Source organism: Anaerobacillus sp. (genome assembly GCF_046314235.1).
Lineage (GTDB): Bacteria > Bacillota > Bacilli > Bacillales > Anaerobacillaceae > Anaerobacillus.
In genome coordinates this window covers 1-57,671 of sequence record NZ_JBKBWN010000008.1, presented here as the reverse complement: position 1 = coordinate 57,671, position 57,671 = coordinate 1, and the positions used below count along the sequence as shown (strand labels likewise).

Genomic DNA, 57,671 nt, shown 5'->3' with positions numbered 1-57,671 from the left:
TCGAACCATGGGATTTGATCTAATGCTACAGCTGCCCAGACAATCCCTAAAATAACTCCCATTAGTAGAAGTGGAAAACCGAGCATCGTAAACATAAAGGCTAGGTGCTCTGATTTAGAAAGATCACCAAACCTAAACAATCGCTTGCCCCAACGTTTCTTTTTTAACATTTGGTGCTGATAATAATACATGATCGAAAAAATAAAGGCGAACGTAAATGCTCCATAAGAAAGTAACACAAGTGTTACATGAATGAACAGTAGTTCAAATATTAATAAGTCTTGCAATGTCGAAGAGACATCACCAGTTGGGATGAAAACACTAAAAGCCATAATCGCAAATCCAAAGATATTCGTAAAAAATACAAAAAGATCAACTTTGAAAAACCAATTAATGACTAAAGAAACACTGACGATAATCCAAGCGAAGAAGAACAAACCTTCAAAAGACGTCATGATCGGGAAGCGATTATATTCAATCATTCGTAAAATAAAGAAGATTGTCTGTAAAACCCAGACAATAGAAAGCAACCAGAAGGAGATACGATTAACCTTCTGGTTGTTGTGTAAGAAATCAATGAAATACCCCAAGACACTTAAACAATAAAGTACAACCGTGAAAATATATAAGAAATTTAACATTAGTGAAAACTCCTCTCTTAGGAGCGAACTACAGCATCTTTTGGATAAGCAACTGCTTCATGCTTTGCTGGGGCTTTCGCCTCAAACTGACTACAGGATTCCTTTTCTTCGGGTGCTTCTGTATCAAGAGCAAATATCCTTGTAAACAAAGCTAATGATTCTTCAGCATGCGGTTCAGCAGCTATTTCTTTAGCTGCTACAATCGGATCACGTAATAGTTGATTAACAATACTCTTCATATGCTTACTTAATACCTTTTTTTCTCGATCTGATAAGTTAGGTAACTTTCTCTCGAGGCTCGCCATTGTTTCTTCTTGGACTGTAAGAGCCTTTGAGCGTAATGAAGAAATAATCGGAACCACTCCTAACGTCCCTAACCAGTTTTTGAAATCCAACATTTCTTTGTCAATCATGATCTCAATTTTTTCAGCTTCTCGCTTACGCTCATTGAGATTAGCTGCAACAATTCCCTCTAAGTCATCAATATCATATAAATAAACACTCTCTAATTCGCTTAATGCAGGGTCAATATCTCGTGGCACTGCAATATCTACCATAAATAACGGGCGACCTTTACGCTTTTTAATGATTGATGCGACCATATCTTTAGTAACAACGTAATCTTTTGCTCCAGTAGAACTAATTAGAATATCAGCATGAACTAAAGCTTCAGTTAATTCATTGATTGGTCTAGCTTCACCTAATAGTTTATCCGCAAGTTCAATCGCTTTTGACATCGTTCGATTGATTACAGTTACCCTGCCTACACCGTTAGCATGAAGGTGTTTTCCGGTAAGTTCACTCATTTTTCCGGCGCCAAAAATAAGTACATGCTTATTTTTGAAATCCCCAAATATCTTTTTCCCTAATTCTACAGCTGCATAGCTTACTGACACTGCATTTTCACCGATTGATGTTTCTGAGTGTGCACGTTTAGCAACAGTAACAGCTTGCTTAAATAATTGGTTAAAGATCGTTCCTGTAGCTTCTTGCTCTTGGGCAAATAAAAAGCTTTCTTTGATTTGTCCTAATATTTGTGTTTCACCAACGACCATAGAATTTAGTCCACAAGTAACTCGTAATAAGTGCTCTATAGCACGATCATTTTCATATATATCTAAATAATCCACGAAATCGTCAATTGGCAGATCAAACCATTCTGAAAAGAAATTCTTCAAATAGTACTTCCCAGTATGCAATTGATCTACGACAGCATAGATCTCTGTCCGATTACAAGTGGAAACGATTACACCCTCTAAGATGCTCTTAGTATTTTTTAGCCTTTCGATTGCGAATACTCGTTCCTCCCCTTGGAACGTAAACTTCTCGCGTATTTCAACAGGCGTTGACTTATAATTTAAACTAGTAACTAGGATGTGCACGTTTTTTCACCCCCATAATGGTTTCAAAACCCCTTTTTCACGTGCGAAAAAAATTATCTATCTAGAGCATATTATAACATGGTAATCGACTTGTACAAAAAATCAGATGTGAACAGAGCGTGAAAAAGCTGTGGAATATCATGTGTTAAAGACAACCATTTGTATTACCTTTTTTTGTATCATTTCTGACTTGTCCAACTTTCATTCATCATTTTAACATGAATAAGAGAGAATTACATTGTAAGATTGTAGTATTTTATAAATAGATCTTATCTACATCTTATTTATTTATATAAAGGTTGTCAAAATAAATGGAATATGGTTTGATTTTATCAATAGATCAAACTTGACGGAGGAGAAAAAATTGAAGCGACAAGGTATTTTTCCTGGTGTTTTATTAATTGGCGTAGGTTTAATTTTCTTACTACAAAACTATCAAATACCATTCATCAACGAACTTTTTTCATGGCCATCTATACTTGTTATCATTGGCTTAGCCTTTCTTTTTCAAGCCTATATCGGTAAAGACTATCATTCTATTTTTACTGGGGTATTACTTCTCGGGCTTGGTGTTCACTTTCACGGGCTACAGTTATTTACTTTTTGGCCAAATCACTGGGCGATGTTTACACTCATAATTGGTGTGGCCTTTCTATTTCGCTACAGTAAAACAAAAAAGGATGGCTTGGTTCCGGGTGTTATCCTTCTATTAATTTCATTAGTTTCTTTTCTGTACAGCGAATTTGTAAACTTATTCGGTTCGTTCTACAGTTATGTCGAGAGCTTTTGGCCGGTTGCGTTAATAGGAGCTGGCATTTATCTATTGTTCTTTAAAAAGTGACTATCATCAAGGTGCAGCAATTTTGATGAACAAGAAGGCCGAAGCAGCTTGCATTCGTTAGTTAAGCTATTTCGGCTTTTTACATTTCTTTCAACAATCTACGCTCTTTTCCTGCTTCCTTCGCAACATATAGCTAAGATCCTCTAATATTCTAGTTCCTTTTTTAATGAATATGTAATTATATACTATAATTAGTCGGAAAGTTTTTCCTCATACTGATAGGGTTTTCGATCTACTATAACGAACTTTGCTAATACATAAAAGAATGAAAAGGAGCCAATTATGAAACGGATAGCTACTGTTTTTTTTGTTTTGTTTTTATTCGGTTGTAGTCTAGCAGACAGAGATGAAGTAGTTGATATATTGGAGGCAGAGGTAACATCCATTGCAGATATTTATCTGCTTGGAACTACTGCATTAAGTACTGACATTCCCAGTGAGGAACTCATCTCCAAACTAGAACGCATAAAAACAGTAAAAGAAATCAAAGCAGGTGTATTTCAAGGGATAGTAGAAGTACTTGATAACAACCTTATGCACAGTATCGACTTTTACACTTGGGCAAAAAACAGTGATTCAATTCAAATCATTGATCATACTGCCTTTAACGAGCATAATAAGACGGATGGTTTAGAAACTGGAATTTTTTACTTTCAATTGTGGAATGAAATCGACTCGTTTTATTTAAGCTATAACGATCTCAGGTTAACTGCCGGTTTTCTTAATTCAGGAAAACTTGGACAATTGCCAACTTCACCAATTACCATCGGAATGAGTAAAGAACAGCTAGTAGAAACAAAAGGTCCACCGGTGGTGACAGATTGGTATAATGGTGGAACTTTATATTCTTACAACGATATAGCTTTTATTATCGATCAGAATCATAATGTAGTCGCTATTTCAATGCCTGGGTTTAGAATTAATACGATTTTAGATGACATTCCTACTCAAATCGGGCAACCTACTGACATCCAGTATTCCGAATTAGCGAATACAGTATCCTATCTATATAAACTAGAAAATTATACAATTGCTTTTGAAGCAGATGAAGAAAGCACTGAAGTATTAAATATTTTACTTTACGAAAATTAAATCTAAAAAGAAGAACCTAAAGATCTTCATCTTTAGGTTCTTCTTTGATTTCTTCTTTTCTAAACAAATACGACTCAATTGTACTCCATGCCTTTTCTTTTCCCATAGCTGTTTCAGATGAAAAGATAACGATAGGATCATTAGGATCTTTGTTTAATTTTTCTTTAATCACTTTTTCATGTTTTTGCCATTTGCCTTTAGGGATTTTATCTGCCTTAGTTGCAATGATGATCACTGACTTACCCATGTGTTTTAACCATTCATACATAGCGATATCATCTTTTGATGGTTCATGTCGAATATCAATAAGTAAAATGACAGCTTTTAATGTATCACGAGTTGTCACGTATGTTTCAATCATTCTACCCCAAGCGTCTCGTTCACTCTTCGGAACTTTAGCAAATCCGTATCCTGGAACATCCACGAAATACATCATTTCATTAATAACATAAAAATTTAGGGTTTGTGTTTTTCCTGGTCGTGATGAAGTTCTTGCTAAATTTTTACGATTAATCATCTTGTTGATAAACGATGACTTCCCTACATTAGATCGTCCAGCAAGGGCTACCTCAGGATACCTTGTATTTGGATATTGCTCTGGTTTAACCGCACTTATTACTATATCTGATTGCGTTACTTTCATTTCTTCTCTCCTACTAAAGCATGTTTCAATACTTCATCTAAATGTGAAACAGGGATAAACGTTAAATCTTTACGAACACTTTCCGGAATATCATCAATATCCTTTTCATTGTCTTTTGGAAGGATAATGATTTTTAATCCAGCTCGATGAGCACTCATTGATTTTTCTTTTAAGCCACCTATCGGTAATACTCGTCCTCGTAGGGTAATTTCCCCTGTCATCCCTACTTCTTTACGAACAGCACGACCTGTTAACGCTGATATAAGCGCAGTTGCCATTGTAATTCCCGCAGATGGACCATCTTTTGGAGTTGCCCCTTCAGGAACATGAATATGAATATCGTTTGTTTCGTTGAACGTTGGATCAATATTTAATTCAGCAGATCGGGAACGAATATAAGAAAATGCAGCTTGAGCAGACTCCTTCATTACATCTCCAAGTTTCCCTGTTAGTGTTAATTTACCTTTACCTGGTGCTAGAGATACCTCAATTGATAAGGTGTCACCACCAGCTGAGGTATAAGCCAGTCCTGTTGCTGCTCCAACTTGATCTTCTTCCTCAGCAATTCCATAACGGAATTTGGGCTTCCCTAACATTTGTTCAATCGTATTCATTGTCACAACGACACGCTTTTTCTCATTTGACACAATGATCTTCGCTGCTTTACGACAAAGCGTTGCCATTTGCCGCTCTAAGTTACGCACGCCAGCTTCTCTTGTATAATAACGGATGACTTTTAAGATCGCATCGTCTTTTACCTGAAGTTTCCCTTTATCGAGCCCATGGTCCTTCAATTGCTTTGGTAATAGATAATCTTTAGCTATATGGAGCTTTTCTACCTCAGTGTAGCCTGGAATGTGAATGATCTCCATTCGGTCAAGTAATGGTCCTGGAATTGTCCCCACATTGTTTGCAGTCGTAATAAACATTACCTTAGATAAGTCATATGCTTCTTCGATAAAATGATCACTAAATGTGTTATTTTGCTCAGGATCTAAAACTTCTAATAAAGCAGATGAAGGGTCACCACGGAAATCGTTGGCCATTTTATCTATTTCGTCTAAAAGGAACACAGGGTTAATCGTTCCAGCTTTTTTCATTCCTTGAATTACTCGTCCTGGCATTGCGCCAACATAAGTACGACGGTGACCACGAATTTCCGCTTCATCGCGAACACCACCTAATGAAATCCGAACAAAATTACGATCTAGCGAACGAGCAATTGATCTTGCTAATGATGTTTTCCCGACACCAGGAGGACCTGCTAAACAAAGAATCGGTCCTTTTAATTGATTTGTTAACTGTTGAACCGCAAGATATTCGAGAACACGCTCCTTAACTTTTTCAAGACCATAATGATCTTCATTTAGGATCGTTTCTGTTCTATTAATATCTAAAACATCCGTAGTTTCTTTATACCATGGTAAGTTTATTAACCATTCTAAATAATTTCGAATAACAGAGCTTTCAGCTGAAGTAGCTGGCATTTTTTCATAGCGATCGAGTTCTTTATATGCCTTTTCCTCAATGGCTTCTGGCATATTTGCTTGTTCAATTCGTTCTTTAAAGATTTCAAGCTCACTTTCTTTGCCTTCTTTATCGCCAAGCTCTTTTTGAATGGCTTTCATTTGCTCGCGCAAGTAATATTCTTTTTGCGTGCGTTCCATTGATTTTTTCACACGTTGACCAATTTTCTTTTCTAGCCCTAATACTTCTTTTTCATTATTTAAAATTTCAATTAATCCAGCTAATCGTTCTTTAACAGAGATTGTTTCTAATATCTCTTGTTTTTGAACAATCTTTAACGGTAAATGAGATGCAACTACATCGGCTAGTCTGCCCGGTTCAATAATATCAGCTACCGAAGCTAAAGTTTCAGCTGATATTTTCTTTGAAAGCTTAATATATTGATCAAATTGAAGTAAGACATTCCTCATTAGCGCTTGCTCTTCAGCATCACTGCTAGTTTCGTCTTCAATCAGTGTCATTTCTACTTCAAAAAACTCTTCATTATCTAGGAAACGTTCCACTCTTGCTCTTTGTAGACCTTCAACTAGGACACGAATTGTACCATTTGGGAGCTTAAGCATTTGTTTTACTTTTGCAAGTGTTCCAATCGTATAGATCTCATTTTCAGACGGCTCGTCTATTGCAATTTCTCGTTGCGTTGCAAGCAAAATATTATGATCATTGACCATAACACGTTCTAGTGCTTGGACAGATTTATTTCGACCAACGTCTAGATGTAGTACCATTGTCGGGTAAACTAAAATTCCTCGTAATGGTAAGAGCGGAATAACAATTGTTTCTTTAACCATATGTATACACCTCCATATAACATCCTTACTTTTATTAAGTTGATGTTATCATTTAAACTAATTACGATTAGTTTCCTACGTATAATAAATTAAAAATTTCTTAATATGTCTTTCTTCGTTGCGATTTTCACATTTAGAGAATAAAAATAGTAAAACGTAATCTTGTACAATTTTATCCTATAGTAACATCTTTGTCTAATATTACTATTTTAATCCAACATTAGTGAAACAGTCTTGTGTAGATTTAATGAGAAGGGACTATTAGCCCCTTCTCACATTGCTAAATTGGCGTTGGTTCATTCATAACAATTGGAGTACTTGCCGGAATGACTTCCTCTTCTACGAGTGCTTCCTCGTAAACAAAGGACTGATCAAACACTTCCTGTAGCGTTCTAACAGCAATTACTTCAATTTCTGTTTGATCGCTGAAGATTGACTGATAATTCTCTACTGGTACAATTACACGTTTAGCTCCTGCTTGTTTTGCTGCTTCTACTTTGGCTACTACACCACCGATTGGTTTAACAGTTCCATGAATACTTAACTCACCAGTCATAGCTAAGGAATTATCTACTTTTACACGATTAATCGCTGAATAGATTGCAGTTGCCATAGAAATACCTGCAGAGGGACCGTCGATCGGTGTTCCACCTGGGAAATTCACATGAATATCAAAATCGTCAGTTGGTACACCCATTTGTTTTAATACAGTGACTACATTTTCAACAGAGCCTTTTGCCATACTTTTTCTTCTTATTGAACGACTTTGATTGCCAGTACTCTCTTCCTCAGCAATACCCGTTATATTAATTTTACCTTTCCCTTTATTTTCATTAGCAGTAACTTCAATTTCAATAATCGCTCCTAAATTCGGTCCATAAACAGCAAGACCGTTTACTAGTCCAACTTCTGGCTTTTCATGGATGTTCTTTTCTGGTCGTGGCGACCGTTGGCTAGAGTGAATAACCCATTCGACATCTGATACTTTGATTAAGTCGCGATTTTCAGAAGTAGCAATTCCAGAAGATATTTGGACGATATTCACTGCTTCTCGCCCATTTGTAGCATATTTTGAAATAAGCTCAAGTACGCCATCTTCCATGTCAAATTCAATTTTCTCGACAGCTTTCTTAGCGACTTTGATAATCTCTGATGGCTTTAAAGCTCTGAAGTAAACTTCCAAGCAACGAGAACGAATCGCTGGAGGAATTTCTGCTGGAGTCCTAGTTGTTGCACCAATTAAACGAAAATCAGCTGGTAAGCCGTTCTTAAAAATATCATGTATATGCTGAGGTATTTGGGTATTTTCCTCACTATAATAGGCACTTTCCAAAAATACTTTTCGATCCTCAAGAACTTTTAATAACTTATTAAATTGAATTGGGTGGAGTTCTCCAATTTCATCAATGAACAGCACACCTCCATGCGCTTTTGTAACAGCTCCTGGCTTTGGTTGAGGAATTCCTGCTTGCCCCATTGCGCCTGCGCCTTGATAAATTGGATCATGAACAGATCCTATTAGCGGATCGGCAATCCCTCTCTCATCAAATCGAGCTGTTGTTCCATCTAATTCTATAAACACACTAGATGCTCGAAATGGGGAAGAAGCATTTTTCTTAGCTTCCTCTAACACTAACCTTGCGGCTGCTGTTTTCCCAACCCCGGGTGGTCCGTAAACGATAATATGTTGTGGATTTGGGCCACATAATGCTGCCTGTAATGAACGAATACCATCTTCCTGACCGACAATTTCTTCAAAACTTCTTGGGCGAACTTTTTCAGAAAGCGGCTCACTTAACTTTATTGCTCTCATTCTCCTTAATTGCTCTAACTCTTTTCTTGATTCTTTATCAACGGAAACTCTTTGTGTTCGTTGGCTCTTTAACAAGTTCCAAAAATAAAGACCAATAATTATCCCAAAAAATAGTTGGATTAATAAAGCAATTCCTGTCCAATTCATGAAGTCCCTCCTACATATTTTCAAGATCTATGACTTTTAGTATCTCCGGTAATGAATGGAGTAATCGTCGGAAATTGAGAAGGGAATAATTGTTAGTAATGCAGTTTACTTTTTTTCTGACAAGTTATTTGACTCGAGGGACTAGGCACTTTTACTAGACAATGAAAAGCAAAAGTGCCTTGGGTAGTCCCGACCAGCAAATGTTCTGGCAGAAAAAAGTGCATTTCACTTTTTTCCTGACAGGTTATTTGACTCGAGGGACTAGGCACTTTTGCTAGACAACGAAAAGCTAGTGTGCCTAAACTAAAAAAGTTAGCGACCGAAGGCGATCGCTAACTCGTTGTGCTATGCACTTTCTTTCGGAACTGGTTGTTGAACAACTTCCCCGTCTTTTGTTTCTAAAATTGGTAAAGCTTTTTCTGAAACAACTTCAGCAGTTATTTTACATTTAGCAATATCGTCACGGGATGGTAAGTCAAACATAACGTCTAACATAATACCTTCTATAATGGAACGTAAGCCACGTGCCCCTGTTTTTCGTTCAATTGCTTGTTTAGACACTTCTACTAAAGCATCTTCTGTAAATGTTAATTCTACATCATCAAGTTCTAATAATTTCTGGTATTGTTTAACCAATGCATTCTTTGGCTTTGTTAAGATTTCTATTAATGCCCCTTCATCTAAAGGCTCTAAACTAGAAATAACCGGTAAGCGCCCAATAAATTCAGGAATTAACCCAAAACGTAATAAATCTTCAGGTAATACTTTCGCTAAATATTCTCCTGGTTTTAAGTCTTCTTGTTTTCCTTCAGAACCGAAGCCAATTACTTTTTTACCTAGACGGCGTTTAATAATGGATTCGATACCATCAAAGGCACCGCCACAAATAAAGAGAATATTTGTCGTATCAATTTGAATGAATTCTTGATGTGGATGCTTTCTTCCACCTTGTGGTGGTACGCTAGCCGTTGTTCCTTCAAGAATTTTAAGTAATGCTTGTTGAACACCCTCACCAGAAACATCTCGAGTGATTGAAGGATTTTCCGATTTTCGGGCAACTTTATCAATTTCATCGATATAGATAATCCCTTTTTCTGCTTTTTCTACATCATAATCAGCAGCTTGAATTAATTTCAAAAGGATATTCTCTACATCTTCACCTACATAACCTGCTTCAGTTAGACTTGTAGCATCAGCAATCGCAAATGGAACATTTAAAATACGGGCCATAGTTTGCGCTAGAAGTGTTTTACCACTTCCTGTAGGACCAATCATACATATATTACTTTTTGATAATTCTACCTCATCGCCCTTTTGGCCTGAGTTGATACGTTTGTAATGGTTGTAAACAGCAACAGATAACGTTTTCTTTGCTTGCTCTTGGCCAATGACATAATCGTCTAAAATCTCTCTAATTTCCTTCGGTTTCGGAATATCTTGAAAATCAACCTCTTCTTCTGTTCCTAGTTCCTCTTCAACGATTTCTGTACATAATTCAATACACTCATCACATATATATACGCCTGGACCGGCAACAAGCTTTCTTACTTGGTCTTGTGTCTTTCCGCAAAAAGAACATTTAAGCTGACCCTTTTCATCATTAAATTTAAACATAATTATTTCACCCCTCAAAGTTAGTTCTATATCTTCACATGATTAGAAAAACTTAGTTTTGATTAAGCTAGTTTTTCCTATACTTTAATAACCTTAAGTTACTTAAAGTATAAAAATATGTTTACTAAAATTGGCCGTTATTCTTCCTTCATATGTATTGCATTTTATCATATCTAACGCAAAAAGCGTTAATAGAAGCACTTGTACTTTTAATATTATGTATTCTTTGGACAAACTTTTATGAGTAACAATCCTTCATTACTTAATTGAAGTTTATAAAGAGTATATGTATTTAGTTCAACTTTTACCTCCCTTTTCCTTCTTTTTTAAACAGAAGATTTTCCCATAGACCACTTTAAAACCTAAAGTTTATTTTTGTAAAAATTTACAATGCTTTTAGTATAAAACAAGGCACGATAAGATCGCGCCTTGCTCTATTTTAGGATTAAGAAAGTATGTTTTTTTGAACTAGAAAGCTGTCTAACTAAGAGTGACTGTTCTACAGACACCTTTAGGTCTCTAGTTATGCAACTACTTTACTATTTTCTACAAGTAAATCTACTGCTTTACGTACTTTTAAATCACCTTTTAAAGCGTCAATGCCGCCTTGCATTGCTAAAATTTGTTTTAACTCATCTACAGAACGTTTGTAAAGTTCTGCCATCTTTTCAAGTTCTGCATCAACTTCTTCATCAGAAACTTCAAGATTTTCAACTTCTGCAATAGCTTCAAGAGTTAAATTAATACGAACTCTCTTCTCGGCATCACCTTTGAACTGTTCGCGCATTGCATTCTCATCTTGGCCAGAGAATTGATAGTACATTTCTAAGTTTAAGCCTTGTGCTTGCAAGCGTTGACCAAATTCTTCAAACATACGATCAACTTCTGTATCAATCATTGATTGTGGAATGTCAATCGTTGCATTTTCTGCAGCTTTTTCAACTAAAGTATCACGTTTGTTGTGATCCGCTTGAGTTGTTTTGTCTTGGATCATTTTTTCTTTAATATCAGCTTTTAAAGCATCAAGAGTTTCAACTTCTTCGTTTACATCTTTTGCAAACTCATCATCTAACTCTGGAAGTTGCTTACGCTTAATGTCATGAACTGTTACTTTAAATACTGCTGGTTTTCCTGCAAGATCAGGAGCATGGTATTCTTCTGGAAAACTAACTTCTACGTCTTTAGCTTCGCCAGATTTAACACCTACTAATTGCTCTTCAAAACCTGGAATGAAAGAGTTTGATCCAATTTCTAATGAATAGTTTTCACCTTTACCACCTTCAAAAGCAACACCATCAACAAATCCTTCAAAATCGATGACTGCTGTATCCCCTGATTCTACAGTTCCGTTTTCAACTACAGTCAGTTCAGCATGCTTTTCTTGAAGTTGTTTAAGTTCTAACTCAACATCCTCATCTGTAACAGTTGTTTCCATTTCTTCAACTTCTAAACCTTTATATTCGCCAAGTTGTACTTCTGGCTTAACAGTTACGGTTGCTTTTACAATTAAGTTTTGCCCTTTACCCATTTGTTCAACGTCGATATCCGGACGGTCAACTGGTTCAATCTTCGTTTCTGCAATTGCAGCTGCATATGCAGTCGGTAGTAAGATGTCTAATGCATCTTGATATAAAGATTCTACACCAAAACGTTGTTCGAACATCGCACGAGGAATTTTCCCTTTACGGAATCCTGGTACATTTACTTTTCCTACTACTTTTTTGAACGCTTGACTTAAAGCTTCATCAACTTGTGCAGCTTCTACTTCAATTGTAAGTACGCCTTGGTTTCCTTCTAATCTTTCCCATTTTGCAGTCATTTATTCTTTCCCTCCAACATTTTATTAATTAAGTATTTGTTGTTTTATCCTAGGAAACTCTGCCAACCTGTTAAACAGAAGCTTAATTTCCCTATACTTTATTTTCTTTAACAGTGGTTAAAATTCCATAAAGCACATATATATGTTATTTCGACTTTTACAACCATTCTATTATACCACACCACTTTATCTTTTCAACTGAAAGAAATTACTTCCATATCTAGCAAATTCTTTGTCACTCTTTATCTAAATTGAAAATAAAAACGATAATTGAGTGAATTTCATAATTACCTTAATCGAGCTATTTCAAACTAAATGTAGTTAAATGTAGTTGCGAATGGTATTAGCGCAACTACATTTAGAACCTAGTAGCGGAAATAGTTAATTATGAAATTCATTGAATTAGCCTTTAAAAGCTTCCTTTTCTAATTTCATAATCTTAGTTGAACAAAGAAGCATTTCTTCTAGATTTACATTGTATTGCCTTGCTAATTGCAGTTCATCCTCATCATGGCCAGTCATTTCTCCACCTACTTTATGAAGAGCTGCTGCCCATAGCTTGCTACTTAGTGGTTCAGGTGAGATTGGATATAGAGCATATAAATAATGCCACCATAATTGAGTGATCATTTCAAATAAACTTGGGTTTTCACTTTCAAGTTGCTCTGCCACAATTGCTAGCGTATCTTTGCCAAACTTTTCGTGAAAAACATTTTCCATCTCTGAAACAGTTATGTTTATATTTTTACCAAACTTATGTATTTCAACTTCTTCGTCTATATGTTTTTCCTTGAGCATTTGCAAAATCATGCTTTTTAAAACTGGATCGCGCTTATCGATTTTCAAATAGTCCTTTACCGCCTCAAAGAAAACGTTACTAGACATTTTTCCGAGCATTTGGATAGCTAACCACTGCTTCTCTGGTGAAGCTTCGTTTAACATTTGAATTAAATCTTCGGGAGGAACTTGAATATCTTCAGCGACTTCAACTGGTGTTCCATCTTCGACCATTTGGCGGCTAAAGTGTAAAAGGTGATAAAAGGACTCTGCCAAATTTGCTGGCAGCTTTTCCTCTTCCATAATTCCTTCTAACATTGATACAACTTCGTCATAATGGCCCAATTGAACTAATAAAGAAATATGTACTTGAAGAATATCATAGTAGTTTCCGATATCTTCATTAAGCATTTGTTCGGTTACATCTTTAGCTTCTTCTAGCCTACTCTGTTCAATGAGGCTTAATGCCACACCGAACCTTCCTTGCGGGTGATCTGGCTCAATCTCTAGTGCTTGTTCAAAGTAGGAAAGCGCCTCTGAAAACTGTTTTTCTTTTAAAGCTTCCATCCCTTTCCCTACAAGTTTTGCCACAACACCAGGAAACAAAACGACTTTTTCTAGTTTTTTTTGCTCCTCATTCATGAAACAATCGCTCCACTCTTAAGCTTGGTTTCCTTTCAGTGTATCATTATAAAAAATGAATTACAACGAAACTAACTCTATATAATACGCCCGTTAGTAAAGCAAACCTAGCGTGAGTTATTTAACAATAGTTAACTTTAGTTAGAATAGGAAAGGGCTGACAAAAGGTCAGCCCTTATAACTATTTAATTGCGCTAGTTTTTTCATATTGGGTAATTTGCTCTTCGTAATTTAGCGTTAAAGAAACTTCGTCCCAACCGTTAATTAACATTTCTTTCCAATAAGGATCGATTGAGAAACTGGCATGAAACCCCTCTTGATCCGTAACTGTTTGTTGTTTAAGATCAACGGTTAGTTCGTATACACCCTTATCTGCTTTTACTAGTAGACGCTCTACGTCACTTTCTTCAAGCTTAATAGCTAAAATACCATTTTTCACACAATTATTATAAAAAATATCAGCAAAACTTGGTGCAATGATCACCTGAAATCCGTAATCTTGCAAAGCCCATGGGGCATGTTCTCGCGACGAGCCACAACCGAAATTATGATTTGCCACCAATATCGTTGCATCACTATTATGTGGTTGGTTTAACTCAAAATTCGGGTTATCCGTGCCATCTGCTAGAAATCGCCAATCAAAAAATAAAAATTGGCCAAATCCAGTACGTTCAATTCGTTTTAAAAATTGTTTTGGGATGATTTGATCAGTATCTACGTTAACTCGATTTAGTCCTGCTACATTTCCTTTATGAACTACAATACCTGCCATGTTGTTGCTCCTTCCTTCTATATATATTAATCTGATTAAACTTTTACCTCGGCAAAAGTACGAACGTCTACAAATTTACCTGCAATTGCTGCCGCAGCTGCCATTGCAGGGCTCACTAGGTGAGTACGAGCACCTTTCCCCTGTCGCCCTTCAAAGTTACGGTTTGAAGTAGAAGCACAACGTTCGGCTTCTGGAACGAAATCAGGGTTCATACTTAAACACATGCTACAACCTGACTCACGCCACTCAAATCCAGCTTCTACGAAAATTGCATCTAACCCCTCGGCTTCTGCTTGTAATTTAATTTTTTGTGACCCAGGCACAACCATTGCTCTTACACCAGATGCTACTTTTCTTCCTTTAGCAACCTTAGCAGCGGCTCTTAAATCACTCATTCTGGAATTTGTGCATGAACCGATGAAAACATGCTGAATTTCTACATCCGTCATTGATACCCCAGGAGTAAGGCCCATATATTCTAGACCTTGTTCAATCGCCTTTTTATCAGCAGCAGTTGTAGCATCTTCTGGGTTGGGGACAACGCCATTTATCCCCACACCTTGTGATGGGTTTGTTCCCCAAGTTACTTGTGGTTCGATTTGGGCTGCGTCAATTTCTACTGATTGATCATATTGTGCTCCTTCATCAGTCACAAGCTCTTTCCACTGGGCAACCGCTTCATCAAATTTTTCACCTTCAGGAACAAACTGTTTTCCTTTTAAGTATTCGAACGTTGTTTCATCTGGAGCAATTAACCCTGCCTTTGCACCTGCTTCAATACTCATATTACAGATCGTCATCCGTTCTTCCATTGTCATATTACGAATTGCTTCTCCCGTAAATTCAATCACTGAGCCAGTTCCAAAATTTACCCCGAATTTGGCGATAATCGCTAAAATAACATCTTTAGCTGTAACACCTAGAGGAAGGTCACCTTTTACGTGAACTTGTAATGTCTTTGGCTTTGTTTGCCACAAGGTTTGCGTACTTAATACGTGCTCAACTTCACTTGTCCCAATCCCAAATGCTAACGCTCCAAACGCTCCATGAGTTGAAGTATGACTATCACCACATACAATTGTTTTTCCCGGCTGAGTCAAACCAAGTTCAGGACCAATAACATGGACTATTCCATTATCTGGGCTATTTAAATCAGCAATCTTAATGCCGAACTCCAAACAGTTTTGTGATAGAGTGTCCATCTGTTTTTTGGCAATTTCATCTTTTATTGTGTAACGATCTACGGTAGGAACGTTATGATCCATCGTTGCAAAAGAAAGATCAGGACGGCGAACTTTTCTTCCCTTTAGTCGCAAGCCTTCAAACGCTTGTGGAGATGTCACTTCATGGACCATGTGAAGGTCAATATATAGAAGGTTTGGCTTTCCTGGCTCATCAATAACCGTATGCTTTTCCCAGATTTTTTCAATAATTGTTTTTTTAGTCATCCAGATCCTCTCCCATCTCTAATGAAGATTAAGAATGTAGACTCGTTAGCTAATTCAACGCTACTTTGTTCCTACATTCCAATTCAGCATTTAATTAGTTACAGCTAATTGAATATTATCAATCACTTTTTCTGTCATTTCTTCAGTTTTCAAAACTTGCTCACCGTTTAAGGCAATATCACCTGTTCGATAACCCGCCTCGAGAACTTTTGTAACAGCGGTTTCGATTGTATCTGCTTCTTCACTCAGTTGGAAAGAATATCGTAACATCATTGCTACTGATAAAATTGTCGCAAGTGGATTTGCAAGGTTTTTTCCGGCAATATCAGGTGCCGAACCGTGAATTGGCTCATAAAGACCTGGACCCTCGCCACCGATACTTGCAGAAGGTAACATTCCTAACGATCCTGTAAGCATTGATGCTTCATCACTTAAAATGTCACCAAACATATTTTCAGTTACGACAACATCAAATTGCTTTGGGTTCCTTATTAGCTGCATTGCCGCATTGTCAACAAGCATGTGCTCTAACTGAACATCTGGGTACTCGCTTCCTACCGCCTCTGCTACTTCACGCCATAGTCTGCTAGATTCAAGAACATTAGCTTTATCGACAGAAGTAACTTTTTTACGTCGTAGACGCGCAAGTTCAAAAGCTTGCTTCATGATTCTCTCAATCTCTGATTTCTTGTAATAAAGTGTGTCAACTACCGCCTCACCATCTGGTTCCTGACGGCGTTCTTGAGGTTGACCGAAATATAGCCCTCCTGTCAACTCACGAACAATCATTAAATCTACTCCTGCAACGACTTCTTTTTTCAAAGTTGAGGCATCTAGTAAACTATTATGAGCTGTGACAGGACGTAAGTTTGCATAAAGGTTTAATGCTTTACGGATCCCTAGTAAACCTTTTTCAGGTCGCATATGCCCTGGAAGTGTATCCCACTTAGGTCCACCTACGGCACCTAATAAAACTCCATCACTATTTTTGCAAAGATCAATAGTACTTTGTGGAAGTGGAGTTCCTTCTTCATCAATGGCTACACCACCAAGTTTCGCGTATTGAAACGTAAACTCGTGATTAAATTTGCTAGCAACTGCTTCTAAAACTTTTATAGCTGATTTAATAACCTCAGGGCCTATTCCATCACCAGGAATGACTGTAATCTTTTTCTTCATATCCGTTCCTCCTAAGAAAACATACATGTGTCTTACAACACACAATCTGGCAAGATAGTTTGACTTTCACAAAAAGGTGCCTGGCACCAATGAAAGTTCACTTTCACCATCACGGATGTAAATATGTTCGACAAACAACCATCCAATCGAAGAAAGTGAACTTTCCTGTAGATCCTATTTACAGGGTAGACACCTCAAAACTTTTTTATGACAGATGGATTTTTTCCGGTAATTCATCCTTTTGCTTCCGATTCATCACGCGGTTAATGGCATTAACATACGCTTTTGCGGATGCTTCTAAAACATCATGAGCAGTTCCACGACCACTTGTCTCAAGCTCTTCATATCTAATTTTTACGTAAACTTCTGCTAAAGCATCACGACCACCGCTGACTGATTGGATCCGATAATCTAAAAGCTTTACTGGGGAATTAATCATTCGTTCTAATGTATTATAAATTGCTTCTACACTCCCAGAACCTGTGGCTGCTTCTTGCAATTCCTTGCCATCTAATGTAGTCATCGTAATCGTTGCAGTTGGAATATTATTCGTCCCATAGTTAACTTGCAATTGTTGAACTTTATAGTAAGCAACTGAGGTAGCTACGCGTTCTTCAGTAAGAATAGCAAAAAGATCTTCTTCTGTTATATCTTTCTTTTTATCAGCTAAATCTTTAAAAGCATTAAATAGACGTGATAACTCTTCATCATTGACGGTATGGCCAAGCTCCTTTATTTTTTCTTTAAAGGCATGTCGTCCAGAATGTTTTCCTAATACCATTCTGTTTGAAGAAACTCCTACCAACTCCGGAGTAATAATTTCATAGGTGGTTTTTTCTTTAAGAACACCGTCTTGATGGATTCCGGATTCATGAGCAAAGGCATTAGCACCCACAACAGCTTTATTGTTTGGGACAACCATACCCGTAAGTTTGCTTACAAGAGAACTCGTTCTCTTAATCTCGTTTAATTTCAGACGTGTTTCTGCGTTGTAATAATCATGACGAATCCTTAGGGCAACGGCAATTTCTTCTAATGAGGCGTTGCCAGCACGCTCACCGATACCATTTATCGTACACTCTACTTGCCCCGCCCCATGTTCAATTGCTGAAAGTGAATTGGCTACTGCCATCCCTAAGTCATCGTGGCAGTGCGTTGAAAGAATAGCTCGATCAATGTTTCGAACATTTTCTTTTAAATAAGAAAAAATATGCCCGATCTCATGCGGTGTTATATAGCCGACCGTGTCAGGAATGTTAATGACAGATGCTCCAGCATCAATCACCTGCTCAACAATCTTGACTAAAAATTTCAAATCGGATCGGCAAGCATCTTCCGCAGACCATTGGATATGTGGAAAAAACTTTGCGGCGTAACGGACAGATTGAACAGCAGTTTCAATGACTTCATCAGGTGTTTTCTTTAATTTATAAGTCATATGAATTGGTGACGTTGCGATAAAAACATGGAGCCTTGGCTCTACTCCACCCTTTAACGCTGCCCATGTTGTATCAATATCTGATTGTACTGAACGAGATAAACCTGTTACTGAACAACCTTTAATTGTCTCTGCAATCGCCTTTACTGAGCGAAAATCACCAGGAGATGAAGCGGGAAACCCCGCTTCAATAATGTCTACGTTTAATCGCTCTAATTGTTTGGCAATCTCTAGTTTTTCTTCGAAATTCAAATTCACACCAGCCGACTGTTCACCATCTCTTAATGTCGTATCAAAGACATTAATTTTTCGCACTTGTCACCACACCTTTTGATTTCGCCTTTACAAACGGCATCATCTCGCGAAGCTCTCTCCCCACTACTTCAATCGGGTGTTGCTTTTCTCTCGCATTAATTGCATTGAATTCAGGACGATTCGCTTGGTTCTCTAAGATCCAACCCTTTGCAAACTTCCCTGTTTGAATATCGCTTAAGATATCCTTCATTGCTTGTTTCGTCTGATCCGTTACGATTCGTGGTCCTGATACGAAATCGCCCCACTGTGCTGTGTCGGAAATCGAGTAACGCATTCCTTCTAGGCCACTTTCATACATTAGGTCAACAATTAATTTCAACTCGTGTAAACACTCAAAATATGCAACTTCAGGTTGGTATCCAGCTTCAACTAATGTTTCAAAACCTGCTTTTACTAATGCTGATGTTCCACCACAAAGAACTGCTTGCTCTCCGAAAAGATCTGTTTCTGTTTCTTCTTGAAATGTAGTTTCTAAAACGCCTGCACGCGCTGCACCAATTTGTTTCGCATATGCTAAAGCTAAATCTTTCGCTTCTCCAGTGGCGTCTTGATAAACAGCGATTAAACCTGGAACTCCTGCCCCTTCGGTATATGTTCTGCGAACTAAATGACCAGGTCCCTTTGGTGCGACTAAAAATACATCAACATTTGCAGGTGGAACGATTTGACTAAAGTGAACATTAAATCCGTGGGCAAATACCAATGCTTTGCCGGCTGTTAGATTTGCCTCGATTTCCTCTTTATAAATTTTAGGTTGATACTCATCTGGTAAAAGAACCATAATTAAATCTGCTAAACTAGCTGCTTCACTTACCGGTAAAACTTTATGTCCATCTGCTACCGCTTTATCCCAAGAACCACCTTTACGTAAACCTACTACTACATCTACTCCACTTTCTTTTAAGTTTAAAGCATGTGCATGCCCTTGCGAACCATAGCCAATTACTGCTACCTTTTTCCCTTGTAATACTGCCTCATTTACATCTCCGTTATAATATACCTTTGCCATTTACAACATCTCCTCTAATTTTTAGTAGAATGTAAAGTGAAAAGTTAAGGAAATACCCTTTTTAAGGCTCGTTAACATTTTCACTTCACACAATTCTTAATCATTTAATTACCTTAAATATTGCGAAAATTATTGCCGGATTTAATTTATTAGTGAAACTTTTTGATCTCCGCTAGAAGTTTTATGACCACGCTTAAAGGCAGTAATTCCTGTTCTAGCTAACTCTTTAATACCATAAGGGTGAAGTAAATCTATTAAAGCTTCAACTTTCTGTTGATCCCCGGTTACTTGAACTGTCATCGTTTCTCTACCAACATCTAAAATCACTGCACGGAACGGATTAATAATTGCCGCAATTTCTCCACGCTGTTGGGCTGTTGCAAAAACTTTAACTAAGGCAAGCTCTCTTGAAACGATCGATTCATCTGTAATATCAGAAACTTTCAATACATCGACTTGTTTATATAATTGTTTAATCACTTGTTCAATGCTTTTTTTGTTATCAACTACAAGAACGAACGTCATCCTTGAGATAGCCGGATTTTCTGTATGGCCGACGGTAATACTTTCAATGTTGTAGTTTCTTCTTGCTAACATTCCAGTAACCCGGTTTAAGACCCCAGATACATTGTTTACTGTTGCAGTAATAATACGTTTCATTCTGGTTTCACCCCAATCATTTCATGTAAACCTGCACCAGGTGCTACCATAGGGTATACATTCTCCTTTTCGGCAACACGAAAATCTACTAATACAGGACCATCGTGATTGAGCATTTCCTCAACAGCCCGATCCAAATCTGTGACATTATCTACTCTCATCCCTTTAATGTCATAAGCTTCGGCAAGCTTTACAAAATTAGGTTGAACTGGAAATAATGAGTTTGAATATCGTTCTTCAAAGAATAGCTGTTGCCATTGTCGTACCATTCCTAATGAAGCATTATTTACAATCACAAGTTTTACTGGTAAGTTCATTTCTTGTAATAACGAGAGTTCTTGCAAAGTCATTTGGAAGCCAGCGTCCCCCATAATAGCTATTACTGGCGTATTAGGTTCAGCTAATTGAGCACCTATTGCTGCAGGAAATCCAAAGCCCATTGTTCCTAAACCTCCGGAAGTTACCCAGCGATTTGGTTTATTAAACTTAAAGAACTGTGCTGCCCACATCTGGTGTTGCCCAACATCAGTAGTTACGATTGCTTCTCCATTCGTTTTTTCATAGATACGCTCGATCAATTGTTGAGGCTTAATGACTGCAGGATCTTCTGTATACCATAGTGGATATTCTTGTTTTAATTGTTTCAGATCTTCGTTCCACACTGAGTTTTGACCTCTGAGTCCATTTTGGGCAATTAACTCTTTCAACGCTTCCTTTGCATCAGCAACTATAGGAATTTGCGTCTCAATATTTTTACCGATTTCTGCAGGATCAATATCAATATGGGCAATTCTCGCATTTGGGGCAAACTTTTTTAGATTACCTGTTACACGATCATCGAAGCGACTGCCAATACTAATTAAAAGATCACTTTGATAAATTGCCATATTTGCTGCATATGTTCCATGCATTCCAGCCATCCCCAAAAATAACTCGTGGGTTCCAGGCATGGCCCCTAATCCTAATAACGTGGAGGCTACTGGTATTTGTTGTTGCTCAACATATTCGATTAAACTTTCAGAACCTTGCGCATGTAAAACACCAGCTCCTGCTAAAATAACAGGCTTTTTAGCACTACTAACAGCTTCAACGAGCTTTCTAATTTGCAGTTTATTTGGCATAATCGTTGGCTGATATCCAGGTAAATTAACTTCTTTACTATAGTCAAACAAACCTGTTTCAAGTGAGACATCCTTAGGTAAATCAATAAGAACAGGCCCTGGTCTTCCAGTTGTGGCAATATGGAATGCTTCTTTTATTATTCTTGGTAACTCATTTACATCCCTAACCTGATAATTATGTTTTGTAATTGGCATTGTAATCCCTATAACATCTGATTCCTGGAACGCATCGGTACCAATCACTGTTGTTGCAACCTGCCCACTAAAAACAACAAGTGGTAAGGAATCCATCATGGCATCGGCAATACCTGTGACAACATTCGTTGCACCTGGTCCTGATGTAACAACGACCACACCTGGTTTTCCCGAAACCCTTGCATATCCTTCTGCTGCATGGATAGCTCCTTGTTCGTGACGGGCTAAGATGTGACGAATTCCATCCTTATAAATCTCATCATACGTTGGTAAAATTGCTCCGCCTGGGTAACCAAAGATTATCTCTACAGCTTCTTCCTTTAACGCCTCGACTAACATCGATGACCCTGTCATCATTTTCTTCTCACAACTAGCTGTAACAACATTTTTCCTCAACTTGGTACTCACCCTTTTTCCCCCTTACAAGTTGATATTTTATAAACAGCACTAGTGCTGTTTTTGAAATGACTTACTAACACTTTCATAAAACAAAAAACCTTCTCACCCCCATAAAAAAGCGCAAAACGCTATTTGGTAAGGGGTGAAAAGGTTTCTTTCCACGGTACCACCCTTTTTCATGATTATTTCCGTAAATAATCACCTCAGGAACGAATTTTCGTTCATTTTTGATAACGAGTGACGGTATCACTCGATCAATATTACTAGGAATTTAATTTCCTTTCATATTGACACTCAGAGGTGAGTTCACATTTAGGGGCATCACCGCTTCTCAGCAATAACGGCTCTCTGAAGATACCGATCCTTATGCTACTTTTCCTCTTCAACGTTTTATAGTATAAAAGTATTTAGCTAGAAAATTGGGGCTTTCTGTATAAAGTAACGAAAGCCGATAAAGCGTATGCGTCATCTTTTCTCTAATCTATTAATATTTCATAACTCCACCAGTATTAGCCGACGTTACAAGTTTGGCGTAACGAGCTAAATAACCTTTTTTCACCTTAAGTTCAGGTTCTACCCAAGATTTTTTTCGGGATTGTAAGACTTCTTCTGGAACATCCAAATGGATTGTTCGATTTGGAAGATCGATTACAATTCTATCGTCGTTTTCTATGAATGCGATTGGTCCACCATCTGCGGCTTCAGGAGAAATATGACCTATTGAAATACCCCTTGAAGCTCCTGAAAATCTTCCATCTGTAATTAAGGCAACCTTCGTCCCTAAACCTCTTCCCATTATTGATGAAGTTGGCGCTAACATCTCAGGCATTCCTGGTCCGCCTTTTGGTCCTTCGTATCTAATAACAACGACGTGGCCTTCTTTTACCGAACCATTATTAATTCCTTCTAACGCTTCATCCTGAGATTCAAAAACAATTGCCTTCCCATCAAAGGTTTGAATACTAGGATCTACTCCTCCTACCTTAATAACTCCACCATCTGGAGCAATATTTCCAAATAATATTGAGAGTCCCCCAACAGGGCTGTATGGATTATCTTTACGACGAATGACTTCATCATTTGTAATTTCGGCGTCTTTTACATTTTCATATAGAGATTTACCTGTAATTGTGATCCGATCTGGATGAATAGCTCCTTCTATGGTGCATAGTTCTTTAATGATCGCACTCACTCCACCTGCTGCGTGAACATCTTGCATTGAATAATCAGATGCAGGACTGATTTTAGACAGGTATGGAACGCGTTTGGCAACTTCATTGATACGCTTTAAGTCGTATTCAATTTCTGCTTCGTTTGCAATCGCTAGAGTATGAAGCACTGTATTTGTAGATCCGCCCATTGCCATATCTAGAGCAAAGGCATCATCAATTGCTTCCTTCGTAATAATATCCCTTGGACGGATATCTTTTTCAATTAAATTCATTAAATGTTTTGCTGCATCCTTAATTAATCGTTTGCGATCATCGGATGTAGCCACAATCGTACCATTTCCTGGCAATGCTACACCTACCATTTCCATTAGACAGTTCATCGAATTTGCGGTAAACATTCCAGAACATGATCCACATGTAGGACATGCAGATGTCTCGATTTCTAACAGCTCTTCTCGAGACATTTTGCCGGATTGAAATGCACCTACACCTTCGAACACGGAAGCTAGCGATAAGCTTTTACCATCTTTTGTTCGGCCTGCTTCCATTGGCCCACCAGTGACAAACACTGAAGGTACATTCGTACGTACAGCTGCCATTAACATTCCCGGTGTAATTTTGTCACAGTTAGGAATGTAAAAAACTCCATCGAACCAGTGAGCATTAATTACCGTTTCTGCTGCGTCACATATGATCTCTCTAGACGGTAACGAGTAGCGCATTCCAATATGTCCCATCGCAATGCCATCATCGACACCGATCGTATTAAACTCAAATGGAACGCCACCAGCTTCTCGAATTGCTTCCTTTACTACTTTAGCGAACTCATTTAGGTGAACGTGACCTGGAATAATATCTATATATGAGTTACATACACCGATGAATGGTTTATTCATGTCTTCATCAGTTACCCCAGTAGCTCTTAATAAACTTCGATGAGGAGCACGATCAACACCTTTTTTTATCATGTCACTGCGCATAGTATACATCTCCTAGTCCATCTATTTTTTCAACTGGATTGTCATCTTATCAGTTTGTTACTATATATACAAAAGTCTATATGATAATCACTTGCCAAGATTATAAGATTGAATTTTCCGACTTTTATAAACATAAATCATGAGTCATTTCTATTCGTATTCTTGTTATGTTTTCTAACAAGAAAAATTCTTATTAAACCCTTTGTTTTTGTATTTGAGGATTATAATACGCTGTTTAGACCGACTGGTCAACCACTTTTTTAAAAATAATTTGACAATTTTGAATACTTATTTTCGTTGTATACGCTTACACAATTGCCGTTAAAAGGTTTGACTATTAGAAAAAAATATATATGAAATATTTAAATTTTTTTATAACTAACCAAATTAGGAATATTTTAAACCGATTCTGACAAAGATGGTAACGGTGATGAATTTGAAATATATTATTATTGAGTATGTTTTTCTAGCTATTCTATTTTTAACATTAGTTATTGTTGGATTGAGACAAAAAAGAATGTCAGCGATTGTCGCAGTAAAAAATCTGCGTCATATGTGCAAATCAGAAGAGGAAAGAATGCTCTATGACGGGTTAATTAATCAAGGTATTTACGTAACTCCATCTATTCAATTCGGGTTTTGTACTATCCCGATTGCTCTTGAACAGTTTAAGATCGCAATATTTTTATATCCAAAACGCCGTACAGCTGTTTTTAAGCATCTAAGTCTTAGGCACAAGGAGTTTTATTTACGAAGCATTGGTTGGAAAGTCTTCAAATTTTCAGAAGATGCTATTCAACATAATTTAGATTACACGATTCATGTTGTCGTAAAAGATGAAAAGTTAAAAAAAGTATAAATTAAAAACGAATGCCCCCCCTACGTACTGACTTAAATTGGGGCTTTGCATTCGTTTTTTACAATTAAAAAAGCATAAGCGTTATTGGCCTATGCTTGAAATTATGTATAAATGGCGTCCCAGGAGAGATTCGAACTCCCGACCCTGGCATTAGAAGTGCCATGCTCTATCCAGCTGAGCTACTGAGACAAATTGGAGCGGGTGATGAGAATCGAACTCACGACATCAGCTTGGAAGGCTGAGGTTTTACCATTAAACTACACCCGCATTTTAATTTTATTGTTATGCCTAGTTATTACAAACTAAATTCATGTCTCTTCCTCTACCAGCATATTCCTAGAAGCTTATCCGTCGAGACAACTCGCAGTCGTTCACAGATGCTTTGCTCGTGGCTGAGGTTTTACCATTAAACTACACCCGCATTTTATTTATATTGTTATGCCTAACTACACCCGCATATATTAGTGACGACAAAATATAGTATATAACTTTTCGAACTAAGTGTCAAGTTTTTTAAGCGGCTAAGAAGTTATTACTTATTAACCGCTTATCTTTATACTACACTAAAACAAAGTTGCTTTTCAAGTCTGAAATCTCCTTGCCCAAATGATCAAAATAAATAACTGTAGCAGTTTTATTTTGAAACTCTACTATAGCATAAGTTCGTTCAGGTCGTTTTCTAGGCAACCTGAAACTTCCTGGATTAATATAGAGAATATTGTTTTCTTGAAAAGCTACGGCTTCATGTGTATGACCAAAACAAACGAGGTTCGCGTCAAGTTCTTCTGCGCAGTACGAAAGTTTCACTGCAGAAAACTTAACATCATGCAAATGACCATGGACTATAAATATGTTTTGGCCTAAAACATTTGTCATTATCTCATTCTTAAAGCCCGGTTCATAATCACAGTTTCCTTTCACAATGAGGAGCTTATCAAAAGACATAAAATTGTCTTTCGCAAGCTCAGAATCTCCACAATGAATGATCACGTCAACATCTTGGGTATGTCTCTGAAATACTTCAAAGAGTTCTTTCTGTAATCCATGACTATCACTTATTATTAAAGCCTTCATAAAAGTTCTCCTCTTTATTTCTAGATAACAATCTTCTATATAGAAGTTGTTAAGCGCTCTTGTAATTTTTTTAATGCATCTGAGCGATGACTAATATCGTTTTTTTCTTGTTTTGTAAGTTGTGCCATTGTCTTTCCTAGTGACGGTATGTACATAATAGGATCATAACCAAATCCGTGATCACCAATAGGCTCATTAGCTATGATTCCTTCGCAAGTGCCGTCTACTTCGATTGTTTCTTCGCCAGGGATAGCAAAAGCTAATGAACAATGAAAACGCGCTGAGCGACTAGTGTCTGGTATGTCTCTTAATTCTTCTAAAACCTTTTTTAAGTTTGCCAAATCGTCTTTACCTTCACCAGCATAGCGAGCAGAAAAAACACCTGGTCTTCCATCAAGTGCATCTACAATTAGACCAGAATCATCGGCTAAAGCTGCTATTTGATACTGTTTTGCGATTGTTTCTGCTTTTTTTACGGCATTTTCGCGAAAGGTAAGACCATCCTCGACAACATCAATAGCATCTTTTATATCCAACAAAGACTTCACTTGATAACCAAATTGTGAGAATAAATCCTCAAATTCACGAACTTTCCCGATATTTTTTGTTGCAATTAAAAGTTCCTTCACCATTTATCCACCTACTCCTAGATTTTTCAAAGCGAATTGAACTTATCAGCAAACGATCCTAAGGCCTTTCGTTGCGCCTGAAAAAGTTCATTAATACCTTTATGACCAAGGTCTAGTAGCTTATTAAGTTGTTCCCTTGAAAAAGTTGCTTCTTCACCTGTGCCTTGAAGCTCAACAAATTGACCATTGCCAGTCATAATGATATTCATATCGACATCGGCATTTGAATCTTCGATATAGTTTAGGTCAAGGATCTCGCCTAATTTCTGATCAACGCCAACTGATACAGCTGCTAAATAGTCCTTAATTGGAAATTTATCGATCTTTCCAGCTTTCATATATTTTTCTACAGCTAATGATACAGCTACAAAAGCACCTGTAATAGACGCAGTTCTCGTACCTCCATCAGCCTGGATGACATCACAATCAATCCAAATTGTCCGTTCGCCAATCTTATCCAAATCAACGACAGATCTTAGCGCTCTGCCTATTAATCGTTGTATTTCCATTGTTCTACCGGTTACTTTCCCCTTAGACGATTCGCGAATATTTCTTTGTTCAGTAGCTCTTGGAAGCATCGAATATTCTGCGGTAATCCATCCTTTTCCTTGATTACGCAAAAAAGGTGGTACCCGCTCTTCAATACTAGCTGTACATATTACTTTCGTATCACCTATCGTTATCAATACTGATCCTTCAGGGTGTTTTATATATTCCGTTTCTATATGTACTGGTCTTAACTCATCTAATTGCCGTCCATCAACACGCATCCAAATTCCTCCTTCTTTCCATTTCATTTACTATCATACCAATGATTAGTTTGTTCTACAAACGTAATTAACCACTCAATTATTTTATCCATTGTTCCCATAAAAATAAGTGTGTTTCTAGATGAGTGAATTTCATCATTACCTTAATTGAGCTATTTCAAACTAAATGTAGTTGCGAATGGTTTTAACGCAACTACATTTAGAACTTAGTAGCGAAAATAATGAAGGATGAAATTCATTGAGATAATAAATGAAAAAAAGGTGCCTAACACAAGATAGACACCTCAAAAACTAGCATTAATATTTTCCAGAATTAACTTTTAGAGGTCTTCCAACAGGTTCAGATAAAAACTCTCCAGTAGCCATTAAAATTTTATTATCACCATTTACTTCAATTGCTACTTTCTCAACACCTGATTGCTCTGTTAATGATAGGACTAATAGATTTAACACTTCTTCACTAATCGCAGTTCCTTCAATATGATTTAGTAGAGCTTCGTTAAAGTTTACTGTAACAACACCATTTGCATAACGTGGTTCTTCTAGTAGTTCAACGCCATAGCGGAAATCAGTTAGTAAATTAGAGAAACTAGATGGCCCTGCCAAAAGCTGAGTAACAACAGCTTTGTATTGATCCTCCTGCATATTTACTCTTCTAGTCACAGGAACATAGTAAACATTTTCGCCACTTTGAGCAAGGAAATACAATGTTACACTTTTACTATTAGAAAGATTAACAACGTTATCGGTTTCGATATTAATCCCATTAGTGCGACTGAAACCTTCACCAATCGGAGTCCCGTTAACAGGCATTACCTCTTGATCGTGACCATTGATACGAATTTTCACCGCTTCAACACTATCAAACTGTGTTAATGTCCAGGTAATAGATTGCAAAATTTTCAACTCATCTTCAGGGTGATAGTCTTTAAACTGCTCAGAAAAGTCAGCAATTGCAACACCCTCTTTGATATTCACCCCATAAATTTCTGTTCCAGCAGGTAACACTGCTTGAAACCCATTAGGTAATAATTGTGATACAGGACCATCTTGCACTAAGTATTCTAATGCTTGCTTTGCGACTCCTTCTGATTTTGGTAATTGAATCGCTTGTGGAGCTACTAGGCCATTTTGATCAATCAAATACAGCTCTCTCATCGTAGTTTCTGTCACCATCTCACTACCAGTCTCCTCAACAACTTCCAAATCACTATCAAACGTTACCTCTTCATCAACATAACTTACTGGTGGTGGATCAGTTTCATTCATAGTCTTTTGGGCCCCGTAACTACAACCAGAAACAATAATTGATAGAGCAATTAACATTGGTACCCCTGCTCTGTAACTTTTACGCATGATATTCCCTCCTCAGGTGGTTTGTACTATTATGTATACGAGCTTTTTATTATTTTAGACCAACCCTTTTATATTTAATTAAGAGTTTTTAAGTTTCCAATTTCCCTTACACAAAACTCTATAACTCATGCGGGTTGCTGGTTTACTTTCTCTTCGCTGTAAAACTCTAACGAATTTTAGAGGCTCGTTCCAGGAAATCCAGCGACTTTATTCTGGCGTTGTTAAGCTTGCCTCATTTTACATCTAACCCAGTCGCTAGTTCCCTCTCTCTTCTCTGTAAAACTCTCCAACATGGTTTAAGATTTTTTTTTACAAAACAAAAAGCCCAATACATGTTTGGGCTTAAGTAAGTGATATTGTAGTTACTAGAGGTATAGTTGTTTCTAACCAACCTTGGGCGAAATTCTTAAAATGAGTTTCTTCACCAGTTGTATAGAAAGTATGATTAGGTATTCGGTTACCTGTATAAAGCAATTGTTTATGATAGAGTAGCGCACTTACTTCTCTTGCTGTTTCATCACCTGAGGAGATGATTTCAGTTTTATCACCCATAACTTCTTGAATGACATTGCTAAGAAGAGGGTAATGAGTGCAACCTAAGATTAATGTATCAATAGCTGTTTTACGTAGTGGTTGCAAGCTTTTGGAGACAATTTCGTATACTTCCTCTCCTTCAAAAATTCCACTCTCGACAAGCGGAACAAACAGAGGACAAGCTAAACTTTCTACTTTAATCTTATTATTAATACTTAATAACGTGGTTTTATAAGCATCACTATTAATTGTACCTATTGTTCCAATGATCCCGACATGATCATTTTTAGTAACCTTTAAAGCAGAAATCGCGCCTGGATGGATGACACCGACAACAGGGATCTTCAACTTATTTCGCGCTTCCTCAAGCACAACAGCTGTAGCTGTATTGCATGCAATAACGAGCATTTTTATCTCGCGATCTAATAAATAATTAATCATTTCCCATGTATACTGCCTGACTTCATGTTGTGGTCTAGGACCGTAGGGACAACGTGCAGTATCACCAATATATAAAATTTCTTCTTTAGGAAGCTGTCGTAACATTTCTTTTACAACTGTTAAGCCCCCAATTCCAGAATCAATAACACCAATTGCTCTATTCAAGTGTTTCCCTCATTTTCATCTGTAGTTTCCTAGTAGTAAATTAATCTCTTTTCATTTCTTCGTATAAGTGACTTAAATTTTGTTCAAGAATATTAACCTCGTCAATAGATAGATGCTTTAGGACATAACTTAAATATTCTTGACGCTTTTTAATTACCTCTTGAATGATTGTTGCACCTTTGTCAAGTAAGTGGATACGAACAACACGGCGGTCATTTGTATCCTTCACTCGTTCTACAAGTTCATTTTTTTCCATGCGATCTACTAAATCTGTCGTTGTACTACATGCTAGATACATTTTTGTAGATAACTCACCAATCGTCATATCACCATATTCATGAAGCCATTGTAACGCAACGAACTGTGGCGGAGTAATCGGAAATTGTGTTAAAATTTCACGCCCTTTTTGCTTTACAATATCTGCTATCATCCTTATTGACTTTTCAATATGTGCCACTTGTTCTATCTCTTTATTTGAATTCATTTTCTTCCTCCTCCTTTACATTAAAAAGCACAAGCGCCCTGTTAAGCCAAGCTCTACCTCGAGAATCAACTTGTACTTTTGCGACGAGGGACTTTGCCGCGATAAATTACAGGAAAGCTATCTTTATTTCGACATCATGCTTACATTCTCCTTGTTTTTTAGAATAATTTCAAGTGTTGTCTACAATTTAAGGTAGATTATTTTCGCAATTAGAGCAGAAAAATACATTTCTCTCTTTATTTTCACATAAATAGGAAAATCCTACCTCTAATCCTTACAAAGTAATGTCGTTGGTTCCCTTTCTTTTCGCCGTAAAATTCTATCTAATTTTAGAGACTCGCTCAAGGATAACCAGCGACATATAGTTAATATCCAAATACTTATCTATACAAAAAAGAGACCTATTAGTATAAGTCCCTTCAAAATCACTTAAATTTTTGGGTTTTATTTACCAAGTCCGTTTTTAATAACAGCATCAAGTGCTGTCATAGCTTCATTGGCGTCAGATCCTTCTGCTTTGATCGTTACTTCTGCTCCTTGACCTACTCCTAATGACATTACACCCATAATTGATTTTAAATTCACAGATTTTTCTTTATAAGTTAGAGTAATTTCAGATTGAAATTGACTAGCTTTATGTACTAATTGCGTTGCTGGCCTTGCATGAATTCCTGTATCTGCTGTAATTTTAAAGATTTTTTCAGGCATATTTGATCACTCCTATAATTTTTTTTTATTATATCAGATTTAACAAAAATATAAAAACTTAATTGTGATCATAAAGAAAACAAATGAGGCTGGCTCACTAAATGTTTGCCACACCTTTTAGGCCAAACAAATATGAACCAGCCTCAACTGCTAAATTTTTAGATATCCTAACCGCACCAATTCAATGACGGCTTGGGAGCGCCCCTTTACTCCAAGCTTCTGCATTGTGTTTGAAATGTGATTACGAACAGTCTTCTCACTTATGAATAGCTCTTGCGCAATTTCTTTTGTAGTCTTATCTTGAACTAGTAGATCAAATACTTCTTTCTCACGCTTTGTGAGTAGTGGTTTAGGACGGAATTCATGATCCTTCAATAATTTCACCCTCTCTTGCACGGGCTGCAATGCATAGGAATATTTTTAGTACTTAGCTACGTTATCCTATGTAAAAGAGAGGGACCGTGTGACTTAAATATTGGCAGAGACAATAGAAGATTTCAGTTTTTCCATCATATTCTCATCCCACTCAAATGGTTTCCCTGTTTTTTTATGAACTTGAACCATTCGCCCTCTACCGGTAATGCAAATCTCACCTTGGTGATTTTTTATCATATAGTGGAGATCAACAGATGTTTTACCTATAGCGTTTATCTTTACAAAAACATCCAAGCGTTCATCAAAAAATAGTTGGCGCAGATAATTACATTGTAAATCAGATGTAACTGGAATTCCGTCGCCAGCGCTCGTTAGCCATTGCTGCATGATTCCTATTTCTTTGAAAAATTCAATACGCCCCTCTTCAAAATAAACAAAGACTTTTGTATTATTTAAATGCCCAAACAAGTCCGTTTCAGAAAAACGAACTTTCACTGGATATGAATATGTGAAACCATTAATCCAATCATCAAAGTTCTCAATATAAGCAATATTCTTCATAAAATCGCTCCTAATATTATGAATGATTAATCATTCACTAGTTTGTAATAAAAAGAGGCTGGTGTTTACTAGTTTTTATGTAACCAAATATAGGATTATTTCCCATATTTCTCACACAAAAATACTAGTTACAAATTCAGCCTCCTATGAACTTAACTGACTTATTCAATTTCAAACGTTCTTTACACATCACTTTGATATAAATCTAGATTTATTGCTCAATTAATTAAATATTATTGTCACTTCCAAAGAAGTTCTTAAATGATTGAATTGTCGTATCGCGGTTAAGAGCAGCAATTGATGTCGTTAATGGAATTCCCTTAGGACAAGCCTGAACACAGTTTTGTGAGTTTCCACAGTTTGCTAAACCGCCTTCTCCCATAATCGTTTCTAGTCGCTCCGCTTTGTTCATTTCTCCTGTCGGATGAGAATTAAAGAGACGGACTTGCGAAAGCGGCGCAGGGCCGATGAAAGGAGACTTGCTATTAACATTTGGACAGGCCTCTAAACATACACCACATGTCATACATTTCGAAAGTTCATAAGCCCATTGGCGCTTACTTTCTGCCATTCTTGGTCCTGGACCTAAATCATATGTGCCATCAATAGGTATCCAAGCTTTTACTTTCTTTAACGATTCAAACATTCTAGTTCTGTCGACAAGTAAGTCGCGCACAACTGGGAACGTGCGCATCGGTTCTAACCGAATTGGTTGTTCTAGTTGATCTATTAAAGCTGTACATGATTGACGTGGCTTCCCATTAATAACCATTGAACATGCACCGCATACTTCTTCTAAACAGCTCATATCCCAGTTAATTGGAGTCGTTTTCTCACCTCGGTCATTTACAGGATTGCGACGAATTTCCATAAGCGCTGAAATAACATTCATATTTTCGCGATAAGGTATTTCAAACTTTTCGATATATGGCGTCGCACTTGTATCTGATTGTCGAGTGATTTCAAATCGAATGGTTTTTTCGCTCATGCTTATTCACTCACTTTCTTTTTAGTGGTGTAATCACGTTTACGCGGTTTGATCAATGAAACGTCAACATCCTCATATTCAAACTCCGGAGCATTTGTCGCTGCATTGAATTTCGCCTTCGTTGTCTTTAACCAGTCTTCGTCATTACGCTCTGGAAATTCTGGTTTATAATGAGCACCACGGCTTTCATTACGATTGTATGCACCTAGAGTAATTACACGAGCTAAATTTAACATCCCTTCTAACTGACGGGTAAATGCAACACCTTGATTACTCCATTTAGCAGTATCATTAATGTTGATGTTTTTATAACGCTCCATAAGCTCTGTAATTTTCTCATCTGTTTGTAGTAGCTTTTTATTTTCACGAACAACAGTCACATTATCTGTCATCCATTCACCTAACTCTTTGTGTAGCTGATATGCATTTTCTTCTCCATCCATTTTTAGGATCGAATCGAATTTTGTTTGTTCTTCTTTAATATAACGTTCAAAAACATTTTCCGATACATCATCAGCAGTCTTTTCAAGACCACTAATATATTCAACCGCTTTTGGCCCCGCTACCATTCCTCCATAAATCGCTGAAAGTAGAGAGTTGGCACCTAGACGGTTTGCTCCATGTTGTGAATAATCTACCTCACCTGCTGCAAATAATCCAGGGATGTTTGTCATTTGGTTATAATCAACCCATACTCCACCCATTGAATAGTGAACACCTGGGAAGATTTTCATTGGTAACTTACGTGGGTCATCACCCATAAACTTTTCGTAAATTTCCATAATTCCACCAAGCTTAATGTCTAATTCTTTTGGATCTTTATGAGAAAGATCTAAATATACCATGTTTTCGCCATTAATTCCTAGCTTCTGGTTTACACAGACATCAAAGATTTCTCTCGTTGCGATATCACGAGGAACAAGGTTACCGTATGCTGGATATTTCTCTTCTAAGAAATACCAAGGTTTACCATCTTTGTATGTCCAAACGCGTCCACCTTCTCCACGAGCAGATTCACTCATAAGACGGAGCTTGTCATCTCCTGGAATAGCGGTTGGATGGATTTGAATAAATTCACCATTTGCATAATATACACCTTGCTCATAAAGCTTTGCAGCTGCAAAGCCTGTATTAATCATTGAGTTTGTAGATTTACCAAAGATAATTCCCGGTCCACCTGTTGCGACAATAACAGCGTCAGCTTTAAAATTTACAATCTCTGAAGATCCTAAGTTTTGTGCGACAATTCCACGACAGGTTTTTTCGTCATCAATGATCGCTGAGAGGAACTCCCAACCTTCATATTTTTTAACTAAGCCTCGTACTTCATGACGGCGAACTTGCTCATCTAATGCATAAAGAAGCTGTTGACCAGTTGTTGCTCCAGCGAATGCTGTACGAGAATGCTGTGTCCCACCAAAACGACGGAAATCTAATAGCCCTTCTGGCGTCCTGTTAAACATTACACCCATTCGGTCCATTAGATGTATAATTCCTGGCGCTGCTTCACACATCGCTTTTACCGGTGGTTGGTTTGCCAAGAAGTCTCCACCGTATACCGAATCGTCAAAATGTTCCGCAGGAGAGTCTCCCTCACCTTTTGTATTTACAGCTCCATTAATACCACCTTGGGCACAAACAGAGTGAGATCTTTTTACTGGTACTACAGAAAACAAATCTACTTGGACGCCTGCTTCAGCCGCTTTTATAGTAGCCATTAAACCTGCTAGGCCACCACCAACTATAACAATTTTTCCTTTACTCATCATGACCACTCCTTCAAAATTTGGCTACTAGATAAATGCTAAGATTGCACGAACACCAACAAACGTCAAGGCAACGAATACGCCTAACGTGAAGTATGTTGAGATTAGTTGTGATCGAGGAGTGATAGTAATCCCCCAACTTACGAAAAACGACCAAAGTCCGTTTGCAAAGTGGAACGTTGTAGCAACGATACCAACAAGATAAAATGCTAAAATATACGGATTGGCAACAATGTTTGCCATCATCGCAAAGTTAACCTCTGCTCCTAGAGCTGCAGCAATTCTAGTTTCCCATACATGCCAAGCTAAAAAGATGACAGTGAATACACCCGTCCAACGCTGAAGTCTAAACATCCAGTTTCGGAAGTAACTATATGTACTCGTGTTATGCTTAGCTTGAAAAGCGATGTATAAACCGTAAATCGCATGGAATAGAATTGGCAAGAATATGACAAAAATCTCTAAAACATATCTAAACGGTAATGACTCCATAAAGTGAGTCGCTTTGTTGTAGCTTTCAGGGCCATACGTTGCAAAATAATTCACTCCGAAATGAACTATAATGAAAAGTCCTACTGGAATAACTCCTAATAAAGAGTGCAATTTGCGAAAGAAAAATTCTCGATTACCGGTCATACTTTGTTTCCCCCTGTTTTCTTAATTTTTGTAAAGGTCTAAGACCTCATTTCTAACGGGAAAGCTCAAACTTCATTCTATACTCGAGTTTTAAAAAAACTAAAGTGTAGAATTCAAAACGAACTCTTTTTAGAACTTTTTTTAAATAATTTCACCCCTCCATAGTTTTTAGTTTTAACACTAGGAAAATAGTTTTTTTAATTTGTCAACAAAGTAAAAAACACTATCTTTGAATATAATGTGACAATTTTATTTTACTCCCATTATACTAATTCGGTCAAGAAAACGGATACATATTATTATTAGTAAATTCTGATTAATAAATGCATTTTATAATAATAGTTTACTTGTTCACAATCTCTATCAACCCTGATGTGCCAGTAACTTTGACGGTTGTAGATGGTTTATTTTTATTGCAAAATGCATAAAGTGTTTAATTATAATTCGTAATATTCAAATAATTATGTCTATTATAGTTTTAAAAAAAATGACTGTATTTGGCACAAAGTCCAGGTACAGTCATTTTCATTCTATCCGATAATAATGCGCTCTGTCGGATATTTATAATAGCTTTTCGTTTCCTTTTTACGAACAGAGAAAAGGAATGCGACAAGTCCTACCCGCCCTATGAACATAAGGACCATTAAAACTACTTGACTTGGCAGGCTTAAATTAGGGGTAATTCCCATTGAAAGCCCACATGTTCCGAATGCAGAACTGGCTTCAAAAATAATCGCCATTAATTCAATTTCCCCACTATTCTCGAATGAAGCTATTAGAATAATTGCAGAGAATAGCATTAAAATAAAGACAGATAATACGATAAATGATTTTTGACGATCCTCTTGGTGAATTTCTCGTCCAAATACTTTTACATCACTCTTCCCTAAGGCAAAACTACGGATCGTTAAAAACATAACGGCTAACGTTGTTGTTCGAATTCCGCCACCAACACTCGATGGACTAGCACCAATTATCATTAACCCTGACATAAGGAGAAGTGTCGCCAAACTCAATTGGGAAACTTCCATCGTTGCTAAACCACCACTTCTTGCGGTAGCAGAATTAAAAAGCGAGTAAAAAAGTTGTTGATGCCACTCTAAACCAACATAATAATGGCCAAATTCTAAAGCCCAAATTGACACGAAGCCAAACAAGAAAACTATGAAGTATGTCGTAGTTGTAATTTTAGTAAATAAGCTGAATTTAAAGTTAGGATGATCTTTTGAGAAGTATTGCTTCAGCTCCATTAATACCGGAAAGCCTATCGCCCCTGCAAAAATCAATAATATTGCAATGAATTGCACAAAATAATCATTCGCAAAGGGGATTAGTGATTGACCAGTAACATCAAACCCAGCATTGGTAAACGCACTCAATGATGCAAACGCTCCTTGATAATAAGCTTCACCGACTGTATCAAAATAGTTCAAAAAATACGTTCCAAGGATTAATGCACCAATAAGCTCAATCGCCAAGGCTACAAAAAGGATCCCACGCATTAAATTTACAAGCCCTGAAAAAGTGTTTTGATTTTGGTCGACCATTATTAGCATTCGTTGCGACAAAATGATTTTTCTGCCAAAAATCATCCACACGAATGTTCCAAGAGTCATAATACCTATTCCACCCAACTGAATGGCAATAGCTAGGAAAATAATTCCTAAATAGCTATATGTTTCTGAAACATTGACAACCGTTAGTCCCGTAACACTTACAGCACTAACTGAAGTAAATAATGCTTCAGAATACGTTACACTAACACCTGGTAAGCTTGAAATAGGTAAATATAATAAAAAACTAAATAAAAACATGGCAATGATATATGATATGATAATAATTCGAAACGGGGTTAAAAACTTCCCCTTAGATAAATTCATAAGTATGTACCTCCGGAAATAATTCGGGGTTAGTATACCACAAATTTATGAATGACATATAGTGATTTTTAAATATTCGAGATATAATAACTTAAAAACAAAAAAATGGGGGAGAAAGATGATCTTTAGTCAAAAAAAGACACCTGAGATAGATAAAACAGAGCTACAAATTCCGTTGTTTGGCTATGATCTTTTAAGAAAAGATGTTTTGCCTGATCTTTTAGGGAAAGAACATAACATTATTTTATATTGGGCCGGTAAATCATTAGCAAGGAAATACCCTGTCAGTTCTATCGATGAGATTATTTCTTTTTTTAGTCGAGCTGGGTGGGGTGATCTTACATTAGTAAAGGAAAAAAAATCTGAACTTATTTTTGAACTCACTTCTCATTTATTTATCGATAAAAAAACGGCGATATGCCCACTAGAAGCTGGATTTTTAGCAGAACAAATCCAAGTTATTAAAGGCTTTATAGCTGAGACGAATGAAGAACTTAGAAGTGGAACACCTAAAAAAGTTATCTTCCATGTAAAATGGGATATTCATGATAGAACGGTATAAAGGAAAGAGGCTGTCCGATAGGTATTGCATCTCGAAGTCATATAGAAGTGTACGTTTTGTACATTATCTATTTATAGTAGCCTTGGTGACTGATACTTCTCTTTGGGACAGCCCTTTCTTTTGGTTACTAGAGACTAACTGATTTTTTTAATTTAAACAGGTACATTAATTTTATCTAATTCAAATTCTTCATGGAGTGTCTCAACAGCTTTCACCATTTCACTTTGATCAATTACTGTCGACACTTTAATTTCTGATGTACTTACCATTTTCACTAAAATCCCTTGATTAGAAAGTGCCTTAAACATTTGTCCTGCAACTCCTGGATTGGAAATCATTCCTGAACCAACGATAGATACTTTTGCTAATCCTGTGTCGTGAAGGATTTCTTGGAATTGAAGGTTTTGACGATTTTGTTCGAGAACTTCCAATGTTTCTGTTAACTTTTCAGAAAGAATTGAAAAGGAAATGTTTGTATTCTCACTATCAATAACATTTTGAATAATAATGTCAACATTAATGTTATTTGTTGCTAATGTCGTAAATAGATTTGAGAGTCCACAAATATCATTTGGCATGCCACAAACCGATATTTTTGTCACATTACTTTCGAATGCTAAACCTCTAACAACTAAATTTTCTTCCATTGATACTTCCTCCTCAATCATCGTTCCTTCTTCTTCTACCATGCTTGAACGAACCGTTAATTTCACATGGTAATTTTTTGCGAATTCTACAGCACGAGGATGTAACACTCCTGCACCTAGGTTTGCCAATTCTAGCATTTCATCATAGGAGATCGAGCTTAATTTTCGTGCTGTTTTCACGACTCTAGGATCTGTTGTAAACACCCCCGTCACATCTGTAAATATGTCACAGCGATTAGCATTTAGTCCCGCAGCAAGAGCAACTGCTGTTGTATCCGAGCCACCTCGTCCTAACGTCGTAATCTCGCCATTTTCAGTAACACCTTGAAATCCAGCAACGATAACAATTTTTCCTTCTGCCAAGTGATTACTAATCATTTCTTTTTCAAATTTACGGATACGAGCATTACTATGACAAGCCTCTGTTTGGATGCCAGCTTGCCAACCTGCTAATGAAATTGCTTTGTAGCCCTTCGCCTGTAATGCCATCGTTAAAAGGGAGATCGTTACTTGTTCTCCGGTACTAAGAAGCATATCCATTTCTCGCTTACTCGGATTTTCAGTAATGTCCTTCGCTAATGAGACTAAATCATCTGTTGACTTTCCCATCGCTGACACAACAACGACTACTTGGTCACCGCCTTTAACAGTTTCAATTACTCTGTTAGCTACATGCTTAATTCGATCTACATTTCCAACTGACGTTCCACCAAATTTTTGTACGACTAAACCCATGTGAGTAACATCCTTTCATTTTCCTAAATTCTATCCCAGCCGTTTCTCATAGAAAAGCTAAGAGCTTAGACAATCACTAAAATAAACATTTCCACTGCTGAAATACTTTATAATTTTCCTAAAAAATAAAAAAGCATCAGCAAGGAAAACCCTCACTGATGCTTTAACTAATGTCAAAACAAATAGAAACTAAATAAATGTTCCTGTACGCGTGAGATAGTTCTCCACACAATCTTAGGAGGGATTGTGTGACAGCTCTACATTTCTTAAATGCAGGTCCAGCATAAAAAGTAGTGAGTTACTTTTTAAACTTCGGCAAATTCCCCTTTTTGCTATCTTCACTGGACCTCATCGTCCTCCGATAACATACTATTGGTTTTTGCTCCTCTACCACCACTTCAACTTTTTGAAGTATTGGATATTTAATTAAGTTAGAGTTTACCAGAAAAAGTTTAGGATGACAACAACTTTTCAGCGTTAACGCAAACCTTAGAATTTCATCTAATGTCTCAAAGGACACAGCTTAACTTTCTTGCAATTTCTCTAGCAGCGCTTTTGCTATTTTCTCAGGGATCCCGATCGATCTGAACTCTTCTAAATCTGCTTCTTTCATTTTCTTAACAGAGCCAAAGTGCTTCAATAAGACACGCTTTCGCTTTTCACCTACTCCTTCAATTTCATCAAGAACAGATGCAAATAAACTTTTACTACGAATTTGGCGATGAAAGGTAATGGCAAAACGATGGACCTCATCTTGAATTCTTTGAAGCATGTAAAATTCTTGACTATCCCTTTTTAAAGGAACGACTTCTGGTGGTTCGCCCATCATTAATTGCGATGTACGGTGTTTATCGTCTTTTGCCAAGCCACAGACTGGGATTGATAAACCTAGTTCATCCTCTAGGACACTTTGAGCAGCTGAAATTTGTCCCTTTCCACCATCAATGACAATCAAATCAGGTAATGGTTGCTTTTCTTTTAATAGCCTTAAATAACGCCTTCTAACAACTTCTCGCATTGATTCATAGTCATCAGGACCTTGGACAGTTTTTACTTTATATTTACGGTAACCTTTTCGATTTGGTTTTCCATCGACAAATGAAACCATCGCAGAAACGGGATCAACCCCTTGAATGTTTGAGTTATCGAACGCTTCAATCACATGAGGTGTCCTAATATTCAAGGCAATACCTAGGTTTTCAATAGCTCTAACTGTTTTTGCTTCATCCCGTTCTATTAATAAAAATTTATCTTTTAAGGCCGCTTCAGCATTTTTATTAGCAAGCTCAACTAACTCTTTTTTTGAGCCTTTTTGGGGATGAACTGTGCGTACTTGTATAAATTCACTAGCAAGGTCTTTATCTATCGAGCTTGGAAGAAAGATTTCTTTCGGTTTTAAGTGCTCTTTTTGACTATAGAATTGACCTAAAAATGTTAGAAATTCTTCATCAGCTTCTTGATAAACTGGGAAGAGCGAAACATCACGTTCAATTAACCTTCCTTGTCGAACAAAGAATACTTGAACACACATCCAGCCTTTATTAAAGGCAAAACCAAACACATCACGATCAACATCATCGGCAATTGTCATTTTTTGTTTTTCCATTACAGCCTCAATGTGTTGAATTTGATCACGGTACTCTTTTGCTCTTTCAAACTCTAATGCTTCGGCAGCCCTTTCCATTTTTAACATGAGGTCCTTCTTTATCTCCTTATGACCGCCATTTAAAAAGCGAGTGATTTCCTCAACCATTTGACGGTTTGTTTCTTCACTAACCTCTTGTATACATGGTCCTAAACATTGATTTATATGATAGTAAAGGCAGACACGGTCTGGTAATGTAGAACACTTCCTTAAAGGATACAATCGATCAAGTAATTTTTTCGTCTCACTGGCAGCTGCTGCATTTGGATACGGACCAAAATATTTACCTTTATCTTTTTTTACAATTCTTGTTGTTATCAATCTTGGTTGTTCTTCAAAAGTAACCTTTAAAAAAGGATAGCTTTTGTCGTCCTTTAACATAACATTATATTTTGGATCATATTTTTTGATTAAGTTAAACTCTAAAATTAATGCTTCAAGATTGGAGGACGTGATAATATATTCAAAATCCTCGATTTCACTCACTAATAATTGCGTTTTGCCATCATGAGTACCAGTAAAATAGGAGCGAACTCTATTTTTTAGTACTTTGGCCTTCCCTACATAAATGATCGTCCCTTGACGGTCCTTCATTAAATAACAACCAGGCTGATCTGGCAATATTGCCAATTTTTCCTTAAGCTTCTCCATCACTGATCACCACACTTTATTCGATGATTTCTGTATTAACGATACTATAGCACAATGGCTACGTAATGTAGAATGTAAAATATAGAAAAGTAAGAGGTTCTGACAAACTTAATAAAAATAGCCAACTTCCCTGAGGAAATTGGCTTTTTTTATTTAATGAATTTCATAATTCTATTTTACCGCCATTTAGATACTATATGTAGTTGCGTAAAACCACTCGCAAATACATATAGTTTGATATGGCTCATTTTTGGTAATTATGAAATTCACTCTATTAAATATGTTTATTTAAAAGCTCTGCTAAAGCTTCTTTCGGTTGGAAGCCAACTACTTGGTCTACAACTTCACCGTCTTTTACTACTAATAATGTAGGAATACTCATTACCCCGAATTTACCAGCAGTTTCTTGGTTCTCATCTACATCAATTTTAACAATTTTTGCTTTTCCAGCTAGTTCTGCATCAAGTTCTTCAAGGACAGGTGCAATCATCTTACAAGGTCCGCACCATGGTGCCCAAAAATCTACTAATACGACACCTTCACTTGTTTCACTAGTAAAAGTTTGATCAGTTACATTTACAATTGCCATTGTTAAATCCTCCCTATAATCCATCATTTTACCTCATAGCGTATTATACATGATTTCAATGTGGCTCGCTACAAAATTGCTTTCACTATGCAATTTCCCCTTTTCATTCGCTTTCTATCCAGTTTTTTGAACTAATTGAAAAAATCTTAGCCAAACGATTTAAGTATGAATGAAAGAAGCGAGCCATTAAGCTGACTCGCTTGGTTTCTGGTTATGAACTTACTACTTCCTTTTTAAATTCTTCAATTAATAATGGTAATACTTCAAATAGATCCCCAACAATTCCATAGTCAGCAATGCTAAAAATAGTTGCTTCAGGATCTTTATTTACAGCAACGATACATTTTGAATTTGACATACCGGCTACATGTTGAATAGCTCCGGAAATACCAAGTGCAATATAAAGATCAGGTGTCACTACCTTACCCGTTTGGCCGATCTGCAAGGCATAGTCGCAATATTCAGCATCACAAGCTCCACGGGAAGCACCAACTGCTGCACCAAGGACATCAGCTAGTTCATAAAGCTTTTTGAAACCTTCTTCACTTTTTACACCACGTCCACCAGAAACAACGATTTTTGCTTCTGATAAATCGACTCCACCTGTACTTTTACGGACGATTTCTTTAATAATTGTCCGCAAGTCTTTAATGTCAACTGAAATTGCAGATACATCGCCAGTACGTGATTCATCTTTTTCAAGTGCAGGTATATTATTTGGGCGTATCGTTGCTAAAATTAGGCCATCAGTAACAACCTTCTTCTCGAATGCCTTACCTGAATAAATTGGACGAGTAAAAATTACCTCTTCTCCAACTGCTTCTAAATCAATCGCATCAGAAACTAAACCTGCTTGTTTTTTCATGGCAATACGAGGAGCAAGATCTTTCCCTACTGCTGTATGTCCCATGAAAACCGCATCGAAAGCTTCACTATCTATAACTTGGAGGAGTGCTTGTGAGTATGCGTCAGAAGTATAATCTTTTAAACTACTGTTTTCAACTGTTAATACTCGGTCTGCTCCATAAGCAAAAAGCTCCTTCGTTAAACCGCTTACATTTTCACCTAAGAGTACACTTACAACCTCGCCACCATTTACAACCTTCTTGGCAGCAGCGATCGCTTCAAAAGAAACGTTACGAAATGCATTGTCACGTATATCTGCAAGAACTAGTACTTTTCTAGCCATCATAATCCCCCCAATTAAATTACTTTTGCTTCAGTCTTCAATAATGAAACAAGCTCTTTTGCTTGAGTAGCTATATCGCCTGTTAGAATTTTCCCAGCTTCTTTCTTAGGCGGTAAGAAAATCTCAACCGTTTTTGTTTTTGCTTCAACATCTTCTTCTTCTAAGTCAAGATCATCAAGCTCTAAACGCTCTAGTGGCTTTTTCTTAGCTTTCATAATCCCAGGTAAAGAAGGATATCTTGGTTCATTTAACCCTTGTTGAGCTGTTACAAGAACCGGTAGAGAAACCTCTATCACTTCTTTATCACCTTCAACATCTCTTTCAATTGTTGCGATACTTCCATTAATATCAATTTTCGTAATTGATGTAACATGAGCAATATTTAATTCTTCAGCAATTCTTGGGCCAACTTGTCCTGAACCACCATCAACAGCTACATTTCCAGCTAAAATAATGTCGCATTCTTTATCCTTTAACAAAGTAGCCAATACTTTCGCTGTCGTAAATTGATCTTTAGCATCAACTTCTTCACTGTCAATCAAAATGGCCTTGTCAGCTCCCATCGCTAGTGCTGTACGTATTTCTTTTTCTGCATCTTCCTCAGCAAATGATACAACTGTTACTTCCCCACCATGCTTTTCGCGAAGAACAAGAGCTTCTTCAATTGCATATTCATCATAAGGATTTATAATGAATTCCGCCCCATCCTCATTAATGGAACCATTACTAATTGTAATCTTCTCTTCAGTATCGAAGGTTCTCTTCATTACAACAAAAATATTCATTCCTTTACCCTCCTTAAAATAAGTACATGTTTCTTCTTATAATTTAATTTCGGAAACCGAATTATTACCTGTCCTTGAATTGTGGCGCTCTTTTCTCAATAAAGGCCTTTATTCCTTCTTGACCATCTTCAGAATCAAAAGCAATTCCAAATAATTCAGCTTCCTTTTTAACCCCTTCTTCATAACTATGGTTATTCACATACGAAAGCAGTTCAAGGGCTAGCTTCATAGAAACCGCACTTTTCTTTGTTAGCTTAGTAGCTAATTCATAAGCCTTTTCCATTAACTCTTCCTCAGGGTAAGCATGGTTTGCTAGTCCTAGAGTAACCGCTGCATTTCCTGAGATCGGTTCACTTGTTAGCATCATTTCAGCTGCTTTAGCAACTCCTACATAACGAGGTAACCTTTGACTACCTGCAAATCCTGGAATTAATCCAAGCTGTAATTCTGGTAAACCTAATTTGGTCGTTTCAGAAACTAACCTGATATGACAAGCCATTGCTAATTCTAAGCCACCACCTAAGGCTGCTCCATGAATTGCGGCAATGACAGGTTTATTAAATCGTTCAATCCTATCAAACAACTTCTGTCCGTATTCTGATAAACTTGCAAAGTCTGGACCTGTTTCAACAGTTGTAAATTCTTTAATGTCGGCACCTGCAGCAAAAAATCTACCTTGACCGTGTAAAACAATCGCTTTTACTGCGTCGTTATTCTCCATTTCATCAAACACCAGAGATAACTCACGAAGTAATGGGGAGGATAGGGCATTTGCAGGGGGATGATTAATCGTAATCGTTGCAATACGATCCTCCTGTTTAACAAGGAAATATTGATACTTTGACAACATCACTCACTCCTTTGTTTTTCTCAATGCTTATTCTATTTAACTGTAAGCTCAAGTAGTACGACGATAAGATTATTATTTCACAAATTAAGCAAAATTGAATATTGAGAAAATTAAAATTAAATTTTTTTCGGAAATGTCGCTGGATTTCCTTGAATGCGCCTCTAAATTTTGTTAGAGTTTTACAGCGAAGAGAAAGGAAATCCTGCGACATTAATTATAGATGGTAATTGCATGGTTTTCCTCAAAACTCAACTTTGCTGTACTACTGAACTAGCATTGACTAGTTTTTTTGCAAGGCATTTAAAAGCATTTTATGAACAGGAATCGCAAGAAGAACTAAATTGTACTTATGTTCTTTCATGACCCAGTTCGTCACAACTTCATCAATTGTACCGAAAATCATTTGTCTAGCAATTCGAACATCTATCTCTTTCGAAAAAAGTCCCTCTTCAATTCCGAGTATAATGATCGTATCAATCAGTTTTAAATAACCTCTTAACACTTCATTAATTCGATTTCGTAATTCTAAGTTAGATTGACGTAATTCTAATTGAGTAACAATCGCTAACGAATAATCATCTTGTAATTGTTGCAGATGCATAGTTATCAATAATAATAATTTCGCTTCGATTGATGATTCTCCTGCTAATTCATCTTCAATCTTCTGAATAAATCTCCCCATTTTTTCTTGAAACAAAGAAACGAGGATGTCTTCTTTATTTTTAAAATAAAGATAAATCGTTCCATCTGCTACCCCTGCTTCTTTGGCTATTTTGGATACTTGTGAGTGATGATAGCCATTTTGAGCGATAACTTTTACAGCAGCTTCAATGATCTGCTCATATTTTTGCCCTCTGCGCTTAGCCAAAGTCTTTACTCCTTTCAAACCTTCCAATAATGAATGACTATTCATTCATATATTTTATTTTAGTCGATGATTTTGTGAATGTCAATCATCTTAAGTATAGTAATTAGACCAATATGAAAATTTTGGAGAATAAGGAAATAACTTTTGGAAATAGTAAGTGTATTGTATTACGCAATGGTTTAACTATTTCAGTACAAAATGTTAATACTTTCTAATCAAGGAGTGGAACCATGACCACACAAACTTCCAGCGATCTATATCGACCATCAAAATTTTTCTTCTATTCGTCTCTTGTATGGCTCGTTGTTGGCATGCTATATGGTTTAATATTATCTTTAAAATTTATTTGGCCAAACTTTCTAGTGTGGGGCCCTTTGCAAATTTACCTTCAATTCGGAAGGATTCGGCCAATTCACACCAATATTTTACTGTTCGGGTGGTTATCGATGGCTAACATCGGCGCTCTTTTTTATGTTATCCCTAAACTATGTCGAAATCAACTGGCTTTTCCAAAATTGGCAGTCTATTTAGGCTACGCTTGGAACTTCATTATCATAGCTGGTTCAATTGCTCTAACACTAGGGTATACAACGACAACCGAATATGGAGAATGGCCACTTTGGCTTGATATTCTCGTAGTCTTTGGGGTTGTAAACCTCGCCTTGATTTGCTTTACAACAATTGCAAATCGTAACGAAAAACAACTTTATGTCAGCTTATGGTACTTTATGGGTTCACTCATATGGCTACCAGTTTTATATATTATCGGAAATTTACCTTACAAATTATTATCTGGAGTCCCTCAGTTTTTAATTTTTTGGTTTTATGGACATAATGTCATCGGTCTTTGGTTTACAACGGTTGGTGTCGGATTAATTTATTATTTATTGCCATACCTGTCGAAAAACCCATTATATAGCCATCGCTTATCATTAATTGGTTTTTGGACGATTGCCACCTTTTATGTGTGGAATGGACCTCATCATCTTCAAAATGGTCCAATTCCATTATGGTTGATGAAAGCAGGGATCATTCCATCTGTTCTCCTAATCATTCCTGTCTGGGCGGTTTTAGCCAATGTCTTTGGGACAATGAAAGGTAAATGGCATGTTGTCGCTCATAATACGCCACTAAAGTTTTTAGTTTCAGGCTCAATCTTTTATTTAATTACTTGTTTACAAGGTCCCTTTCAATCATTACAAGGACCTAGTTCCATTGTTAAATTTACGGATTGGGTTCCTGGGCATGCCCACCTACCGGTTTTTGGAGCGTTCTCATATGTAGCATTTGCGATGATGTACTTTGCATTGCCAAAAATCACCTATCAAAATATATACTCAGAAAAGTTAATGGAAACACATTATTGGCTTTCTACAGTCGGATTACTTCTATTTACTTTTAGTACTTGGACAGCAGGCGTTTTTGAGGGCTTTGCTTGGATCGAAGGTGCGCAATACGGACTTCAGTTTGTTGAGATGTTAGTGGCTATGCAACCCTTCTTCTGGATTAGAGCGATTGGGGGAACGTTAATGTTTGTTGCACAAATTTTCTTCATTGTTAATCTATACAAAACAATACGACTTTCTAAATACTCGCAAAACACAAATGAAAGTAGTGCATAACAGAATAGCCACAGCAACAAACCATTTACACTGACAATTTCACAAGATTATGGGAGGTGAAGGAATGGGAAGCTTTGCAAATGAAAGGTCAATGTTAACTTATGTGATCGGAGCCTCTGTCCTATTTATAATTGGAGTTTTCGGAACTGCCTATTTACCTTTTTATGATGATCAAATGCAGACACCTAATCAGAATGCTGAATTAAGAAATTACGCCATCGATTCGGCTGAATATCGAGGTAGAGAAGTCTACATCCGTGAAGGATGTCATGTATGCCATACAATGTTTGTTCGACCTGTACTTGCTGATAGTGCTTTAGGGCCAATTTCTCAACCTGCCGATTATTATTATGAAGCTCCAGCAATGCTAGGGTCGAAACGAACTGGTGCTGACTTAATGTGGGTCGGAAATCGATGGAATGCCGATTGGCATCGGGAACACTTGAAAAACCCCCAAAAAATATTGCCGGGAAGTATTATGCCTAGATACGATTATTTAAGCGAACAAGACATGGAAGATTTAATTGCCTATTTAATGAGTTTAAAACCTTCTCCACAAACAGAAGGTAGACCGGTAAATTAACTTTTAACAGCAAATAATGGAAAGAGAGGTGTGGAGGTGTGAATAATAAAGATAATGGAAATAATTCGCAGACTGATGAAAAGCACCCAAAAACTGAGAATGGCGCTCCAGTTGATGAACCACCTACCCCCCAGGTAGAAGATATGTCTGAAGATATTCGCATGGGAAATGCGAAAGTTCCTCGATTTCTAGTTATTACTTATTGCTTTCTAGCTATCTGGGCTTTTGCATATTTAATTATGGCAGTCCCCCTAAATCAAGTCTCTGAAGTTGCTGCAGATGGAGAGACGATCTTTGCTCAAAGTTGCTTTGGATGCCATAATGTCACGGACGAATATAAAATTGGCCCAGGAATGGCTGGAGTTGGCGAACGTTATTCGGAAGAGGAAATACAAAAACTATTGCTTAATGGAATTGGTACAATGCCATCCTTACCTAATCTCGGGTTAAATACGGAACAAATTAAGGCAGTCAAAGAATATATATTAACCTTATAGTTCAACTAACTGGTATAGTTACGCCATTATTATTCAAATAGGAGGATTACATAATGGGAAAGCCTCATATTATAGCCACATTTTATAACTTACACAATGCTGAAGAAGCCTTTCATGCTCTATTAAACTTTGTCCCAAGGGATGATATTTCCTTTATCCATCGACAAGACCCTACTCGAGCCGAAGGTGATGATATGAGCAGTGACACACCACTGAACGGCATTTTAATCGGCGGTGCTTTAGGAGGTATTGGTGGTGCTTTAACAGGACTTAGTTTACTTGCCTTCCCTGGTCTCGGTATTTTACTAGCTGCCGGTCCTATCTATGGAGCTCTAGCTGGTGCAACAACTGGCGGATTGATTGGCGGATTTATGGATCTTGGAATAAATAAATATGAAGCTGAAGAAATTGAGAAACACGTCCATGGTGGCGCAGTCGTCCTAACGATCGAAGCTGCATCAAGAGAGTATTATGAACAAATTTTTTCAACACTAAAGTATTATGGTGCAAATTATATTACTGATGAACCAATTGTCGATGATACGTTTGAATAAGAAAAGCGCAGGGAGCAGCTGACGCTCGAAGCTAGACAACTTTTAAAGTTCAAAAAAAAAGCTATACTTTCTTTAATTTTAAGTAAAATAAAAAAGCAAAAAGGGTGATGTACCACATCCCTTTTTGCTTTTTTCATACTTAGCTACTCTTTATTTTCTCTAATTGTGAAGCTTCTTCTTGCTTTTTTTGTTCTTCTTCTACCAATGCACGACGAAGTACTTTTCCGACCATCGTTTTTGGTAGTTCTTTTCTAAATTCATAAATTCTAGGTACTTTATAGGCCGATAAATGCTTGCGACAGTGTGTGTTTAATTCTTTTTCCGTTAGTTCATGATGATCTTTAACGACTACATATGCTTTTACTGTTTCTCCACGATAAGGATCAGGTACGCCGATAATAACCGCTTCTTGCACACTTTCATGTTCATATAATACTTCTTCAATTTCCCGTGGATAAATATTAAAGCCACCAGCAATAATCATATCCTTTTTGCGGTCAACTATATAAAAGAACCCTTCCTCATCAATATAGCCCATATCGCCGGTGTATAACCAACCATCCTGAATTGTCGCGTGAGTATCTTCTGGTCTATTCCAGTACCCTTTCATTACTTGCGGTCCTTTAATCAACAGTTCACCTATTTGGCCAGGAGAAGCCGCTTCGCCTGTTTCTCCATTTAAGATTATTGCCTCAGTGTCTGGCCAAGGCAAACCAATACTGCCACTAGGACGCTTGCCCCACATTTGATTAAAGTGTGTCACCGGTGCCGCTTCTGTTAACCCAAATCCTTCTGAGAGCTTTCCTCCTGTTAGTTGCTCAAACCTCTGCTGTACCTCAACTGGTAATGGGGCAGAACCACTAATACAAACTTCAACAGAAGATAGATCATACTTTTCAATGTCAGGATCATTTATTAAGCCGATATACATTGTTGGTGCGCCTGGAAACATCGTTACCTTTTGAGATTCGATTGCTTTTAATATTTGTTTCGTATCAAATTTAGGGACGATAACCATTTTGGATGTGTGCATAATCGAGTAATTCATCCCTACAGTCATTCCGTAGACATGAAAAAATGGCAATGCACATAAAATGACTTCTTCGCCCGGAGTCATTTTGTACATCCACTTTATCGCTTGAGTTGTGTTTGCAACTAAGTTGAAATGACTTAACATGACTCCTTTTGCTACCCCAGTAGTTCCGCCAGTATATTGGAGCAAGGCAAGATCTTCTTTAACATCAAAGTCGATGTTAATCTCTTTTGCTGCTCCATTGTTTAAAAGTTTCACAAAAGAGTGAACAGTTTCACCATAATCTACATTTACAGTAATACCTGTGTTCTTCTTTTGAATAAAAGGATAAATTAGGTTTTTTGGAAATGGTAAGTAATCTTTAATTCCTGTAACAATCACATGTTGAAGGTTTGTTTTTGGTCTTACCTTCTTTACTCTTTGATAAACAAGGTCAAGACAGATGATGATTTTAGCACCTGAGTCAACCATTTGATGCTCTAACTCCCTCTCTACGTATAAAGGGTTTGTTTGCACAACAATAGCTCCTGCCATTAATGCACCATAGTAGCAAATGACAGACTGAGGAGTATTCGCAAGCATGATTGCTACCCGATCACCTTTTTCTACGCCTAATGCCTGTAACTGATTAGCAAACTTCAAAGCAGAGTTGTAGAGCTCAAGGTATGTAAGCTCTTTTCCAAGAAAGTGGAGTGCTATTTTGTTAGGGTGCTTCTCCCTCGCTTCCTTCAAATAACTTTGTAACGTTCTTTCTTCGTACTTAATTGAGAAAGGTATTTCAGCAGGATAATTTTTTATCCATGCCTTCTGAGATGACAATTCCATTCTTTGTCCTCCTTTTTTCCCCCTCTTTCTAGTAGAAAAAACTAAGAGTTAACCCTCTCCAAAGTTAATAGTCTTAGTTTTTCAACATACTATCAACTTAATGAATTTCATAATTCATTACTTTCGCTATTAAGTTCTAAATGTAGTTGCGTAGAAACCATTCGCAACTACATTTAGATTGATATAGCTCGATTAAGGTAATTATGAAATTCACTCAACTACATAGTATTTTAAAAAAACATTCTCCTTACTCTCTATTGTAATGAAAACGATTACAATAATAAAGACATTTGTTACAAAATTTCAAATTTTTTTATTTTATTATTAATTGTCCCCTTTTTTACATTGACAAAGTAAATTTAGCGAGAAAGAGCAACCAGCAAAGCTATCCTGAAATTATGGTGGTATTTTCCGTCACTGGCGTTTTCTCTATGAGAAAAAGAGGGTATCCCAACAATAAGTAACAGTCACCTCAGGTAAAATATCTCGTTTTAACTTAAATGAGATATTTTACCTGAACTAGGCGCTCAGCCACTCATGGGAAACCCTCTAACTACTATTTTTCTGCACTTTGATTTTCAAATTTCTTCTTTTCTTCCTCTACTAATACACGGCGTAATATCTTTCCAATCATTGTTTTAGGGAGCTCATCACGAAACTCGTAAAGTCTTGGAACTTTGAAAGCAGCTAAGTGCTTCCGACAATACTGATCTAACTCTTCTTCTGAAAGTTTTTGTCCATCCTTTGGAACAATAAACGCTTTTACTGTTTCTCCGCGGTATGGGTCAGGGATACCAACGATACAAGCTTCTTGTACTTTTTCGTGTTCATACAGAACCTCTTCAATTTCCCTTGGATAGATATTAAAGCCACCAGCAATAATCATATCTTTCTTTCGATCGACAATATAGAAATAGCCATCCTCATCCATATACCCCATATCACCTGTTAAGAACCAGTCATCCTTAAATGTTGCTTGAGTGTCTTCAGGACGTTTCCAATAACCCTTCATTACTTGAGGTCCTTTAATCATCACTTCACCGATTTCATTAGGCTCTGCAGACTCCCCTGTTTCTATTGATAAAATAGTTGCTTCTGTATCTGGCCAAGGTACGCCAATACTACCAGATTTTCTTTTACCCCATAAGAAGTTAGCGATAGCCACCGGTGAAGTTTCCGTTAAGCCATAACCTTCTACTAGCTTCCCTCCTGATAATTGTTCAAATTGAGTTTGCACCTCAACAGGTAACGCAGCAGAACCACTTAAGCAAGCCTCAATCGACGATAAATCAAATTCTTTTAGTTTCGGATGATTTAGTAGTGCAATGTACATCGTCGGTGCTCCAGGGAAAATCGTCACTTTTTGTTTTTCAATTGTTTTTAACACATCGATTGGCTCAAACTTCGGTAAAACAATCATCGTTGAATAATACATGATTGATAAGTTCATAACGACAGTCATTCCATATACATGGAAAAATGGTAAAGCAGCTAAAATTCGTTCCTCACCTTCTCTTAACTTATACATCCAGCTAACACATTGACTCGTATTTGCCACTAAATTATAGTGTGTTAACATAACCCCTTTGGATGGCCCAGTGGTTCCGCCAGTATATTGCAGTAATGCTAGATCCTCTTTTGGATCGATATCGATTTCAATTTCTTCGGCAACACCTTCTTCAAGCACCTTCACAAAACTTAAAATCCGTTCGTTGTATTGAATATTAACCTTAATTCCCGTACGCTTTTTTTGAATAAATGGATAAATTAAATTTTTTGGAAACGGTAAATAGTCCTTGATACCAGTAACAATGACATGTCTTAGCTTTGTTTTGTTAATGACGTTGGCCACTCTTGGATAAACGAGATCCAAGCAAATCATGATCTCAGCCCCAGAGTCATTCATTTGGTGTTCAACTTCCCTTTCCACATAAAGTGGATTTGTTTGAACAACAATCGCCCCAGCAAACAAAGCGCCATAATAACTTATCACCGCTTGTGGAGTATTTGCTAGCATGATTGCGACTCGATCTCCCTTTTTAACACCAAGCTTTTGTAGCTGATTAGCTAGTTTCAAGGAAGAATCATAAAGCTCTTTGTAAGTAAGCTCTTTACCGATAAAATGGAGCGCAATCTTTTGCGGATGTTTATCCGCAGCCTCTTTCAAGTAACTTTGAAGCGTCCGTACTTCATAGTTCAGTGTTTTTGGTATTTCTTCTGGATAATGAGCGAACCATGGACGAGAAACAGTCGTTTCCATTTATAATCTCCTCCTTTTTTATCATCTCCTTACCAAAGAAACAATACGTTTCTAAACCTAAACGCACCCTATACTCTCTACAATACAGGATGGCATTCTCCTCTAGTTCCTATTGTATTGTAAACGATTTCAAAAATAAACATATTTTTATAATATTTTGAATTTATTTTTAATTTAATGATCTGGGTTTGCAAAAATATAGTTAGGAAACTGTGTTTCAATGCAAAGAATTTATTAAATATTATTAAGACCTGTTGCACTATTAGATTTTTTTTATTACGATAGTCAATATCAGTTTTCGATATTGACTATCGATATAGTAGGGAGGTTTATTTTTGGAAGGAAAAGTATTAAGAAAACTATTTTTAGGGTTTATACAAATACATATCCTGCATCATGCAAACGAACACCCCATCTTCGGTTTATGGATGCTTGATGAGTTAAAAGAACATGGATATGAAATGAGTGCTGGGACCTTATACCCTATTTTACACAGTATGGAAGCTGAAGGACTTCTAATAAAGGAAGAGCGCAATGTTGAGGGGAAAATTAGAAAGTACTATACTACAACCATTAAAGGCAACGCTGTACTAATTGAAGCTAGAAAAAAAGCCTATGAATTGTTTAAAGAAATTAAATAATAGGAAAAAAGGAGTGAGAAGCTATATTTCAGATCCAAAACATTTCTGTGGGAGGAATACTTTCTATATCTGATTTAACTATTTCTTCTGGTAAAACGACATGTATTGTAGGACCTAGTGGATGCGGTAAAACTACTTTTTTGCGACTATTAAATAATTTAAATAGTCCTGATAGGGGAAAAATCACTTTTAATGGAACGTATTTACATGAAATAGACCCGATGACTCTTAGACGAAAAGTCGTTATGCTCCAACAGAACCCATTCATTTTTGAAGGAACGGTAAGAGATAATTTATCAATTGGCTTGTATTTTGCTGATAAAGATCCTTTACCAGATAATGAACTCATTCAACTTCTAAAAAAAGTTCAATTGCAAATAATTCTTGATGAAGATGCTACACATTTATCTGGTGGAGAAAAACAGCGCCTCGCGTTAGCAAGGATACTATTGATGAAACCAAAAGTACTGTTACTAGATGAACCTACATCCTCATTAGACGAAGCTACTGCCGAAAACGTCATGAAAGAAGTTATCGATTATTGTAAAGAAATAGCTTGTACAATCATTATGATATCACACTCGAATTCTATTATTGAGCTAGTTGCTGACGAAGTAATTGACCTTTCTATCTACAATACTGTTACTCATAGGGAGGAATGTTCGCAATGAATTCAACAATTGACCTTATGTTTTGGCAAGTTTTAGCTGCTTATATATTTATCGTCATATTACTTATTATTGTACGAGTGAAGAAAATACCTCGTGAAAAGGAAATTGTTATTGCCACAATTCGAATGACATTACAACTAATCTTGGTAGGGTATATTTTAGTTTATATTTTCGATTATCCAAACCCACTCATAACAATTGCCTTATTTGCGATCATGCTTTTTTTCTCTATTCATAATGTTTATCAACGGGCAAAGCTTGAACTTACTACTTCTCTTAAGAGAACCATTGCCCTGTCTATGTTTTCTGGAATTAGTGTTAGCCTAATATTCTTTGTTTTTCTTGTATTAGCCTTATCGCCGTGGTATGATCCACGATTTTTCATCCCCATCGCGGGGATGATTATTGGGAACTCAATGACTGGGATTACCCTAGGCGTAAATAATCTTTTAAATAGTATGCAAACACAAAAGGCCCAAATTGAAGCTGCCTTAATACTTGGAGCTCCTCCGAAAATCGCCGTAAAAAAACTTCTTAATCAGGCCTTTGATGCGGCAATGCTTCCAACAATAAACTCTATGGTTGGAATGGGAATTATTTTTCTACCTGGGATGATGACAGGACAAATTCTATCTGGAATGTCACCATTAGTAGCAGTAAATTACCAAATTGCCATTATGTTAGGAATTGTTGGCAGTACTTCATTATCGGTTATTATCTTTTTACATTTAGGGTACAAACATTTCTTTAACACTCGAAGTCAATTACTATAACATAAAAAGGAGTCTTACATGGAAAAGAAACATATATCATTAAGAGCATTGCTAGAAATCTTACTTGTATCTACGAAATTGGGTTTAACGTCTTTCGGTGGTCCAATTGCCCATCTCGGCTATTTTCATGACGAATATGTTCGGAGACGAAAATGGCTGGATGAAAAAAGTTTTGCAGACTTAGTGGCCTTATCTCAATTTCTACCTGGACCTGCAAGTAGTCAGGTTGGGATAGGGATTGGCGTTATGAGAGCTGGTGTATTAGGTGGGATAATATCCTTTATCGGATTCACACTTCCATCAATTATCGCACTAATTATCTTTGCCATACTGCTAAACAACTTTGGATTTGGTGACACTGGCTGGATTCATGGTTTAAAAATCGTAGCGGTTGTTGTTGTTGCCCATGCAATTTTAGGGATGGCAAAAAATTTAACCCCTGATTTACAGAGAAGAACGATTGCATTAGGCGCTATTGTTTTAACCTTATTGTGGCAAACTGCAATTACTCAAGTAGCTATCATCTTAATCGCAGGCGTTATTGGCTATTTGATTTATAAAAAACAAACAATTGATGATAAGTCTAATGGTGCTCAGTTTCCTATTAGTCGACGATTTGGTTATTTTTGTTTAGCCTTATTCTTTGGTTTACTTATTTTTCTTCCTCTATTAAGAGAAGCAACAGCTTTAAACTGGATTGCTATGTTTGATAGTTTTTATCGTTCAGGTTCGCTTGTTTTTGGTGGGGGACATGTTGTTTTGCCACTACTTGAACGTGAATTTGTTCCGACTGGATGGTTAAGTGAAGAACAATTTCTTGCTGGTTATGGTGCTGCCCAGGCGGTTCCTGGACCTTTGTTTACATTTGCTGCTTATATAGGAGCAGTGATAGGCGGATGGAAAGGTGGATTACTAGCTACTGTGGCCATATTCTTACCAGCCTTTCTTCTCATCTTAGGGACCTTACCTTTTTGGGATGGCTTACGTAGAAATTCTAAAGTAAAAGGGGCTCTTATGGGAATAAATGCCGCTGTAGTTGGTATCTTAATAGCTGCTCTTTACCATCCGATATGGACTAGCTCAATATTATCAACAATCGATTTTGCCTTTGCTGCGATTTTATTTTGTATGTTAGTATTTTGGAAACTACCACCTTGGGTCATCGTTTTAACAGGTGCCATAGGAGGCTTTCTCCTAACGTTTCTGTAGTAGTTTATGAAAAGCTGAACACAGAAAAATTTGGAAGTAAGTTGCTAAATAAGAAAAAAAGATACTCATGTCTATTATTGGACACGAGTATCTTTTTTCACCCTCAACTCTTCTTGAAGACATTGGTCGGTCAAAGTTACACGTAATTTCAGCGATTTTGACCTTCAATTCAAATCAAAGATAGTAATCAAGAAGGATAAAGACTTTTTAAATCTCTTATAAATTCCTGATGTATTTCAATTTCAGGTCGGATTTCTTTTACCATTCTTTCAGCTTCATGCACAGTATCTGCCATTTTTAGATCTAACAATACACCCATCGCCACACTACCTGTGCGGCTTTTTCCACCTTTTCAGTGTATGACTACATGCTTTCCTTCATGATAGGCATTAACGACATGTTTTATAGCATCATGAAGAAGAATTGCTTGGTTAGATTCTCCATCAATCAAAGGAATGTTTATACGATTAGCATTTATAATACTATTTTCAGTTTCCCTCGCCTCAGCCCTTAAATCGATAACTATGCTTACATTTTCATTTTCTAATGCTGAATTTAATGCCGGTAATCCACAAACAAATATACCGTTTAAAAGAGTCTGGTATTCTCTCTTCATTTAGATATCCCCTAACCTATTCATCTAATAAGTTGAACACAACATTCAGTATAGAGCCATAATTACTTTATTTCAATAGAAAACAGAAAGAGACTACCCACATTGATATGCTCCCCTAAAGGTAGACAGATTAAAAAATAAAAATCTGACTACTAAAGGGGGAGTATTTTTTATGTCAAAAAGAGCCTATACTCCAAATTTTAAACTTGAAGTTATACAAGCA

52 protein-coding genes, 2 tRNA genes, 1 riboswitch and 1 other annotated feature (1 of these 56 running past the window's edge) are annotated in these 57,671 nt (G+C 36.9%); of the genes, 12 read left to right on the top strand and 42 right to left on the bottom strand.

Annotated features, from left to right (window positions below):
* Together ACK4M9_RS12650 and hemA are read right to left on the bottom strand one after the other, a co-directional pair.
* Positions 1-641, bottom strand: the 5' portion of a protein-coding gene (locus ACK4M9_RS12650) for a cytochrome C assembly family protein (protein WP_409851018.1). 178 nt of this gene lie to the left of the window's left edge; only the first 641 of its 819 coding nucleotides appear in the window; it begins with the start codon at positions 639-641; its stop codon lies beyond the left edge, outside the window.
* A 17-nt stretch (positions 642-658) separates the two neighbouring features.
* Positions 659-2,023, bottom strand: coding sequence for a glutamyl-tRNA reductase (gene hemA / locus ACK4M9_RS12645; RefSeq protein WP_409851016.1), 1,365 nt, complete (start codon positions 2,021-2,023; stop codon positions 659-661).
* A gap of 364 nt (positions 2,024-2,387) precedes the next feature.
* Between hemA and ACK4M9_RS12640 the strand changes: the two genes are divergently transcribed.
* Together ACK4M9_RS12640 and ACK4M9_RS12635 are read left to right on the top strand one after the other, a co-directional pair.
* The gene (locus tag ACK4M9_RS12640) at positions 2,388-2,864 is read left to right on the top strand and encodes a LiaI-LiaF-like domain-containing protein (RefSeq protein WP_409851014.1); all 477 of its coding nucleotides are present in this window, start codon (positions 2,388-2,390) and stop codon (positions 2,862-2,864) included.
* Positions 2,865-3,146: 282 nt separating this feature from the next.
* On the top strand, positions 3,147-3,956 hold the full coding sequence (locus ACK4M9_RS12635; RefSeq protein ID WP_409851011.1) for a hypothetical protein: 810 nt from the start codon (positions 3,147-3,149) through the stop codon (positions 3,954-3,956).
* Between the two features lie 16 nt (positions 3,957-3,972).
* Here the strand turns inward: ACK4M9_RS12635 and yihA are convergent, their stop codons facing one another.
* The 14 genes from yihA to ilvD all read right to left on the bottom strand — a co-directional run bounded on the left by yihA (position 3,973) and on the right by ilvD (position 24,417).
* A complete protein-coding gene (yihA, locus tag ACK4M9_RS12630) occupies positions 3,973-4,599 on the bottom strand; it encodes a ribosome biogenesis GTP-binding protein YihA/YsxC (protein ID WP_409851008.1) in 627 nt (208 codons plus the stop codon).
* Complete coding sequence (lon, locus tag ACK4M9_RS12625) at positions 4,596-6,917, bottom strand: endopeptidase La (protein WP_409851005.1); 2,322 nt, start codon at positions 6,915-6,917, stop codon at positions 4,596-4,598. Before lon ends, yihA begins: the two co-directional genes overlap by 4 nt.
* 280 nt (positions 6,918-7,197) lie before the next feature.
* On the bottom strand, positions 7,198-8,877 hold the full coding sequence (gene lonB / locus ACK4M9_RS12620; RefSeq protein WP_409851002.1) for an ATP-dependent protease LonB: 1,680 nt from the start codon (positions 8,875-8,877) through the stop codon (positions 7,198-7,200).
* Between the two features lie 345 nt (positions 8,878-9,222).
* Complete coding sequence (gene clpX, locus ACK4M9_RS12615; RefSeq protein ID WP_409850999.1) at positions 9,223-10,491, bottom strand: ATP-dependent protease ATP-binding subunit ClpX; 1,269 nt, start codon at positions 10,489-10,491, stop codon at positions 9,223-9,225.
* A 523-nt stretch (positions 10,492-11,014) separates the two neighbouring features.
* Positions 11,015-12,310, bottom strand: a complete 1,296-nt coding sequence (gene tig / locus ACK4M9_RS12610) for a trigger factor (protein WP_409850997.1) — start codon at positions 12,308-12,310, stop codon at positions 11,015-11,017.
* 402 nt (positions 12,311-12,712) lie between these two features.
* Positions 12,713-13,729, bottom strand: a complete 1,017-nt coding sequence (locus ACK4M9_RS12605; protein WP_409850994.1) for a tetratricopeptide repeat protein — start codon at positions 13,727-13,729, stop codon at positions 12,713-12,715.
* Positions 13,730-13,910: 181 nt separating this feature from the next.
* On the bottom strand, positions 13,911-14,501 hold the full coding sequence (gene leuD / locus ACK4M9_RS12600; RefSeq protein ID WP_409850992.1) for a 3-isopropylmalate dehydratase small subunit: 591 nt from the start codon (positions 14,499-14,501) through the stop codon (positions 13,911-13,913).
* A 35-nt stretch (positions 14,502-14,536) separates the two neighbouring features.
* Positions 14,537-15,949: a 3-isopropylmalate dehydratase large subunit gene (gene leuC, locus ACK4M9_RS12595; RefSeq protein WP_409850990.1), complete on the bottom strand. Its 1,413-nt coding sequence runs from the start codon at positions 15,947-15,949 to the stop codon at positions 14,537-14,539.
* Between the two features lie 90 nt (positions 15,950-16,039).
* Entirely contained in the window at positions 16,040-17,128 is a 1,089-nt protein-coding gene (gene leuB / locus ACK4M9_RS12590) for a 3-isopropylmalate dehydrogenase (protein ID WP_409850987.1), read from the bottom strand.
* Between the two features lie 205 nt (positions 17,129-17,333).
* Entirely contained in the window at positions 17,334-18,881 is a 1,548-nt protein-coding gene (locus ACK4M9_RS12585; RefSeq protein WP_409850984.1) for a 2-isopropylmalate synthase, read from the bottom strand.
* Positions 18,868-19,890: a ketol-acid reductoisomerase gene (ilvC, locus tag ACK4M9_RS12580; protein WP_409850981.1), complete on the bottom strand. Its 1,023-nt coding sequence runs from the start codon at positions 19,888-19,890 to the stop codon at positions 18,868-18,870. The genes ACK4M9_RS12585 and ilvC overlap by 14 nt, the downstream gene beginning before the upstream one ends.
* Positions 19,891-20,031: 141 nt before the next feature.
* Positions 20,032-20,550 (bottom strand): acetolactate synthase small subunit, encoded by a 519-nt coding sequence (gene ilvN, locus ACK4M9_RS12575; protein WP_409850979.1) that lies wholly within the window; start codon positions 20,548-20,550, stop codon positions 20,032-20,034.
* A complete protein-coding gene (gene ilvB, locus ACK4M9_RS12570; RefSeq protein WP_409850977.1) occupies positions 20,547-22,274 on the bottom strand; it encodes an acetolactate synthase large subunit in 1,728 nt (575 codons plus the stop codon). The genes ilvN and ilvB overlap by 4 nt, the downstream gene beginning before the upstream one ends.
* 126 nt (positions 22,275-22,400) lie before the next feature.
* Positions 22,401-22,660: a binding site (T-box leader), on the bottom strand.
* 89 nt (positions 22,661-22,749) lie between these two features.
* Positions 22,750-24,417: a dihydroxy-acid dehydratase gene (gene ilvD, locus ACK4M9_RS12565; RefSeq protein WP_409850974.1), complete on the bottom strand. Its 1,668-nt coding sequence runs from the start codon at positions 24,415-24,417 to the stop codon at positions 22,750-22,752.
* 430 nt (positions 24,418-24,847) lie between these two features.
* On the opposite strand from ilvD, the gene ACK4M9_RS12560 reads away from it, so the two are divergent.
* Positions 24,848-25,276, top strand: coding sequence for a hypothetical protein (locus ACK4M9_RS12560; RefSeq protein WP_409850971.1), 429 nt, complete (start codon positions 24,848-24,850; stop codon positions 25,274-25,276).
* 112 nt (positions 25,277-25,388) lie between these two features.
* Here the strand turns inward: ACK4M9_RS12560 and ACK4M9_RS12555 are convergent.
* From ACK4M9_RS12555 to ACK4M9_RS12485, 15 genes are all read right to left on the bottom strand, one after another.
* Positions 25,389-25,465, bottom strand: a tRNA-Arg gene (locus tag ACK4M9_RS12555).
* A gap of 4 nt (positions 25,466-25,469) precedes the next feature.
* A tRNA-Gly gene (locus tag ACK4M9_RS12550) sits at positions 25,470-25,543 on the bottom strand.
* Between the two features lie 291 nt (positions 25,544-25,834).
* On the bottom strand, positions 25,835-26,350 hold the full coding sequence (locus tag ACK4M9_RS12545) for a metallophosphoesterase family protein (protein ID WP_409850968.1): 516 nt from the start codon (positions 26,348-26,350) through the stop codon (positions 25,835-25,837).
* Positions 26,351-26,385: 35 nt separating this feature from the next.
* Entirely contained in the window at positions 26,386-26,979 is a 594-nt protein-coding gene (locus ACK4M9_RS12540; protein ID WP_409851453.1) for an XTP/dITP diphosphatase, read from the bottom strand.
* A 26-nt stretch (positions 26,980-27,005) separates the two neighbouring features.
* Positions 27,006-27,749, bottom strand: a complete 744-nt coding sequence (gene rph / locus ACK4M9_RS12535) for a ribonuclease PH (RefSeq protein ID WP_409850965.1) — start codon at positions 27,747-27,749, stop codon at positions 27,006-27,008.
* Between the two features lie 297 nt (positions 27,750-28,046).
* The gene (locus tag ACK4M9_RS12530) at positions 28,047-29,105 is read right to left on the bottom strand and encodes a GerMN domain-containing protein (RefSeq protein ID WP_409850962.1); all 1,059 of its coding nucleotides are present in this window, start codon (positions 29,103-29,105) and stop codon (positions 28,047-28,049) included.
* A gap of 342 nt (positions 29,106-29,447) precedes the next feature.
* Positions 29,448-30,245: a glutamate racemase gene (gene racE / locus ACK4M9_RS12525; protein ID WP_409850959.1), complete on the bottom strand. Its 798-nt coding sequence runs from the start codon at positions 30,243-30,245 to the stop codon at positions 29,448-29,450.
* Between the two features lie 40 nt (positions 30,246-30,285).
* On the bottom strand, positions 30,286-30,729 hold the full coding sequence (locus tag ACK4M9_RS12520) for a MarR family winged helix-turn-helix transcriptional regulator (RefSeq protein WP_409850956.1): 444 nt from the start codon (positions 30,727-30,729) through the stop codon (positions 30,286-30,288).
* A 444-nt stretch (positions 30,730-31,173) separates the two neighbouring features.
* Positions 31,174-31,437, bottom strand: a complete 264-nt coding sequence (locus ACK4M9_RS12515) for a phosphocarrier protein HPr (RefSeq protein WP_409850952.1) — start codon at positions 31,435-31,437, stop codon at positions 31,174-31,176.
* A gap of 150 nt (positions 31,438-31,587) precedes the next feature.
* Positions 31,588-31,812 carry a helix-turn-helix domain-containing protein gene (locus ACK4M9_RS12510; protein ID WP_409850950.1) on the bottom strand — a complete coding sequence of 75 codons (225 nt, stop codon included), beginning with the start codon at positions 31,810-31,812 and terminating at the stop codon, positions 31,588-31,590.
* 93 nt (positions 31,813-31,905) lie between these two features.
* Entirely contained in the window at positions 31,906-32,373 is a 468-nt protein-coding gene (locus tag ACK4M9_RS12505; protein WP_409850948.1) for an acyl-CoA thioesterase, read from the bottom strand.
* A 226-nt stretch (positions 32,374-32,599) separates the two neighbouring features.
* A complete protein-coding gene (sdhB, locus tag ACK4M9_RS12500) occupies positions 32,600-33,361 on the bottom strand; it encodes a succinate dehydrogenase iron-sulfur subunit (RefSeq protein WP_409850946.1) in 762 nt (253 codons plus the stop codon).
* 2 nt (positions 33,362-33,363) lie between these two features.
* Positions 33,364-35,127 carry a succinate dehydrogenase flavoprotein subunit gene (gene sdhA / locus ACK4M9_RS12495; RefSeq protein WP_409850943.1) on the bottom strand — a complete coding sequence of 588 codons (1,764 nt, stop codon included), beginning with the start codon at positions 35,125-35,127 and terminating at the stop codon, positions 33,364-33,366.
* 27 nt (positions 35,128-35,154) lie between these two features.
* Positions 35,155-35,763 carry a succinate dehydrogenase cytochrome b558 subunit gene (locus ACK4M9_RS12490; RefSeq protein WP_409850941.1) on the bottom strand — a complete coding sequence of 203 codons (609 nt, stop codon included), beginning with the start codon at positions 35,761-35,763 and terminating at the stop codon, positions 35,155-35,157.
* A 530-nt stretch (positions 35,764-36,293) separates the two neighbouring features.
* Entirely contained in the window at positions 36,294-37,643 is a 1,350-nt protein-coding gene (locus tag ACK4M9_RS12485) for a TrkH family potassium uptake protein (protein ID WP_409850939.1), read from the bottom strand.
* Between the two features lie 118 nt (positions 37,644-37,761).
* On the opposite strand from ACK4M9_RS12485, the gene ACK4M9_RS12480 reads away from it, so the two are divergent.
* Positions 37,762-38,205, top strand: a complete 444-nt coding sequence (locus ACK4M9_RS12480) for a YslB family protein (RefSeq protein WP_409850937.1) — start codon at positions 37,762-37,764, stop codon at positions 38,203-38,205.
* A gap of 152 nt (positions 38,206-38,357) precedes the next feature.
* Here ACK4M9_RS12480 and ACK4M9_RS12475 read toward each other — a convergent pair whose 3' ends face one another.
* The 7 genes from ACK4M9_RS12475 to fadR form a co-directional block, all read right to left on the bottom strand.
* Positions 38,358-39,587, bottom strand: a complete 1,230-nt coding sequence (locus ACK4M9_RS12475; RefSeq protein WP_409850934.1) for an aspartate kinase — start codon at positions 39,585-39,587, stop codon at positions 38,358-38,360.
* A gap of 209 nt (positions 39,588-39,796) precedes the next feature.
* A riboswitch (Lysine riboswitch) is annotated at positions 39,797-39,985 on the bottom strand.
* Between the two features lie 125 nt (positions 39,986-40,110).
* Positions 40,111-41,886 (bottom strand): excinuclease ABC subunit UvrC, encoded by a 1,776-nt coding sequence (gene uvrC / locus ACK4M9_RS12470; RefSeq protein WP_409850932.1) that lies wholly within the window; start codon positions 41,884-41,886, stop codon positions 40,111-40,113.
* Between the two features lie 271 nt (positions 41,887-42,157).
* Positions 42,158-42,472, bottom strand: coding sequence for a thioredoxin (gene trxA, locus ACK4M9_RS12465; protein ID WP_409850929.1), 315 nt, complete (start codon positions 42,470-42,472; stop codon positions 42,158-42,160).
* Positions 42,473-42,683: 211 nt separating this feature from the next.
* Complete coding sequence (locus ACK4M9_RS12460; RefSeq protein ID WP_409851450.1) at positions 42,684-43,661, bottom strand: electron transfer flavoprotein subunit alpha/FixB family protein; 978 nt, start codon at positions 43,659-43,661, stop codon at positions 42,684-42,686.
* A 14-nt stretch (positions 43,662-43,675) separates the two neighbouring features.
* Entirely contained in the window at positions 43,676-44,446 is a 771-nt protein-coding gene (locus tag ACK4M9_RS12455) for an electron transfer flavoprotein subunit beta/FixA family protein (RefSeq protein ID WP_409850927.1), read from the bottom strand.
* A gap of 64 nt (positions 44,447-44,510) precedes the next feature.
* Positions 44,511-45,293 (bottom strand): enoyl-CoA hydratase, encoded by a 783-nt coding sequence (locus ACK4M9_RS12450; protein ID WP_409850924.1) that lies wholly within the window; start codon positions 45,291-45,293, stop codon positions 44,511-44,513.
* A 283-nt stretch (positions 45,294-45,576) separates the two neighbouring features.
* Positions 45,577-46,209 carry a fatty acid metabolism transcriptional regulator FadR gene (gene fadR, locus ACK4M9_RS12445; RefSeq protein ID WP_409850921.1) on the bottom strand — a complete coding sequence of 211 codons (633 nt, stop codon included), beginning with the start codon at positions 46,207-46,209 and terminating at the stop codon, positions 45,577-45,579.
* A gap of 185 nt (positions 46,210-46,394) precedes the next feature.
* Here fadR and ACK4M9_RS12440 point away from each other — a divergent pair, with 185 nt between their 5' ends.
* The 4 genes from ACK4M9_RS12440 to ACK4M9_RS12425 all read left to right on the top strand — a co-directional run bounded on the left by ACK4M9_RS12440 (position 46,395) and on the right by ACK4M9_RS12425 (position 49,420).
* Positions 46,395-47,786: a cbb3-type cytochrome c oxidase subunit I gene (locus ACK4M9_RS12440; protein ID WP_409850918.1), complete on the top strand. Its 1,392-nt coding sequence runs from the start codon at positions 46,395-46,397 to the stop codon at positions 47,784-47,786.
* Between the two features lie 64 nt (positions 47,787-47,850).
* Complete coding sequence (locus ACK4M9_RS12435) at positions 47,851-48,369, top strand: cbb3-type cytochrome c oxidase subunit II (RefSeq protein ID WP_409850916.1); 519 nt, start codon at positions 47,851-47,853, stop codon at positions 48,367-48,369.
* 38 nt (positions 48,370-48,407) lie between these two features.
* Positions 48,408-48,866, top strand: coding sequence for a c-type cytochrome (locus ACK4M9_RS12430; protein ID WP_409850913.1), 459 nt, complete (start codon positions 48,408-48,410; stop codon positions 48,864-48,866).
* 53 nt (positions 48,867-48,919) lie between these two features.
* Positions 48,920-49,420 carry a DUF1269 domain-containing protein gene (locus tag ACK4M9_RS12425; protein ID WP_409850909.1) on the top strand — a complete coding sequence of 167 codons (501 nt, stop codon included), beginning with the start codon at positions 48,920-48,922 and terminating at the stop codon, positions 49,418-49,420.
* Between the two features lie 139 nt (positions 49,421-49,559).
* On the opposite strand, the gene ACK4M9_RS12420 is transcribed toward ACK4M9_RS12425, so the two are convergent.
* Both ACK4M9_RS12420 and ACK4M9_RS12415 read right to left on the bottom strand, forming a co-directional pair.
* Positions 49,560-51,278 carry an AMP-binding protein gene (locus ACK4M9_RS12420; RefSeq protein WP_409850906.1) on the bottom strand — a complete coding sequence of 573 codons (1,719 nt, stop codon included), beginning with the start codon at positions 51,276-51,278 and terminating at the stop codon, positions 49,560-49,562.
* A gap of 556 nt (positions 51,279-51,834) precedes the next feature.
* Positions 51,835-53,538, bottom strand: coding sequence for an AMP-binding protein (locus ACK4M9_RS12415; protein ID WP_409850903.1), 1,704 nt, complete (start codon positions 53,536-53,538; stop codon positions 51,835-51,837).
* Positions 53,539-53,873: 335 nt separating this feature from the next.
* Here ACK4M9_RS12415 and ACK4M9_RS12410 point away from each other — a divergent pair, with 335 nt between their 5' ends.
* Genes ACK4M9_RS12410 through ACK4M9_RS12395 form a run of 4 tightly spaced genes read left to right on the top strand, consistent with a single transcriptional unit; the run spans position 53,874 to position 56,832 of the window.
* Entirely contained in the window at positions 53,874-54,179 is a 306-nt protein-coding gene (locus tag ACK4M9_RS12410; RefSeq protein ID WP_409850901.1) for a PadR family transcriptional regulator, read from the top strand.
* A 47-nt stretch (positions 54,180-54,226) separates the two neighbouring features.
* Positions 54,227-54,850: an ABC transporter ATP-binding protein gene (locus ACK4M9_RS12405; RefSeq protein ID WP_409850898.1), complete on the top strand. Its 624-nt coding sequence runs from the start codon at positions 54,227-54,229 to the stop codon at positions 54,848-54,850.
* The gene (locus tag ACK4M9_RS12400; protein WP_409850895.1) at positions 54,847-55,623 is read left to right on the top strand and encodes an ABC transporter permease; all 777 of its coding nucleotides are present in this window, start codon (positions 54,847-54,849) and stop codon (positions 55,621-55,623) included. The genes ACK4M9_RS12405 and ACK4M9_RS12400 overlap by 4 nt, the downstream gene beginning before the upstream one ends.
* A gap of 18 nt (positions 55,624-55,641) precedes the next feature.
* The gene (locus ACK4M9_RS12395; protein WP_409850893.1) at positions 55,642-56,832 is read left to right on the top strand and encodes a chromate transporter; all 1,191 of its coding nucleotides are present in this window, start codon (positions 55,642-55,644) and stop codon (positions 56,830-56,832) included.
* Positions 56,833-57,019: 187 nt separating this feature from the next.
* Here the strand turns inward: ACK4M9_RS12395 and ACK4M9_RS12390 are convergent, their stop codons facing one another.
* Together ACK4M9_RS12390 and ACK4M9_RS12385 are read right to left on the bottom strand one after the other, a co-directional pair.
* Positions 57,020-57,151 (bottom strand): hypothetical protein, encoded by a 132-nt coding sequence (locus ACK4M9_RS12390; RefSeq protein ID WP_409850890.1) that lies wholly within the window; start codon positions 57,149-57,151, stop codon positions 57,020-57,022.
* Between the two features lie 33 nt (positions 57,152-57,184).
* The gene (locus ACK4M9_RS12385; RefSeq protein WP_409850887.1) at positions 57,185-57,448 is read right to left on the bottom strand and encodes a hypothetical protein; all 264 of its coding nucleotides are present in this window, start codon (positions 57,446-57,448) and stop codon (positions 57,185-57,187) included.
* Positions 57,449-57,671: the final 223 nt, after the last annotated feature.

What these genes read in the sequence shown, in the direction of transcription:
- ACK4M9_RS12635 (WP_409851011.1), top strand. Translation starts at nt 3,147, where the DNA reads ATGAAACGGATAGCTACTGTTTTTTTTGTTTTGTTTTTATTCGGTTGT.
- yihA (WP_409851008.1), bottom strand. Translation starts at nt 4,599, where the DNA reads ATGAAAGTAACGCAATCAGATATAGTAATAAGTGCGGTTAAACCAGAG.
- lon (WP_409851005.1), bottom strand. Translation starts at nt 6,917, where the DNA reads ATGGTTAAAGAAACAATTGTTATTCCGCTCTTACCATTACGAGGAATT.
- lonB (WP_409851002.1), bottom strand. Translation starts at nt 8,877, where the DNA reads ATGAATTGGACAGGAATTGCTTTATTAATCCAACTATTTTTTGGGATA.
- clpX (WP_409850999.1), bottom strand. Translation starts at nt 10,491, where the DNA reads ATGTTTAAATTTAATGATGAAAAGGGTCAGCTTAAATGTTCTTTTTGC.
- tig (WP_409850997.1), bottom strand. Translation starts at nt 12,310, where the DNA reads ATGACTGCAAAATGGGAAAGATTAGAAGGAAACCAAGGCGTACTTACA.
- ACK4M9_RS12605 (WP_409850994.1), bottom strand. Translation starts at nt 13,729, where the DNA reads ATGAATGAGGAGCAAAAAAAACTAGAAAAAGTCGTTTTGTTTCCTGGT.
- leuD (WP_409850992.1), bottom strand. Translation starts at nt 14,501, where the DNA reads ATGGCAGGTATTGTAGTTCATAAAGGAAATGTAGCAGGACTAAATCGA.
- leuC (WP_409850990.1), bottom strand. Translation starts at nt 15,949, where the DNA reads ATGACTAAAAAAACAATTATTGAAAAAATCTGGGAAAAGCATACGGTT.
- leuB (WP_409850987.1), bottom strand. Translation starts at nt 17,128, where the DNA reads ATGAAGAAAAAGATTACAGTCATTCCTGGTGATGGAATAGGCCCTGAG.
- ilvC (WP_409850981.1), bottom strand. Translation starts at nt 19,890, where the DNA reads ATGGCAAAGGTATATTATAACGGAGATGTAAATGAGGCAGTATTACAA.
- ilvN (WP_409850979.1), bottom strand. Translation starts at nt 20,550, where the DNA reads ATGAAACGTATTATTACTGCAACAGTAAACAATGTATCTGGGGTCTTA.
- ilvD (WP_409850974.1), bottom strand. Translation starts at nt 24,417, where the DNA reads ATGCGCAGTGACATGATAAAAAAAGGTGTTGATCGTGCTCCTCATCGA.
- ACK4M9_RS12560 (WP_409850971.1), top strand. Translation starts at nt 24,848, where the DNA reads ATGAATTTGAAATATATTATTATTGAGTATGTTTTTCTAGCTATTCTA.
- ACK4M9_RS12545 (WP_409850968.1), bottom strand. Translation starts at nt 26,350, where the DNA reads ATGAAGGCTTTAATAATAAGTGATAGTCATGGATTACAGAAAGAACTC.
- rph (WP_409850965.1), bottom strand. Translation starts at nt 27,749, where the DNA reads ATGCGTGTTGATGGACGGCAATTAGATGAGTTAAGACCAGTACATATA.
- ACK4M9_RS12530 (WP_409850962.1), bottom strand. Translation starts at nt 29,105, where the DNA reads ATGCGTAAAAGTTACAGAGCAGGGGTACCAATGTTAATTGCTCTATCA.
- ACK4M9_RS12520 (WP_409850956.1), bottom strand. Translation starts at nt 30,729, where the DNA reads ATGAATTCAAATAAAGAGATAGAACAAGTGGCACATATTGAAAAGTCA.
- ACK4M9_RS12515 (WP_409850952.1), bottom strand. Translation starts at nt 31,437, where the DNA reads ATGCCTGAAAAAATCTTTAAAATTACAGCAGATACAGGAATTCATGCA.
- ACK4M9_RS12505 (WP_409850948.1), bottom strand. Translation starts at nt 32,373, where the DNA reads ATGAAGAATATTGCTTATATTGAGAACTTTGATGATTGGATTAATGGT.
- sdhB (WP_409850946.1), bottom strand. Translation starts at nt 33,361, where the DNA reads ATGAGCGAAAAAACCATTCGATTTGAAATCACTCGACAATCAGATACA.
- sdhA (WP_409850943.1), bottom strand. Translation starts at nt 35,127, where the DNA reads ATGAGTAAAGGAAAAATTGTTATAGTTGGTGGTGGCCTAGCAGGTTTA.
- ACK4M9_RS12490 (WP_409850941.1), bottom strand. Translation starts at nt 35,763, where the DNA reads ATGACCGGTAATCGAGAATTTTTCTTTCGCAAATTGCACTCTTTATTA.
- ACK4M9_RS12485 (WP_409850939.1), bottom strand. Translation starts at nt 37,643, where the DNA reads ATGAATTTATCTAAGGGGAAGTTTTTAACCCCGTTTCGAATTATTATC.
- ACK4M9_RS12480 (WP_409850937.1), top strand. Translation starts at nt 37,762, where the DNA reads ATGATCTTTAGTCAAAAAAAGACACCTGAGATAGATAAAACAGAGCTA.
- ACK4M9_RS12475 (WP_409850934.1), bottom strand. Translation starts at nt 39,587, where the DNA reads ATGGGTTTAGTCGTACAAAAATTTGGTGGAACGTCAGTTGGAAATGTA.
- trxA (WP_409850929.1), bottom strand. Translation starts at nt 42,472, where the DNA reads ATGGCAATTGTAAATGTAACTGATCAAACTTTTACTAGTGAAACAAGT.
- ACK4M9_RS12460 (WP_409851450.1), bottom strand. Translation starts at nt 43,661, where the DNA reads ATGGCTAGAAAAGTACTAGTTCTTGCAGATATACGTGACAATGCATTT.
- ACK4M9_RS12455 (WP_409850927.1), bottom strand. Translation starts at nt 44,446, where the DNA reads ATGAATATTTTTGTTGTAATGAAGAGAACCTTCGATACTGAAGAGAAG.
- fadR (WP_409850921.1), bottom strand. Translation starts at nt 46,209, where the DNA reads ATGAATAGTCATTCATTATTGGAAGGTTTGAAAGGAGTAAAGACTTTG.
- ACK4M9_RS12440 (WP_409850918.1), top strand. Translation starts at nt 46,395, where the DNA reads ATGACCACACAAACTTCCAGCGATCTATATCGACCATCAAAATTTTTC.
- ACK4M9_RS12435 (WP_409850916.1), top strand. Translation starts at nt 47,851, where the DNA reads ATGGGAAGCTTTGCAAATGAAAGGTCAATGTTAACTTATGTGATCGGA.
- ACK4M9_RS12425 (WP_409850909.1), top strand. Translation starts at nt 48,920, where the DNA reads ATGGGAAAGCCTCATATTATAGCCACATTTTATAACTTACACAATGCT.
- ACK4M9_RS12420 (WP_409850906.1), bottom strand. Translation starts at nt 51,278, where the DNA reads ATGGAATTGTCATCTCAGAAGGCATGGATAAAAAATTATCCTGCTGAA.
- ACK4M9_RS12415 (WP_409850903.1), bottom strand. Translation starts at nt 53,538, where the DNA reads ATGGAAACGACTGTTTCTCGTCCATGGTTCGCTCATTATCCAGAAGAA.
- ACK4M9_RS12400 (WP_409850895.1), top strand. Translation starts at nt 54,847, where the DNA reads ATGAATTCAACAATTGACCTTATGTTTTGGCAAGTTTTAGCTGCTTAT.
- ACK4M9_RS12395 (WP_409850893.1), top strand. Translation starts at nt 55,642, where the DNA reads ATGGAAAAGAAACATATATCATTAAGAGCATTGCTAGAAATCTTACTT.
- ACK4M9_RS12390 (WP_409850890.1), bottom strand. Translation starts at nt 57,151, where the DNA reads ATGGGTGTATTGTTAGATCTAAAAATGGCAGATACTGTGCATGAAGCT.
- ACK4M9_RS12385 (WP_409850887.1), bottom strand. Translation starts at nt 57,448, where the DNA reads ATGAAGAGAGAATACCAGACTCTTTTAAACGGTATATTTGTTTGTGGA.